Origin of the sequence: Blautia sp. AM23-13AC (genome assembly GCF_003435675.1) — a bacterium.
GTDB classification, from domain to species: domain Bacteria; phylum Bacillota; class Clostridia; order Lachnospirales; family Lachnospiraceae; genus Fusicatenibacter; species Fusicatenibacter saccharivorans.
On the sequence record NZ_QTUL01000013.1, the window covers coordinates 1 to 57,671 of the forward strand.

The window sequence follows — 57,671 nt, forward strand, 5'->3', positions numbered from 1 at the left end:
TGACCGACTTTCAGATAGTCACGACCCATGCGGCTCATGTCCTTGATACACAGATACTCCACATTCCCGGCTTCAACCTCTTTCATCATGGCTAAAAATCCGGGGCGGTCAAAACAAGTGCCGCTGATACCATCGTCCGTGAAATGGACAATGTTTGTAAAGCCCTGCCGTGCGGCGAAGTCCTCCAACATAGCCTTTTGATTGGATATGGAATTGCTCTCACGCTGTTGGTCATCATCTTTGCCAAAGTCATCACGGCTCAGTCGTTCGTACAGAGCTGTGATTTTCTCATTTTTTCTCATAACTTGCGCTCCTTTCTTCGGTTTTAGGTTGTGTGTTCTAAGAGACTTCCCAACCGCTTGATTAAGAAGTCTTTTAGAGCATACAACACCGGCTGCCAGCTTATATTTCTTATACTGCCGCACTGCGAAGTGGTTTGGCTTTTCCGATTCCAGTGCATCAAACATCAGGTCTACGGGATTTTTGAACTCCTCGTCATCCTCCCGGACTTCCATGGCGTTGATGAACTCGATGAGGGTGGAGAAGTTTTGCTCCTCCACCGGAGCTTCATAGTGGATATATCCGATCAATGCGCAATACAGCAATGTTTCCGCCTTGACCCAGAAATCGTCTCCGGCCTTGCCCTCGCCTTTGGTATTAGCGATTAGCGTTGTCACCAGCTTCAGAATATCCTTTTCCGAGTGGATGTATGCAAAGGGGTTATAGTGCATGGACTTCTTGAAGTTGATGGTATTTAGAACCTTGATGCGGTAAGGCTCATAAATGACCTTGCCATGCTTATCCTTCATGGGCTTTCCGTCCTTCCCCAGCTTGGGCGCACCCCTTTGGAGCATTTTTCCGCACTCCACCAAAATGGTTCCCTTCGGGTCAGTCACGACGTAGCTGCTGTGCATCTGCATCAGATTGGGTTTCAGCCAGAAGCGGGTCTTACCGGAACCGGAGCCGCCAATCACCAGTACATTTTTGTTTCTGGCAGTCTTGGGGTCCTTGGGGCGGCTGTTCATGGTCAGGCTCTCCGTTTTCGTCAGAATCACATTGTTCTGAAATACAGGATCAACGTAAGGTGCAATATCCTCACGGGTTCCCCATGAAGCGTTTTGTCAAGTGCTTTTTTGAGTTATTGACGCAAATTATCGTGAAAGTGCGAAAGTGCAAAGCGCAAAGGGTCTGCGTTTTGCACTTTCAGCTTGCGGGTTCGGGTGGCTGCTTCTTCTTGATGAAGTTGTACCATTGACCGCCGACACGCCTTGCGCCTAAAATGCCGCCCATGTCGCGCTTGGCGTTCTGTACCGTCCTTTCGGATATTCCGGCTTCGGCTGCGGCCTTTACAATGTCCTCGCTGGCAAACTCTTTCCCGTCTGCCAGTAAATCCAGTATCAGCCGTTCCGCCTGTTCGGTCTTGGTGGCGGTGTTGCCGCCCGCGCCGGACAGCAGCTCGTCAGCGGTGATGTCGTATTCGCCTATCCACGAAAAGCCCGTTTCCGGGTCAAGGCAAAAGGCAACGGGCTTGCCCTCCGGCGCAAGGGAAGATTTGTCATGGACGATAACGCGCACATTCGGTTCTCGCTTCACGCGCCCGATCAGCAGGACGCTCCGGGCGGCTGCGCGGAAGTCGATAGAACCTAATCCCCGGTACGCGCTCTGCCCTCCGGCTGCTTTGTTCAAATGTCCGATAAGGATAACGGCGCACCCGGTACGCTCGGCAACTTCGGCAAGGCGGCGGAACATGGGGCGCACTTCGTTTGCCCGGTTCATGTCGGTTTTTTCGCCCATGTACGCCTGTATGGGGTCAAGGATAATCAGACGCGCCCCGTTCTGTACGATTGCTTTCTCTATGCGCTCGTCAGATAGGGTAAGCTCTCGCTTGGCTTCATCAATCACAAGCACCCGGTCAAGGTCGGCTTTGGCTTCCATCAAGCGTGGCTTGACGGTATCGCCCAAACCGTCCTCGGCGGTCTGGTAAATCACTTGAAAGGGCTGCATGGGCTTCATGCCCGGCAGCGTTCCCCCGGTGGTGCAGGCGGCGGCAAGGCGTAGGGCAAAGGTGGTCTTGCCCTCGCCGGGATTGCCTTGCACAATGGTTACTTTCCCAAAGGGGATATACGGCTCCCATAGCCATTCAACGGTCTGTGTATCAACCTCGCTCATGCGGATAATCTCAACCGTTTCTTCCTGCGGCGGCTCTTTCAATCCATAGACCGCTTCACGCAAATACTTCCCGTCTGTGATTTCTCCCCGGCGCGTCTGTACCTCGTTCCAATCTTTGAAAAGAGGGATAAGGCGGTGGACGGTATATCCCTCCGGCATGAGCTTCACAAGGCGGCTGCAAGCGTCGTTTCCGGCTTCGTCGCTGTCAAGGCAGAGGTAGACGGTGGTAATGTTCGGACGGTCAGGGAGGAAACGCAAAAGGGCTTTTTCCCCCACGCCGCCCAGTGCCAGATAGCTTTGCTTCTGCCAGTCCTTTTTGAACAGACAGAGGAAAGATAACAGGTCTATCGGGGCTTCAAAGACAAACAATCTTTCGCCCTCGCCCCGGTAGCAGAAGTTAAAGGCTTTGTCGCTGCCTTTCACATCAAGCCGGAAGTTCCCGGCTGTGCCGCGCTGGTGGGCGTAGCGTGGTACTCCGTCCTCGTCCCGTCCTACGAATACGGCGTTATGGTGGGCGGCTTCCTCGTAAATATCCCCGCTGGCAAAGAAAAAGCCTGACACATCTTCATCAATGCGGCGGGCTGCTGTGAGGTAGTTCCTCGCTGTTCGGTTGTCGGGGCTGCGGGGCGGCAATCGAAAATCAGAGAGGGGCGCGGGGCTTGGTCTGTCCGGCGCGGCTGCTCCCTGTTCCCCTGTGAGAAGTTCAACGGCTTCGGTAAAGCTCTTTCCGAAAAACTCCATGACAAAATCGACGGGGCCGCCGCCCTTGCTCTGGCTGTGGCGATACCATTTATTTCCTCGGATAGTCATGCTGTCGTGCCGTTTCCAGCGGTATTCGTTCCCGGCGCGGGTAAGCTGCTCGCCCTGTCCGTGCAGAAAAGAAACAAGGTCGGCTTGGTTGGCGCGGTCTATTTGTTCTTGGGTGTAATACATAGTTGATACCTCTCTTTCTGTGGTTGAATTGTTCATAGTTTTGATGTAGAATGAAACCGAAAAATCGGAAGTTAGTGAGGTGCTGGATTGTGAATGAAAGAGAAAAAATTATTCACTTATGGTTTGAAATGTGGCTTACAAAACAGGATTTAGGTATTGATGATATTTTTGCAGAAGATGTAATTTATACTGAAAGCTGGTGTCCAAAATATAATAACCGTCAAATCGTAAAACACTGGTTTCAGGAATGGAATACTCGTGGCAAAGTCGTTGCTTGGGAAATCAAACAATTTTTCCACAAAGGAAATCAGACGATTGTGGAGTGGTATTTCAAAAATGAAATGAACAATGGGAGCATAGAGGAATTTGATGGAATTTCGCTGGTTGAATGGACAAAGGATAATAAAATAAAATCATTGAAAGAGTTTGGTTGCAATTTGAATAATTATAATCCTTATGAGCATAGTGACCAGCCCGAATTTAGGGACGAAAGAACAAGTTGGTTTTAATATTAGGGATCAATAGCGTCCATTTTATCAGAAAACATTTAGGACGGACAGGCAAAATAGCTTGCCCGTCCTTTTCTTTATCTCTCCTGTTCCTGCCGCTTGGTGCGGTTCTGTGTCTGCTCCGGCTGCTCGGCTTTCAGCGCAATATCCACGCATTTGCGTATCTTCTGAAGCTCGGCAACTTCGGCGCGGGCAGCTTTCAGTTTGGTGTAGTCGGTATCTCTCTGCGCTTTGAGGTCAGCGTATTCCTGTTTCCATTCGGAGATAGGCAGCGTCTTTGTATCCGTCAGATTTGCATGGAGATAGCGGCTTGCTGCGTTCCATAGAGTCAGCTCGGCGCGGTGGGCTTCCTCATACTTATCCCGTTTGTTCGTCCAGCCATTTTTCAGCTTTTTCAGTTCGGCATGAATGGGCTTGTACTGCAAATAATTCTCGCCGTTCTCTATCAGCTTTTGCAGCTCTTTCATGCGCTGCTCGGCGGTTTTCATTCCCTCCCGGATAGAAAAGGCTTCATCACTGACAGAGGAAAGAGAAGCGTCCAACTCGTCAAGAGTGGAGATACCATGCTCCGCAAGATAATTCGCTGCCTGTGATATGGTTTTCAGTTCGTCGGCTGCGTGTTGGTGCTGCCAGCTCTGCGAATACTTCCGGCTCTTTTCCCTCTGAACGCTCAAATACTTCATCAACAGATTTGCGAGGTTGGGAGATTGCGGCGGCTGCTCCGGGGCGGTTTCCCGCGCTTTGAACAGGTCGGCAATCCATTCCTTGAGCTTGCTAATCTGTGCCCGGATTTCCCGGATAAGGCGGTTTGTCTTTTGAATACTGCGGTTCAGTTCGCCTTTCTCGGTGGCGATACCTTTCTTCTCCATCTGGCAAGCCGCCACGCCCATGTGGACGGTGGGTATCTCGTCTATGCCGCGCTCGGCGTTGCTGCGGTGGTCGATACGCTCCGGGCTTCCGTTCCTCTCCAAAAAGTCGTTGGTAAAGTCAGCCCATGCCTTGCGCCACAAGAGGGTGTTGTCCTTGTCGTTCCAGCCTGTAAGGTCAATTTTGTGCGTCTTGTATCTGCCACTTGGCAAGCGGATACGCTCGCCGTTTTCATCAAGGTCATATTCCTTTTTGGATTTCGCTGTCCATGTGCCGCGCTCGTCAAGGGGGCGCATGGTAAGCATAATATGACAATGGGGGTTGCCGCTGTTGGTGTCGTGGATAACAAAATCCACACACATTCCTCTGGAAACAAATTGAGAGGAACAGTATTCCCGGACAAGCCGGATCTGTTCCTCTCTGGATAATTCTATGGGGAGTGCCGCGTCAATCTCTCTGGCAAGCTGGGCGTTCCCGGCTTTCTCGTAAAGCTCCACGCTGTTCCACAAGGTTGAACGGTCAGAGAAAGAGGGCGGGGCGTGGGGCGGCAGCATGATTTCTGTATGGACAACGCCGCCTTTGCGAGTGTAGTCATGGGTCATTCCGTCCCATTCGTTTGTCAGCTTTTCGCCGCTTCGGTAGGCGGCTGCGGCAACGGCTGATTTGCCTTTTCCTCGGCTCACAATGCCGATGTTCCAATGGTAAATGGCTATGGGTATCACCTCCCGGATAGGATAATAAAACCCGCAAAAATGGTACAGACGCCAACGGCGGGTGTACTGTTTTTGTGGGTGTGCAGGGATAGCCGCAAAGCGGCGCAAGGGGTGCAGCCCCTTGTTGCGGCAAAGCCGCCATATCGGAGCGCGGGGAAATCTCCCTGTGCGGAGACAAGCCCTCGGCAGAGCGCACACGCCCGTAAGGGTGTATAAGTGCGCCCTTAGTTCCTAAGGGATTTTCAGCTTGTCGCTCCCTCTGCTCGTTTTTTCAGATATTCCCGCGCTGGTTCACTCGTCAAGGCAAGCCGGAGAAGTGCTGTGGCTTCCTCGTCGGTCATGTTCTTTGCTTCCGGCACAATGCTTTCAAAGACCGCGCCCCGGACAATAAGGCGGTGGTTTCTCTCCCGGCGTTCCTCGCGGGACAGCTTTTGCCGCAAAATCTTTTCTCTGTTTTCGTATTGCTGGATTTTCTTCTTGCTGTCCTCAATCTCGGCGGTCAATTCCTCGCGGGTTTTCTCTCTCGGTTTCGTCATAGCTGGTCGCTCCTTTCTGCCTGTCGGCATAGAAAAAGGACAGTCGATTTTCTCGGCTGTCCCTTGTGGGTGTCAATCAAAGTTATTTTTCTTGGTCTGCGTCAACCGTTCCGGCACCGTCATCAATATATAGCTCGGCTGGAATTGAACTGACAGTAAGCTGTTTTTCTGGCGGTAATGAATTATACCACTCAAGCCATTTAAGGGTTTCTTCGGATAAGTCCGATTTGTTAAATAACTGTCCTTCAAATTCAACTGTTTCATTTTCTGCATTTTCCAAATTACTATATAAGAAATATTTACCATCAATTAAAATCACAATATCATTTTCATATTGATATACTTTAGCGCCTACAATATCGTCATTAGCTTGGAAATTTTCTTTTGGCTCTTGTGATGAACTAACTTTGCTTTCGATTTCCCCTAAATAAATGAACTGGCTTTCTTTGTCTGTAAGACTGGGTTGACTATCAGCATATTGATACAACTTGTTATTTACATAAACCATAGGAGCCAAATCTCCAGAAACAGGGGGATTAGAGCCATTAAGTAAACGAGGAATTGTAGCTACACAAATTATAAGGCAAAGACAGGCTGCCATAACTCCCCACTTTATCCACACAGGCTTTTTCATTTTCTTTTTGTAGTTGAGTGCTTCGTCAACATATTTTGTATCAAGCTCGCTCATAGCGTCGGAGAATTTCTTTGCGTTCATACGAATACCTCTCTTTCAATTAAGTATTGCTTCATCTTCTCGCGGATACGGGTCAGCCGGACGGAGATATTTTTCTCCGAAAGTCCCACAAGCTCGGCTATATCCTTGTAGCTATCGGAAAACCAATAGCGGCGCATGAAGATAACGCGATTTTCAACGGTCAGCGTGTCCAAAAAGTCCTCGATAATACGGGCTAACTCTCTGGCTTCAATTTCATCTTCAACGGTTTTCTGGTCTGCGATACAGGCTTCGATTTCTTCTAAAGCAATCGTATAGTGACTACTCCGTTTTGCAGCTTCCTTTCTCCAATAGATTTTGAGTGAAATGTTCCGAACAATTTTCACTATGTAGGACAGAAGCGGGTTAGGCCGCGCCGGGGGAATGGCGTTCCATGCGCCTAAATAAGCGTCGTTTACACATTCCTCCGCGTCTTGTCTGCTCCCTACGATATGGTAGGAAAGATTGTGGCAGACTTTTCCGTATTTTATGTCCAATTCCCGTATGCCCTGTTCTGAACGCTCGAAAAACATTTCTATGATTTTTTCATCGTCTATCAATCGCACCGCCTCCTTTCTGGCTTCACCTATATACTACGGTTTTAGCGGCGAATACTACATCAAATCTCAAACTTTTTCAAAAAAATTATATCACACTTCGCCGGAGATTGCTTGCAGTAGCTTTTGCCGCTTCGCTGGCGGCTTTCCGTCGTTCCTTGCTGTATGGGGCGGTCAGACGGAAAGAGAAACGCCCCTTTGCAATATCAAACTCCATGCAGCCCGTTTCCGGGTCTGTGTCCGTCTGCTGGCAGATTGCCGGATAACGGCGGTTGTATGCAAGCAGACGCTTCTTTAAGGCGGTGTTGTGGGTGCGGATATGGATAAGGGTGTCTTTCTCGTCAAACCATATATCGGTGGTCTTTTCCTGCTTGGTAAGCCCTGTTTTCATAAACTCTCCTTTCTGCGCCCCTGTTACGCAATAGGGGCATTTTTCGGGTGTTTTTCCCGGCTCTTGACTTGGGGAAAATGAGGATTTTCAAATAGAAACCGCCCGGACAGGGAATGGTTCGTCAGGGCGGCTGTTATCGCAAGATTTCTGTTTTTTCCGGCTCTTGACCGTCAGACGCGGATAAACGCGAGCTGTCGGCAAGCACCAGTTTGAGCAGCTTGTCGCGGAATGTTTCTGTGCTGCTGTGATTGAAAAACAACTCCGCAACAATGGTCTGCCCGTTCCTCTGGGTCGTGATGATGCTGTCGGGGGTCTGTTCTGCCATAGGCGGCTCCTTTCTTTGGGCGCAAAAGAGGGATTTCCCGTAGTTCGGAAAATCCCTCTTGGTTGACGGTTATTCTGTTTTACTGTGCGGGCTGTGCGGCGGCTGCCTGCGCCTTTCTCTTTGCCCGGTATTCCCGCGCTTTCATGCGGTCATACTCCCGCTGCTTTTCAAGGTTTCTCGCCCGGTACTCCCTTGAATACTGCCGGTGGTAGGCGCGGCTCTTTTCCTTTTTGGCTTCTTCGATTTCCCCCCGCATTTGCTGGATTTCCTGCTCGGTCGGCTCTGCAAGCTGTGTCACTTCGTTCTCAAACTTGCCGATATAATTGAAATATATGCTGATGTGCTGGATTGCGTATCTCGCCCTTTTCTGGTCGCGCTCATGCACTTCAATCCGGCTGATAAACTCGTTGAGAATGGCGGGGGTAAGCTCGGTAAAGGCAGCATGGCGTTCCGTCAGCTTCAAAAACTTCTGCGCCCGTCCTCCCGCGTTCTCATAAGCGGATAGCTGCTCTTGGAGCGTGGCAAGCTCCGCTTTCAGCGTGTAGTATTCTTCTGAATACTTCTGCGACATCTGCTCATAGCGGTCTTGTGAGATCGCGCCGAGGGCGTTGTCCTCATAGAGCTTGTTCAGCACCTTGTCAATCTGTTCAAGGCGCGTCGTGATTTGCGGGATACGCTTCTGCTGTTTCTTGGTCTGGTTGGTCTGCTGCATGGCAAGGTTCTTTTTCACTAAGGCTTCAAACTCCGCCCGATTGCTGATAGAATAGTCCTCGATTTTCTTCAGCACTTCCGCGATGGTCTGCATGAGCAAGTCCGCGTCCATGATGTGCGGGGAATGGCATTTGGGGTTCTTGGCTTTTCCCTTGTGGTACTCGCTGCAAAAAGCAACATGCCGCTTGCCGCCGTTCCGGTAATCTATACGAATGTGCATTTTTGCGCCGCAGTCCTTACAGAAAAGCAAGCCGGACAGAGGGTGGATTTCCCCGTCCCCGTTGGGGCGTCTGACGGGTGCGTTTTCCAAAATCCGCTGTACAGTTTCAAAATCGCTGCGGCTGATAATCGGCTCATGCACATTTTCTGTGATGTGCCACTGGCTCCGGTCTACATAGTGGTTATGTTTATCCCGGAAATGCTTTGTAGTCTTGAAGTTGACTACATCGCCGCAATACTCCTGCCGTGTGAGGATATGGGTCAAGGTGGCTTTGTTCCACTTGCAGCGGTTATCCTCATTGAGCGTCTTATTTTTACAAGTTCCCCTCCCTCGGTCTTTCATGTAGAAAGTGGGGGTTGGGATTTGCTCCTGTGTCAGATGCACGGCGATTTGGTTGCGGTTTTTCCCGCCGATAAACAGACGGAAAATCAAACGGACAACCTCGGCGGCTTCCTCGTCGATTATCCAAAAATCCTTGTTGTCCGGGTCTTTGACATAGCCGTAAGGGGCTTCGGTGACAATCGGCTTTCCACTCATGCCTTTGGTCTTAATGCCCGTTTTCACTTTCTTGCTGATGTCCTTTGCGTACCACTCCGACATGATATTGATAAAGGGCGCAAACTCCAATGTGTCGGGCTTCTCGCTGTCTATCCCGTTGTTGACCGCGATAAAACGCACATTGTTCCGTCTGAATATCTCCATCGCGTTGCCTACTTGGAGATAGTCGCGCCCCCAGCGGGTAAGGTCTTTCATAATGCAGACACCGATTTTCCCGTTTTCCACATCGTCCATCATGCGGGAGTAGGCGGAACGGTCAAAAAACCTGCCGCTTTCGTCATCGTCGATGTAGTGCCGGATATTGGTTAGGTGCTGCCCTCTGGCATAGTTCTCCAAAAATATTTTTTGGTTCTGTATGCTGTTGCTTTCGCCGCCGTCCCTGTCCTCGTCGCCTACGGAAAGGCGGGAGTAAAGGGCTGTAATTTTGCTATAATCAGTCATGTGCATAACCTCCTGTGCGTCCATGTATGTGTCATTTACACTTAAAATTATGCACTCCAGCGGGCCGAACCATATTCCAAACCATGTCGATATTTCTTGGCGTTCTTGCTTTTAAGATACACTGCCAGCCTCAGACTGCCTCCACAACACAGCCCTACCAACAAGTCCAATGGATGCAGGCTTGGCCAGAAACTTTGCAACGCCCCAGGCAGAACCGCAACCAGCGAAAGAAACTTTTCTGAAGCATCCGCCCCTTGTGCCATTCGCCATGCCTCTCCAAAATTGGTAGCAAACAGCCCCAACAGGATATACGGCATATTCAGCAAAATGAGCTTTTTGATGTCCAATGTCTTTTTCATCGTTCCAGCTCCTTTCGCTTGGTGCGATCCACCACAGCATTTTTAACCATCTCTTTGAACTGGTTAAGTTTTGCCAGTACGGACGGGTGCTCTGTTTTCGTTGCCTTTTTGACCTTTTTGTTGGTGTACTCTGTAAAAGCTGCTGTCAGAGCATCTGCATCACGGCCTTTGAAAAAAATCAGGTACTTTGGCGGAGAACTGCTGCGGTCCTTTTTCACCGCATAATCCACACCATATTTCCGGGCGATTTTCTCAAACTCCTTGATAGAGGGGTCTGTGATCTCAATGTTGGATATTCCCTGATTCTGCCCGACAAGCTGCTTCACAGTCTGTTTTCCATGCGGAACAACCGGCGCATCACGGCTTCTCTGTTTTTCCAGCTTCTTTTCCTTTCGATGTGCCATGTACTTGCTTATGGCAGCCTTAAACATTCTGCCGGTAAACTTTGTTCCACTGACAACCAGCGTCAAAGTTCTGTTTTCCACTTCTTCCTGCATTTTCTCGCCTCCTTTCCACGAAGTTTGCAGGGAATCTCTTTTTTTGCTAAGGCGGAACCACCAGCCGCCGCAGAAGATAACGCTTCATACCGCCCTCCTTAGCGTAACTGGTCAGAACGGTCATAGTGCAGATTGCCCTGACGTACCTTTGCGTGGCTCAAAATCTTAATCTGCCCCTTTTCCTGACTATCCAGTGCTTTTTCATAACCGGTATCCGACAGGAACAGGCGGGTTCGTTCGCCTTTCCAGCCAACAGGGGAATCGTTCGTCAGCACATCAAAAATAATCATGTGCCGGGTGTCCTCCGCAAAACGCTGGAGGTCCATATATCCATGACCGTGATAATTCTGCGCTCCTGCCTTTGCCCGCATTTCTTCCATCAGCTGCCCTATGGTCTTTCCCTCAGACATCATGCTTGCTCCTTTCTCCCGGCAGTTCCGGGCAATAAAAAAGCGACCATTTACCAGCCGCCATACAGATCGTGATTTACTTGTGAAGTGTAATGATTGCTTATCGTGGTCGGTGCATTGAACAGAACGGTCAGAAGATACTGCTTCATGTTGCGAATTTCCGTGGTGTTCTTCTGTAAACAGTCCATGACAAACTCAATGTGCGAGTTATCCAGCTTCAAGAACCTGGAACGAACGATTTCATGCGGAAAATCACTTCCTGCAATACGGGTGGTCTTTCGCTTTGCACAGACCGTTTCCACGATTAGCTCCACAATCTCATCCAAATCCTCCCGATAAGTTTCATACTGCTGACACAGGTATTCATACCCGATATTCTCCTGAATCAATTCCCGATAACTCTCTATCTCTGTGAGTGACATCGCATCCCTTCCTTTCCGTTCCGGCAGACAATCTGCCGCGCAATCCCGGAAGGGAATGGAATCGGTACTTGATCCATAAATATTTTGTTTTTGAGTATTTGATTTCTCTATATTTAATTCTGCGGGCTTTTCCGTATCCGGTTTATCCATATACGGGTTTTCCGTATCTGGTGAATCCGTATCCGGTTTTCTAAGCTGTGGCTGCTCGTATATGACATACTCTGTATCGCTGATGCGTCCCTGCCGGTCACGCAGCTTGTGCCGCACAATGTAACCGGCAGCCTCCAATTCCCGCAACGCAACGCCTATGGCATCCACGCCCTCCTTACAGATCTTTGCAAGACCACGGGTGGTGTAATTCCAGTCCTCTGGCAAAGATAACATCATGGAAAGCAGTCCATTGGCTTTTAACGACAGGTTTGCATTTCGTAAATGATGATTGCTCATCACGGTATAATCACGGGTCCGTTCAATGCGAAAAACGGCCATCGACCTCACTCCTTCCAAATTTTGGGTACAAAAAAACCACAATCCTAAATCAAAGAATTGTGGCGTTCAACTTTCTCTATATTTTCTTGTGCATTTCTTTCCCGGCTTAAAGTCGAGGATGTGTCCCTCAACAACACGGGCATACCGCTTGATTTTGATTTTCCGGCGCTGATGATCTTGGAGAGCGTTCTAATAGCTGTCCTCTGCAAGAAACAGACGCATTTCATCACCTCTGCTCCCGTAAGCACTGCACGGATGGAGAACAACAAATTCAATCATCCATCGGGTGCTGTCCTTAAAGCGTTCCACAGCAAGAATGTTATGTCCTTTCAGCTCCCTTGCTAAAATATCTTTCATAGGCGGCTCCTTTCATCGCTCCTGGTCTCTCTGACGTTTACGCTGCCATTGTTCCAATAGCTTGATAATGGTCTCCTGCATCCTGGCTGGTGTGTAGCTTCTGGGAAAATACTTCCGCAGAGTGTCAGAAGTAAAAGTAACCCTGTCCAGCAGTTCGGGAATCAGTTCTGTCAGTCGAATAAATCTTTGAACCTGATTTCTACTTGACCCCGCCTGTTGTGCCAAAATTTCGTCAGCCCGCAACTTCGTCCCAACTTGGGACGAAGTTAAATCCACTCGCTCTCCCTGATGCAAGCACGATAGTCACTTTCCTCCTCGCCATGACAAAAAGCACCCAGTTATTTGTTACTGAGTGCCTGCATTAGAATCGTATTTAATTGTTCAGATTTGGTCAGATTATGCCAAACCCTCCAGCGAAAAATCCGGTGTCTGAGAGTGCCAAATCACCCTCAAAAATACCCCCGAAATTGTTCTCTGGTTGTCCTATTTTTTAACCACTAAGACCGTTTTTTGACCCCATTTTTGCCGACTGTCCTATATTTAACCACTAAAAATCGGGTGAAAACGGCTCTCGTTTTGCCAAATTTGTTCAAACCATATCAGTCCGTTTAGATATAGTAAAACCCCGGAAAACCTTGGCTTAACAGTGATAAGGAACTAATTTACTTATCAACTGTTAGCTGACGGTTTCCGGGGTGCATACGGACAAATCCCGTCTGATTTCTAACAGAAAGTCAGACGGGATTTTCGCTTTATATTACGAATTATGGAGGACATACCATGAAAACCTTAATATCTTGTGCCTACAATATGGATAATTGCTGTGTGGAAGTGAAATTCAGCGACGGCAGTATGATTGCGATTGACACTATCGTCGTTGAGAACGAGATTGCTGACAATATGTATCAGCGGTCAGAGCTGGATTATTTGATCTACAACGCTCCTTTGGAGTATGCAGACCTTATCTTGAACGGCGATCCCGAAACCTATTTGAAAACTGTAACAGGATACAAGCCTTGGGATAGCTGACAACACGCTGCCCGCAGGAGAAAATCCTGCGGGCGTTTTTCTGTTTATATTATTTCCCTCCGTTGGATCTCAATTTAGGAAAGAAGATGACAATCTTGAAGCTCTTTCCCCACTGGGAAGCTGCTTCCAGATGAAGATTTAGATCGTCGGCCATCTTCTTAACCAGGTAAAGTCCCATACCGGTAGCCTTCTTTCTGCTGTCAGTAGAATCCCCGGTAAAGCCCTTTTGAAAAATGTACGGCAGATTATATTTTTTTACGCCAATGCCGTTATCTTCAACAGAAAGGATATCTGCAGTCTCCGAATGTATCACGGAAATTGTAAGCATGGGACTATCGCTGCTATATTTGATGGCATTGCTAACGATTTGTCCCAACATAAACTGAAGTCCTCTACGGTCTGTATAGACTGTTTCAGATTGCAGTTTGTTGAGAATGACAAAATGCTTCTCTTCAAGAAGTGGGGCATAGTCCTCCAGAACTTCACCCAAGCAGTCATTCAAATTGACATCCTCAAATCGGTAATCCTTTGTACTGCTCTTCAACCGGGCATAGTACAGCATCTGCGTGACATCCTCCTGAAGCTGACTGCGGACATAATCCAGCTTTGCTTGCAGGGAAGGAGAGATTTCATCGTTCCGGTTATCCAAGAGCATGGTCAGCAACGATAGGGGCGTTTTCGCTTCATGTGCCCAGCCCTCCACGTATTCTTCATAGTCCCGTAGGGCATCCGCCATATTGTTACTCTCGTTTTTGTATTCCCGTAAAACCGAAGCCAAAAATCGGACAGATTCTCCTTCTTTCTGACTAATGGCACTGAGCAGCCGTTCTTCATTGCAGATGGTAGGATCACTGAGGAAATCTCGGAACAGTTCCATGTGGGTGTTCTCCCTCTTGTTTAGTACAAACAGAATCGCTGAAAACAAAAGGATGCTCGTCAGAACTACTAACCCGATCAAGGTTTGAAATACCTGAATGTCAGAAATCCAAAGAATGACAGCGCAAAAGCAATCCACGCCCAGCAGCAACAGAAGCCAGGGGTAGTACCGTTCTATCATGTGCCAAAGCTGCTTCATAGAGACACCTCCGCTTCCAAACGGTAGCCCATTCCTCGAACTGCAACGATTCGCTGCTTCATTTCAAGGGCGGACATCGTTTTTTTCAGCCGGGTTAGGTTAACCTGCAAGGCATTTTCATCTATGTATTCCGTGGTTCCCCATAGTGCCATGCAAAGCTGCTCCGTCGTGACCAGAGCATCGCCGCCGGACAAAAGAGCGACCAACAGTTTTCCCTGATTTTTTGGAAGCACCACAGAGGTATTATGAATATAAAGCGTGTAGGTCTGCTGGTCTAACAGGAAATCTGGTCCCTCTATGAGATTGGTACGGCCTTCATACCTTTTGAGAATATTGGATACCCTGGCAAGAAGTCGATCTTTTCTGCACGGCTTCGTCAAATATTCATCGGCACCCAACTGGAACGCTTGCAGTTCATCCTTTACCTGATCTCTGGAAGTCAGCACCAGGACGGGGATAGCAGTTTTATTCTTTAGCTCCTGGCAGATTTGAAAGCCACTGATCTCCGGCAAGTTCAGGTCTAAGATCACAAGGTCAGGGCGGAGGGCTGCCAAGAGCCGAGCGGCATCTTCAAACTCGGTAATTGCCTCCACAAGATAGCCGTCCTTTTGGAGCATATCGCAGAGTTCTTCCCGCATATAGACTTCATCTTCCACAACAGCAATTCTTTTCATGACAGCACCTCCTTCCAAATTATTCTTCTCTCTGCGGCTGCATCAGTGTCAGCAAATACCGATCACTGGAGCGCTTGACCACTCTCATATAAATATATTCTATCACGCAAAGTAGTAAAATCATAGCAGCAGATACAAGCAGCATTTCAGACACTGTCCCACGGGTTCGGGACGAGAGTATCCCTGTAAATAACGCCCTGACTCCAAACAGACTGCTGACAGCCGCAACCAATACAGGAAGTCCCATAAACCAGGTAATTTGCTTTCCAGCAGACTGGCAAAGGGTTTCGTAAGTAGCTCCCAGGCGGATCAGGGTCTGGTATCTGCGCCCGGTTTTCTGCTGACTCATCAGGAACTGAACACCCACGATGGTGTTGGCAACTACCAGGAAAACAATCGCAAGATAGAGGGTAATATAACTGGATGCTATGGTGTAGAAAAGCTGACGACCTATATTCTGAAGATAGCTTTCATATTCAATGCCAGTTTCGTCCAGCTTCTCGTTCAAATCCAAATATGCAGTCATAAGGCTATTTCCATCCAGAGCCTGCTCACTGAGCACCGCATTGACATAGGTATCATACATTCCCTGGCTATAATATAGGAATGCTTCATCCGGAAGAATCAATGCAAAGGACAAGGTTATAGAACGGTCCGTGACCAAATTCACAGACTGAACCTCTCCTGTAAGATGAATCGGACTACCATCCAGTTCCACCTTGGGCTGTCCGGCCAATACTTGGTTCAGCATTGCGGTACGACTTACCGTAGTAAACTCTGTATCAATATAGACAGCGGCCTCCTTTTCGCCTAATTGGAGAGCCGGTTTGCCGGACAATTCCAACAAACGATTATAGTCCGATAAACAAATCAAATATGGGTATGTGGCATAACCAAGATTGTTCAGAAGGACATCCCGGTCTTCCGACTGGGGCAGGCTCCGAAGAGAGTCCATAACAGCGTCCATGCTGTAGGCATTATCATAATCTTCTGTGGTGCGAATACGCCCAACCCTCATTTCAAAAAGCTCTGAAAATTGATTTTCCAAACCGTTTTCTTTCAGGGCTGCCTTTATATTCGGAAGAACCTGCGATGAATCTTCTGCAGTATGATCTTCAAAAGTATAGTCGATTACATGGCCAGAAGACAGGCTATTCGTTCCTGCAATTCCTACGCCCGCACCAAAACAACACAGCGCCGCCAGAATCAGCAGGGAGCTGATGGCCATGGAGGTTGACTGATGAATAACATTCTCCTGAATCTGCCGGAAGGTAAATACATGAAGCTGCTTATTTCCTTTTCCTTTCTTAACAATCAAAGCAATCAGCGCACGCATCCCATAGAAAAGCAGCATCGTACCAACTATGCCCAACAGCAAAGTCAGTCCCATCATACTTACCTTTGTCCATGCAATTCCCTGAATCGCCATGTAGTAAGCCACTGCCAACATCACACTTCCGCATATAGCAGCCAGTCCATAGATAACAGATGGCATTTGCTTTTTGGGGCGGTTCGTTGGCTGGGATAGCAAAGTACCGATCTCCTGGCGGCTGATTCGTCCACTCAAAATCAGAAGTGCCGTCAGCTTAATTGCCAGAAATCCTGCCAGCGTCCATTCAATTGCAGACCAGGATAAAGAAAACTGATGACCGATGATCCCCATGCCTACCAGCTTGGCGGTGACAAGACTGACAATTTCTGAAAGCACCACAGCCACAGGTAAGCCTATGAGCATGGCAAGAATACTGGTCAGGAAATCTTCCGCCAGAAGCATACCAAACAGTTTACTTCTACGCATCCCCAACATTAGATAAACACCAAACTCATGCCGTCTGCGCTCGAACTGATACTTGCAGGCAAAATAGATCAAAAAGAACAGAATACCGAGGGTCATCCCATAAAACGCAGGAATCAGAAGCAGGAGTTTGTCAACTGCGTCACTCTCCATTTTCTGCAAAAAGAGCATCACATCTTGAGTGGAGATGGAAAGAATCATGTAAAAGGCAACAATAGAAATCACCAGGGAGCTGAAAAACAGACCGTTTTCCTTTCGGCTGCGGTGGCTGTTCCGAAGAATGAGATTAGAGAACATTTGCGCTGCCCCCTCCCAGTTGCGCCATCACCTTCAGGATGCGCCCGTAGAACTCCTGCTGGCTTTCGTCTCCACGCCGAAGCTCATGAAAGATCACGCCGTCCTGGATGAACAGAATGCGCTTGCAAAAGCTGGCGGCATTGGAATCATGGGTTACCATCAGGATCGTAGCTTGTTCGTCACGATTCAGGCCGGACAGCTTCTCCATAAGACTTCTTGCGTTCTTAGAATCCAGCGCACCCGTCGGTTCATCGGCAAGGATCATTTGGGGATGTAAGATCAGAGCCCTTGCTGCCGCAACACGCTGACGCTGGCCGCCGGACATCTTGGACGGAAACTTATCCAGAACATCAGTGATTTCCAGATAGTCAGCCAACTGCTTCAGCCGCTGGCTGCTTTCTGCTTCGGATACCCCATGCAAGGAAGTCGGGAGCAGGATGTTTTCCCTGCCAGTCAGGTTGTCCAGCAATTCAAAGTTCTGGAATAGATAACCAACTTTTTTGCCACGGTACTCTGCAAGAGCCTTTCCCTTGAGGGATTGCAGAGTATCGCCTTCCACCTGAATGCTTCCACCTGTGGGTTGAATCACAGTCGCAATACAATTGAGCAGTGTGGATTTACCGGAACCGCTGCTTCCCATAATGCCGAGAAACTCTCCCGGCATCACCTGGAAGGTGATCCCATTCAGTGCCTTTGTTTGACTTGGCACATTGCCATAGATTTTTGTTAAATTTTCAATATTCAAAATGGGTTTCATGTGAATACCTCCTATCATTTGTAATAAAATGATAGCATGGGAACACAGCAAATACCACTTACAGTGGTTGTAAGGATTCAAGATATAAGTGGCGGCTCAAGGGGGACGAGCATATATTTTGTAAGAGCATCAGGCGACAATGATAAAATATACCGGATCGCCTCCTTGGCAAACCAGTTCGTTTTAATTGTATCCCAATCAGCAAGTCGGATAATCTCTGCTGTGCCGTTCTCAAAATCAACTGAAATTTCGCCCCATTCGCCGTCGCAGTCTGCTTGATATTCGTAGATTGCGGCGGCGATTTTCTTTTTGCGCTTGGTTTTGGTTTTCTGTTTCAGCCGGACAGCATGGAGCGCACCTTCGGCAACCAGCAGTTCTGTCAGTTTGTCCACCGCTTTCCGGTAGGCTCGCTCTGCACCGCTGGCTGTGCTGCCCTCAAACATAATCGCCAATTCTTCAAAAGTGGGGCGGTTCTTCCATGAGCCAACTCGCCCGCAGGTCATACAGATTGCTAACCGTTTTTCGAGCAAGGTCTGTTCCCGGTAATTCAGCTTCTCAAATGCCCGCTGTACCTTTTCTGCTTGTATGCCGTTCCAGAGGATGTCGGTATAGTTCCAGCTATCGTCAAGGGCTATATCCTCGCCTGTTTCCTCGCCGTCCTCGTCCGTTATATAGAACGGCTGCTGGTTGCGGATTCCACGGACAACTTTCAGATATTCTTCCGCAAGAGCAAGGTCGCAGTTATACTTCTTGGAAAACTGGTTGACCGCATCTTTGGTGTTATGGTACAGCCACGCCATTGATCGCACCATTTTGTAATTGGTCAGAGAGGATACCGACCATTTTTCTTCGCCCATGCGGAAACGGAGCATAGAATCCCAGATGAACGGATAGATGTATGTAGCATACTCCGCACCCTTGGCAGGATCATAGTCCATCAGCTTTTGGAGCATTTGCTCCCGGCAGGAGATCTTTATATCGATAAATCGGTCTGTGTCGTACAGATTGCCGCCGTCCACACTGAGAAAGCCTTTGATGCGCTTGTTGAGCTGCGTTTCGTAGTGGTGCAGAAAGAACGAAAAATATAGCAAATTCTTTTCCCGCAAAGCAGACAGGATATATTCATTCAGACTGTCCACCGCTGGCGGTTCCGGTTCCAGTTGGAAGATGCGCTCTGCCACATAGGGGATGATGCCGTCACCGTGTGGATTAACTTGGTGCTTCGGTATGTATCCGGTCATGTTCCACGAAAAATCATTTAGCATAGCGCACCTCCCTTCTAAGTAATCAGCGGGAATAATTAACCATAATTCCAAGTTTGTCTTGCAGCATTTATATTATCCAGAAGAACAGATGCAGGATTTGCCTCGTAATAGTACGTGCTCATATCCAAAATGCCTTCTTCCATTTCACCCCACTCTGCTGTGCGAGAAACAAAGATTCTATTATATACACACCAATCGCATGTGGTGGTGAAAGCAGCAATATCTGCAAAGTCTTTTGGAAATACAATTCTTCTTCCATTTGATGTTGGCTTAAGATAGTTCTCCATTATTTCTTTGAAATTCTTCAGATCATAATCCGTAGCGTTTTCCAAAGCTTTACAGACAATCAATTCTTCGTGCGTGAATTCTGTAAGTGTTTCTAAATGGTTTGCAAGAATTAGACCATAAATAACGCAAACCTTTGGGCATTCTGCATTTACGGTTTGTTTGAACAGATTGGCTACGATAATAGCCTTTTCCGGGCTGGAGTTTACATAGTTGTAAAGCTCGTTCAATCTTCTTTCGAGATTAAAGCCAGATGCAAGACCGTTCAGTAGATGGCCGAGTTTGAAGGTATTGTATTCAGATAGAAGATCATTTCCTATTCCGCCTACAATTCCCGCAACTGGGTTTACTACGCCCAACACACCAATAGAGCCAGAACGGATTATTTTGGTCATAGGATTGTCCATAACCCGGCTAAGCGCATTCCCAATATCAGTTAAATCATATTTCTGTGCCATTACATATTCCTCATTTCGTCCGTAATTTTGCTTCTTTCTTCAAAGCAGCCTGTCCCATCTCTTTTTCGTAATCACCTTTGGCATAGGCGACATTGCTCAGCGCTCGAAGCATTTTATCCTTTGCCAGCTTTTTCATAACCTCTGCAAGATCAGCGTCCAGAGTACCACGCTTCACATAGCGGTTTATGGTGTTCAGCCGTTTCTCATAAATCTGTTTCACCGGATGATCGTCCGCAAGCTCCCGTTGTTCTCTGCCTTTCAGGTTGCCGATCTGTCGGCAAGTGCGGTGCAGCTTGTCCCCCGGTGCATAGCCGCCGCAGTATTTGGTGTGCCTTGCGTTGGTGGTGAGGAACCACTTGCCGCAGATTTTGCATTTTTTCGGGGCATGACCAACACATAAGCCCTCAAAAAGATCAGACCGGAACATCCCTACAAAGGATACATAGTGCATCCGCTTGACCAGCTTCGCAACTTTTTCGCCGGGACGGATGACCGATATATACTGAACGGAATTATTCAAAGTAGACATCCAGGCATTGCCCTCCGTGATAGAGAACTCCGGCGGAAAATAGTCGCCGAACATTTTTGCAAAACCCTCTGCGGTGCGTTCTGCTTCATTGCCGTCTGATTTTTCTGCAAAATCAAGCATGGCCGTTTGGTATTCCCCAAGGGAGTATGCCAGATGCCCGAAAACTGCGGTATAGCGTTGGAGCATCATCGCATCGGCAAAGTTCTGGATTTCTTCAAATTGCAAAGAATTGGTTGCGGCTTTTATGGCAAACTCCACATATTTCAGCGCATTGTCCACAGTAAAGACTTTTTCAATCCGTTCTCTGTGCTTTGAGATATTCATATAGGAGAACGGCGGTGTTTGACTGAGAATATCAAGCATCGTCAGAGCAGCTTCCGTTGCAATAGGACAGAGTGCAGAAGCATCCTGTCCGGCGTTTAATATTCCAAGCAGCAGATTGATTTTCTCGCATTGCTCGTTCATCTTTGCGATGGTATCCGCAGGGACATTCAGCGCATCACAGGCAAGAGCGCCGACAGGAAGTGTTTTTCCCTCATATATGACCGTATCCTGCCAAAAATCCAATGTCATCAGTTCTTGGTTCATGCTTGCCCCTCCTGTCCTGTTTTTTCATTTTCTTAATTCTATCATGCTAATGTAAAGAAATCTACATCTATCCATAAGTTGTCCTGTTTTTTGAAACGGGGTTGTCCTCCGATTAGCCTGTTTTTTGAAAAATCCGGCATAACCATAGTAGAAGGAGCCAAACCCCTGCCAATCACGGCGGGTGTTTCGTGCTTTCTAAATACTATGAACGGAGGTTTTTCTATGACAATCTATGAAATCATCAAGGCGGCAATCAGCGTAAAGCAAGCCGCAAAACACTACGGGCTGAATGTCAACCGCAATGGTATGGCTTGCTGCCCGTTCCACAACGACAGGCATCCGAGCTTGAAGCTGAACGAGGATTATTTCTTCTGCTTCGGCTGCGGAGCCAAGGGGGATGTAATCGACCTTGTGGCAAGACTGTTCGATCTGAGCAGTTATGAAGCAGCGCAAAAGCTGGCTGCGGACTTCGGGCTTGACCCGAAACCGCCCACTGCCGCAGCTATGGTCAAGCCAAAGCGTCCCTATATCCGTCAGTTCCGGGAGAATGAAATGCTGTGTTTCCGGGTGCTGACGGATTATCTGCATCTGCTGGAAGATTGGAAAATACGATACGCACCCAAGACACCGGAAGATGCTCTGGATGACCGTTTTGTGGAAGCCTGCCAGATGCACTGCTATATCGAATATATGGCAGATGTGCTGACGGTGGGTGATCTGGAAGAACGGGTGGCATTGGTGGACAAGCTGATGCAGGACGACAAAATTGCTTTTCTGCAAGAGTATACCGCACGAAAGAAAAAGGAGGTGGCGCACCGTGGCGAAGAACCGGAAAACGCCTAATATGAATTTTCCTGTCTGGTTTGACGGGCAGAACATCAACGAAGCTCTGTTTTGTGAAGAATTTCTGCATGAGCGCAGAATCATCTTCGCAAACGGAGCTTTTTTCACGCCCGATGGTCGAGTGACGGATGACCTTCCTCTGCGTTGGGAGATTTACGACAAGCTGAAATTTTGTGCCGTGAACAACATCCCACGGAAGATCACCAACATTCTGGAAGTGCTGAAACTGGAAGCGCAGGTGTCTGACTTCCCTCCGGAGCAGGATCGCATCCATGTTGCCAACGGTACGCTGCTCTTGAACGGCACTTTCACCGAAGGCAGACCGGCTATCGTGCGAAGCCGTCTGCCTGTCGGCTATAATCCCGATGCTCCTGCACCGGTGATCTGGCTGAACTTTCTGGATGGGTTGCTTTACGCCGAGGACATTCCAACTTTGCAGGAGTTTATCGGCTATTGCCTGATTCCCTCCAACAAGGGGCAGCGCATGATGGTGATTAAAGGCAACGGTGGCGAGGGTAAATCTCAAATCGGTGCGGTGCTGTCCACCATCTTCGGCACGAATATGAAAGACGGCAGCATCGGGAAGATTTCTGAAAACCGTTTTGCCCGTGCCGATCTGGAACACATCCTGCTGTGCGTGGATGATGATATGCGGATGGAAGCTCTGCGTCAGACCAACTATGTAAAATCCATCGTGACTGCACAGGGCAAAATGGACTTGGAACGCAAGGGCAAGCAGAGTTATCAGGGCTGGATGTTTGCCCGGTTGCTGGCATTCAGCAATGGTGATCTGCAAGCCCTATATGATCGCAGCGATGGTTTTTACCGCAGACAGCTTGTGCTGACCACCAAAGAAAAGCCCATGGACAGAGCCGATGATCCTGACCTTGCAGAGAAGATGAAAGCTGAAGCCGAGGGTATCTTCCTGTGGGCATTTGAAGGCTTACAGCGGCTTGTTGCCAACAACTTTAAGTTTACGGAGAGTGACCGTATCCGGAAAAACCGGGAAGCGGTCAAGCGTGACAACAACAATATCTTTGATTTCATGGAGTCGGAGGGATACATCCGATTGAAAGCGGATGCTTCCATCAGCTCTAAGGATTTCTATGAAATCTACCGGATGTGGTGTGAGGAAAACTCCCTTGCACCGCTGAAAGCCCGTAGCTTCAGCGATGCCATGATTGCCAATGCCGGGAGATTCAATCTGGAGCATTGCAACAACATCACCAACTCTGCCGGACGGCGGGTGTGGGGCTTTATGGGCGTGGAAGCTGTGGCAAGACCTCATATAAATGGATTTTACGATGTTTCGCCGTGTACGTACGTACCGGAGGACTGGCGGGATTGATTTTGCCAGTCATGCTCTGTACGTATGTACGCAGCATTTACCCCTGTTTTCTTCCGTTATAGGAAACAGCAGCTTTCAAAGCTGACCTGTTTTCGGGCATTAAAAATCAATGGTAATGGAAACAGCAAAGTTTTTGACCGCAGGACGAAACTATTTCACGAAATCGTGCTTCTCTGAACCGTGTACCCTGTTCACGGAACAATGGGTGTTTTCACTGTTCCAGACCAAACCACACAAAACGGCAAAGTGGGATATGGTCATATATGGACAGGACATCACAAGCGAAATTCTGAACGGATTTCGGAGATTGCAGATTTTTCACTGTTCGGTGCATCCACTCCACCTTGGAGCGCAGAGGTTGCACCGACACATGAACTGAATTATGGAGGATTTTATCAATATGAATATACGCAACGAAATAAAGGCACAGATCATCCGTGCCGGGATGACCATGCAGGAAGTTGTTGACCTGCTCTCGGACGAGTACGGATGGAGCGACAGCGTTTCCAACCTGTCCGCAAAATTACAGCGGGAAAGTATACGATACAAGGAAGTATTGGAGCTTGCCGCTGTGCTTGGTTACGACATCGTATGGCAGAAAAGACGGGAGAAGTGATACCCCGGCAACAGCCCTCCGCATCTCCCGTCCCCATAGGCGCACCGCAGTGCTGCCCATGGACAGGCAGTGAAAGATACGGTTTTCGCTGCCATCGTCTGCAAGAAATGTTCCGCAGAACAGCTTCATGCAGACGGGCTGACCAAGGTAAAAGGCGCAGACATTTTGCCTTGGTCAGCAGAGGTCACCGCAGTGACCGCATTCCCCCTCGGGAGAGCCCTCGGAGAGCCCACGGCACTTTGTAGCCAGCATGGATGAAAGTGTAATAGTGGGTTATTACACTTTGAAAAAGTGCCGTTCCTCAGCCCTCCGCTGTCTGCAAATCTTAAAGAAAGGACAAAAATCTATGGCAAGAAATGATGGAATTGATCGTACCTTAGCCAGAAATCAGGACTTGGAAACTCCGGATGATGTGACAAAAGTACAGGAACACAATGAGCGTGAAAAAGACCGTTATTCCAATGTGGACATCGTGCCGGAACGTACTGCGCTGAATGTTCACTTCAAGTCTCCCACTGACGATTATGTAAAAATGTTTGAGCAGATGGAGCAGGACAAGATCATCTCCACCAGAGGGCTGAAACCGGATGCCGTCAAATATGGCGAGTTGGTTTTCGATGTGAACTCCGCTTATTTCTACAACCACGGCGGCTATGAGTTTGCAAAACAGTTTTATGCCGATGCCTATAAAGCCGCCGTGGAGATCGTGGGCGGTGAGCAGTATATCCTCTCCGCTGTAATGCATGCCGACGAGCGCAACCGGGCAATGTCGGAAGCTCTGGGTGAGGATGTGTACCACTATCACCTTCATGTGGTTTATATCCCGGTGGTGGAGAAACAAATCCTGTGGTCGAAGCGATGCAAGGATGAATCCCTCCGGGGAACGGTAAAGGAAACGATCACACAGGTCAGCCGCAGTAAGAAGTGGGAATCCAAACCCGTTCTTGATGAAAACGGAAATCCTATGTTGAACGCAAAAGGGAAAAAGATTTTGAAGTCGTCCTACAGTGTGCTGCAGGATGACTTTTTCAATTTCATGCGAAACGCTGGTTATACCGATGTAGAGCGTGGAGAATGTGGCAGCACCGAAGAACATCTGACGGTGACACAGTTCAAGGTACAGGCCGAACAGCAGCGTTTGGAAGCTGTGACCGGACAGGTGGCACAGGCCGAGCAGAGCTTAGCGGATGCCAAAGCTGCCACGGAGAAGCAGAAAAAGAAACTGGAAGCTCTGAAAAAGGAAACTCAGGCTGCTAAGTCTGTTGCTATGACTGCACATGAGATTGAGTCGATGGGCAAGAAAAATCCCATTACGGGAAATGTTACCATGACGGCGGATGAGTGCCGCACGCTAAAGGATTATGCGGTCAGCAGCTTTGCGGAAAAGTCTGAGAAGCTGAAATACAAGCAGAAATTCGAGCAGGCAGATAAAAACGCAAAGATATGGAAAGACCGTTTTGAAAAACTGAACAAAGACTATGAGGAGCTGAAACAAAAAGCCCAGCCTTTCCTGGATGCGATTGAGATTGCATCTGAAAAGGTCTGGGCTTTTATCAATGCCATCCTCGCCAGGGGAAAGGAACTGTATGAACACAAACACCCTGCCCGCAATCGTGGACAGGACATGGAAATTTAAGAAAGGAACTATTTGCCTATGAAGAAAACCGTAGATGAAATTAACAAGATGATTATGGAAGATGCCCCGATGGAAGAAATCAACGATGCCATCGGCTATATTGATATTTGCTCCTGCTTCGATCCGATTTTTGAGCCGCCTATTGATTTTCTGGAAGAATGCCGCAAGCGTTGGGAAGCGGCACAGTCCTCTTTCTGCAAAACCATTGAGTGCAAGATCGGAAACACATGGTATGTGATTGAAACGGAGTGTGATGGAAATGAGCCACTTACCGACAAGGTAAAACGGCTCATTTTTTCTGACAAGGGGGTGATTTGTTAATGACTGCGACACAAAAGCATGATATAATTCCAATATGCACAACGGTACTGTCGGCTGACCAACCACCGAAGGAGGATATTATGTTGGATCAGCAGAAAATTACCATTCTCTATTGCCGTCTGAGCAACGAGGATGCCCAGGAAGGCGAGAGTAACAGTATCGCAAATCAGAGAGAGTATTTAACCCGATATGCCCGTGACCACGGGTATACAAACCTGAAAATTCTGGTGGATGACGGCTATACGGGGACGAACTTCAATCGTCCCGGTGTGCAGGAAGGCTTTGAGCTTGTCAAGCAGGGGCTTGTGGGCTGCTGGCTGGTCAAAGACCTCAGCCGCTTTGGTCGTGACTATCTGACTGTTGGACAATATACGGATATTATCTTTCCGAGTTATGATGTCCGCTTTATCGCTATAAATGATGGCGTAGACAGCAACCGGGGAGACAGCGAGGGCTTCGCCGCAATCCGTAATCTGTTCAACGAGTGGTATCCCCGTGATACCAGCAAGAAAGTCCGTGTCAGTTTGCGGCAGAGAGGAACCAGTGGGAAGCACATGGGCAAACCGCCCTACGGATACCGCTGTGACCCGGAGGACAAGGATCACTGGATTCTGGATGAAGAAGCGGCTCCGGTAGTCAAGCTCATCTTCGACCTTTGCATTGACGGCAAAGGCCCGGAGCAGATTGCAAGGATTCTGGAAGAAAAGCAGATTATGACCGCAAAGGCACTCTATGCCAAGCGAAAGAAAAAGCCGATGCCGGAAAGACCGTACCACTGGGGCAACCAGTCCATTGCAGGGATTTTGGAACGGCAGGAGTACACAGGCTGTACCTGCAACTTCAAGACTTATTCCAAGTCCTACAAGCTGAAAAAGCGGATTCCCAATGAGCCGGAGAATATGTTTTATCTGCCGGACACACAGGAAGCGATTGTATCTCAGGCACAGTTTGACAGGGTGCAGGAACTGAGGAAAAACAAACGCCGCCCCGCAAAAGCGGAACGGCAGGGATTGTTCTCCGGGCTTCTGTTTTGTGCCGATTGCGGCGGCAAGCTCCACTTTGCCACAAGCAAAAGCTTTGAGGGCAAGCAGGATCACTACGTCTGCAACAACTACAAGAGCAACCGTGGTACTTGTACTGCCCACTATATCCGGGAAGATGTGCTTCGTGAAATCGTTCTGGAACGCATCCGGGCAGTCAATGAGTATATCCGAAGCGATGTGGACGGTTTTCAGGAGGAATGGCTGCAATGCCGCAGGACTGACCAGGAGCGCAGCATCCGGGATGACAAAAAGAAGCTGGAACAGGCAAAGAAACGCCTTGCCGATCTGGATGTCATCATCGCCCGGCTGTACGAGGACTATGTTCTTGGAAATCTCAATCAGGACAGATACAGAAAGATGTCTGCGGACTATGAAGCGGAGCAGGAACGGTTAAAGCTCGAAATTGAAGTTATCGAAGAATGGGTGGAACAGCGGGAAGAAATGAACGACGGTCTGGATGCCTTTATCGCCCTGACACAGAAATATGTGGATGTGGAGGAGCTGACACAGACCATCGTGAACGAGTATATCAAGAAAATCATCGTCTATGCCCCGGACAAATCCAGCGGCAAGCGCAAGCAGAAAGTGAAGATTTTCTTCAACTTCGTGGACGATGTAGATATTCCCGTTATTTCCGAGCCTATCATCACGCAAACAACCTATGAACACAGAAAAACGGCGTGACCTTCGGGTCACACCGTTCTCTGCGACAAAATAGTTACTTGTCACTATTAAGCCTTGATTTTCCGGGGTTTTTGAACCATTTTGATACGGTCTGAACAGCAGATTATCTCTTGCTGAACTGAGGTGCACGACGTGCAGCCTTGAGACCGTACTGCGCGAGTTTTTGAGCTGTTTTCCCTTGATACTCCGGGCTTTTCCGGCTTTCTGCCTCTCAGTTATCCGGTGTGCGGACCATAAAAAACGGCCTTTTTTCATTCAGCAATAGCCTGATGAAACGCACCATTTACTACCCCAAACAGCTCCTCTGGTTTATTGTACTTCACTTTTGCATAGATGTCCATAGTTGTTTTGCTGTTTTCGTGTCCGGCCAGGTATTGGACGGTCTTTGGATCAACACCAGCATAGAGAAGATTGGTAATGTAAGTGTGCCGCAGCTGATGCGGGGTTACATCAAAGTCCAGCGTATATCTGATTTTGGGTTGATTTTTCTGGGTCATGCCCAGCGTTGGGGTAACCGTGTATTTGATGCTCTGCCCATTCACATACTTATAATAGTTCCGGGGCTTAGTGGAGCGGACAACGACATACTGCCACACTCTTTGAAACTGCGAAGCAGCCAGCGGCTCCCCTTTGCTGTCAGCAATCACATAATCTGATATGGAATTTTCTTTCGTTTCTCTCAGACAATCCACCAAACACTTCGGTATCGGAATATCCCTTTTTGCCGCCGGAGTCTTTAGCACCGTAGAAATCACGGGTCTGTTATGCTCTGTACGCCATGCCCGCCTCACCGATAGATAAGGTGTATCCTCGTCCAGAAATACACAATCCCATTGCAGTGCAAGAATTTCTTCCCGACGCAGACCGGAATACAAACCGAGCATAATAAACAAATATGGAGGAAGTCCCTTGACTGTATCCAGAAGCACGGCTACCTGCTGATCTGTCAATGCCTCCTTCTTTTTTGTCGGTTTTCCGCCTTTACCGGATATTCCCGCACAGGGATTGTGTTCAAGAATTTGGTTTCTCTCTGCCGCATAAAAAATGCACTTGAGTAGCATATTGACCTTATTGTATAAGCCTTCCGATTTCTTTGACAATGGAACAAGCGCCAGCCGAATATCGTCAGCGGTCACTTCTTCCATATACATCTCTCCCAGAGGTTTTATGATATAGTTTGTCATATCCCTCGTATAACCTCTGAGTGTAGACGCAGACACCTTTGCCGACTGCATCAGCAGCCACTTCTCTCCATACTCGGCTACTGTCGGGTGCTGCCGGTGAAAGATAATTTCTTCCACCTGCTTCCGGGCCTCTAACTGCTTCTCATACAATTCCTCACAAGTAGCGGCATACAAACTCAACTCTTTTCCATCTGCATCCGTAATCCTGGTTCTGTAATACTGGATTCCTTTCAATGTAATGGTCCCGTACTTCGGGATCTGTGTTTTCTTTTTTGCCATCTTTGATCGTCCTTTCTTGATAATGTGTAGTCTCCGTATCTACACTCTCTTTTTATCAGAAAGCCTCGATTTAATCAAAGATACGGCTGAGGTAAAACAAAGAGCGAGACATCCTTGCCTCGCTCCTGCTTCATTTCCTATTTGTTATTACTGTGCTGCATCCCAGCTTGCAAACGCACAGTTCATTGATCTGACCAGCTCATCTGGTCTGTTGTACTTAACCTTTGCATAAATGTCCATGGTAATCTTGCTGCTTTCATGGCCTGCCAGGTATTGAACCGTTTTGGGATCTACCGATGCATGAATGAGATTGGTAATGTAAGTATGCCGCAGCTGATGGGGTGTTACTTCAAAGTCCAGACTGTAAACCACTTTTCCGTTATGAGCAGCCTTTTCTCCCAAGACAGGTGTGACAGTATGCTTTACTCTTTTTCCATCTTCATACCGATAATAGCTCCGCTCCTTGACCGTCCTCGTAACAATATACTGCCAAAGTCGCTTAAATTGCGTGTAGGACAGCGGTTCGCCATCCCGGTTTGAAACCACATACTCCGAAGTCGAAGTTTCCTTTGCTGCTTTCAAACACTCAGCCAAGCAAACAGGAAGGGGGATATTTCTCTCCGCAGCCTTGGTTTTCAATTCATCCGAAATCACCGGTCTGTTATGTTCGGTGTGCCATGCCCGTCTTACCGTCAGATATGGAGTATCTGTATCCAGATATACTGAATCCCATTTCAGAGCAAGAATTTCTTCCCGGCGTAGCCCTGCATATAAACCAATCATGACAAAGACATAAGGCGGCAAATCTCGGATAGCATCCAAAAGGCGCTCCACCTGTTCATCTGTCAAAGCCTGACGATCCTCTTGTGGAATACCGCCACCTTTTGTTGTCAGATAAATCGTTGGGTTGTGGTCAATAATCCTGCTTTCCATCGCTGCGCGAAAGATAGATTTGTAAAGGATTACCACAGATTTATAAACCGATGCAGATTTTTTGGAAACCGGAACAAGGGCAAGCTGAATATCATCCAGGCTAACCTCACCCATCCGTTTATCTCCCAATTCCGCTATAATATGCCGCCTAACCTTTGAGGTGTAATCCGTCAAAGTAGTAGCTCGTACATGAACCGACTGCATCAGCAGCCACTTTTCACAATACTCTGCAACTGTGGGCGTTTTCCGATGAAAAGTGGCATTCTCAATCTGTTCCAACGCAAGCGTTTCTTTATTGTATAGTTCTTCAGGTGTTTTTGCGTAGATAGCTACGAGCTTACCATTCGCGTCTTTGATTCTGGTCCTATAATATAGGACACCTCTTTTCATAACTGTGCCATATTGAGGAATTATTGTTTGCCGTTTGGCCAATTCCGTCACCTCCTAAGAATAGACTCCAGCGCTGTATCTATGTTTTATCAGACCATTATGATTTCGACAAGGATACGGACCGGCTCACACTCCAGCTCTGCGAGGTTTACGATAAGTTGCGTTCTTTTCTGCTGGCTTTGCTCTGTGGGTGCATTTTGCGATATACTCCTGAAGGCCCGCTGAAGTAAAGTACACACAGCCATTCTGCACATATTGCACATAAGAAATAAGACCATTGTTACGGGCCGCGTCCAGCGTTGCAATGCTGATACCTAAAATTTCTGCTGCTTCTTTTCGTGTAATAAGTTTTTCCATAAAGCATATTTCCTCCAATCTGTCAAGTTTGTCATCGTGTTTGTTCAAAGCCACATGAATACGCTGGCAGCCGAAACTGCCAGCGCATGGTATCTAATTTTGAACAGGAAGCTGCAAACGCTTCCTATTTATATAACTCAGCTTTCATCACATTTGCCACGCCCCCTGACGATGGGAACACAACAGGTCTCCGCTGGCGCGGCTGTCATAACTCCGCAGCACCGTTCGTATCGTGTGCCGCAGGGTTCCCCCCAAGTCTTTGGCGGGCCGTGAGGAAGTATCTTTAAGCCCCCATGCAGTCATCGCGCCGAATCTGCCACAATCCGTTTTATGAAATCGTAGATCGCTCCGAAGCAGTTCTTTCATCACCTCCCTGACTGCTCCATCTTCGCGGCGTTTCATATTCGCTCGTACATGGGTTATGTACCTGTTGTGCTGTCTATTCGATTGTCAATGTACTGATGAAGGAGGAAAACTTGTCCTTCTTATTAACACTGACAAAAAAGGCAAAAAACAGGCGCATCAAATGAAATTTTATCAAAAATATTTTACAAGCTGCTTTAATCCACGGCGGATACTGTCTCGGACACGGCTTGGGTCTACACCTTCTACTTCGGCAATTTCATTTACCGTCATTCCCAGATAGTATCGGGCATAAATCCTCTTTGCCTGTTTCTCCGGCAGCTTCATCACAGCGGCATAGACCTGCTCCTGAAACTGTTTTTCCTCCAGAAGCATCTCCGGTGTTTGCGGCTTCAATAGCACCGCATTTTCAATGCCATTCTCGCAATCCAGAGAATACTGTGCTTTATAACGATACATCTTTCGCTCATACGCAGCCTCCGCACGTTCAGCTGCTCGAATAGTCTCCATTACTTCCTCTGTCACATCTACAAAAAAGTCTGTTGTATAAACATCAGGATAAAGTTCCCGAAGGTTAATTTTCTTCATTATGTACCTCCATTTCGATTCACGGGTGATTGACGGGTGAATCGAATGGAGGCGGAGACCGACACCGGCAGACAACCGGGTCATCTCCGAAAAAATGGCAACAAAAAACGCCAGATTTCCGTGAGGGAAAACTGGCGCGCCAAGAACAGCCATTATTATACTGAATTACATGGAACGATAATGCCGATGCAATGTTATACTTGCCCGGAGGAGGAGCAATGCTTTTTTTAACTGATGTAGATCATGTGAGCTTTGAAAAAGCAAACGAGACACGGCAAAATAACCTCCAATCGGCTACCGTGTCCCTGCAAGTCGTTATAGGTTTGTGTAAACGCAAAGAAACGGCGGCTCTGATTTCTCAAAACCGCCGCCAAAGTAAGTAGAGTAAGCGCACAAAATCAACCTGCCCAGCTACGGTTTTTTTCTTTCCCCATTGGGCGGGGCAGGCTCTCGTCGTATATTGAAATAAAAAAGGACCGATAACCACAAGTGAATTTACCTTGTGTATTATCGGCTCTGCGTCTGTGCGTCTGGCTCTTGAACGATGGATAAATTTAGTTTTCTTACCGTAATCAGGGTTTCATGTTTGCATTTAGGACAATATAACGGAAAGTTTTCCAGTACTGTATCATCGCGGATTTTCAATCGCGTTTTGCTGCCGCAAAAGGGGCATAAAATCCATTCTATCTTCATGTTATCTTCCTCTGTGCTTGGCTTTCTTCTTTTCCTGCCGTATGGCAAACTGACGGTCTTTCTCAGCCTCTTTCTGCTCACGGCTCTTGGTTTTCCGTTCCAGCTTACATTGCTCATGCTGGAGTTTCAACGCCTGCTGTGCCTTTGTGCCAATGCCTTTATCTTGCAGTTGACTTTGAATTTCGCGCTGCATTCGTTTGGGATTGATTTTTCGCTCTATGGCTACTTCGGTCTGGATCGGGGGACTGAATTTCAATTTATGCCAATTCTTCAGCAGAAAATCATAGACCTCATAGTCTTTGGGCTCTGAACCAAAAGTGATTTTACATACCTCGTACTTACCGCTATCAGTTCTTTCATATAGGCCGATCCAAAATGGAGCTTCAAACAGGATGGTCAAACTGCTTTGGAGGACTGTGCTCATTCTTTTAAGAACTGCCCTTCAAAGTGATCCAGCCATTCCAAAAGGGCGCGATAGAGAAGCTGCTGCTGCTCAAAAATCGTTCTCCCAACCAAAGGAATGTCTGTAAATTCCCGCGCATAGCCCTCGTTGGATTCAGCCGAGGACTGTATGCTCTGGCGCAAAGCCGAAACCAGCTCCAACGCTTCGACCTTGTCCATCTTGTTCAAATTGGTAATGACCACATTGAAATCGAATAGCAAGGGTACTGGGCCAGCGACATAAGAGGCCATCAGCTCCTTGAAATACGCTCTGCCCTGATCGGTAATAGAATAAATGGCTTTATCCGCAAACTTATCGCCCTTGACAATATCGCTTTGCAGATAACCCTTTTCGCTCAACTGGAGAACCTTGCGATAAATAGAAGGTACGCTTATTTTTGTCCAGCGGGAAAAATGGTGGTACTCCACATCCTTTTGAATGTCATAGGCGCTTTGCGGTTTTTCCAATACAATACCAAGTATGACTAAATCGATTGACGACATAACTACACCTCCAACTTTTACTATTGTCAATAGTACTATTGTTGATAGTAAAAGTCAAGGAGAAGTACCTTATATTTCCGAATTGGACATAGCCTGTTTTTCAGCCATAGACAATTCCCGATGAAGGTGTAACGCCATAAATACAGTGATTACTACGGAAATTACATCTGCGATGGGTTGGGCATATAGGATTCCGTTCATTCCCCATACCATAGGCAGCAGCAAAATGACAGGAACAAAGCAGACACCTTGTCTACATGCTCCCAAAAAGAAACCTGCCGCACCTTTACCCAAGGCAAGGAACAAAGAGGAGTAAACCGTGTAGAAACCAAAAAGAATGAATGTGATCCCATTTGTAAACAGTGATTTTTGACCCACTAAAATCATTTGATTATCTCCCTCAGTAAATTGAGAGATAATCTGCGTAGAAAAAACGGCCATCACCAAGCCTACAACTAAGCAGAAACTTGTAGACCAAATGATTGAGGTTTTGATTGCTTCGCGCAGGCGATCAAACTTCTTTGCCCCATAGCTGAATCCAGCAATAGGCTGGAACCCTTTCAGAAATCCAAAGACAACAAGAGTTCCCATAGAAGTAACTCGCGTAACCGCCCCCATGCCTGCAATGACCGAATCGCCATAATTGCTGGATGCGCGGTTAATTAGCGCAATCGAAAGACTTGTTAGCAGTTGGAACACCAAAGTGGGAACTCCAATTTTCAAAATTTCCGTTATCATTTGCCTCGTAGGAGAAAACTCTTTTATGCTGAACGAAAATACGCTTTTTTTGCGCAGAACATAGGTAAGATAAACAAGCGTGGATACCATTTGCGAAATTGCTGTGGCGATTGCTGCACCTTCTACTCCCATGTCCAAAGTATAAATGAAAAGAGGGTCTAATCCGATGTTCAATACGGCTCCCAATAGCAAGGCACACATGGTCGTTTTTGCTGCACCCTCGCTACTTACAATATTGTTCATTGTTACATTAAATACATTGAAAATACAGGACAGCACATAAATTCTTGCGTATGTCAAAGCATACGGCATAATTGTTTCCGTCGCGCCCAACATTACCAAAATTGGTTTAAGGAAAATCGCAGAAAGTAGGATGATAATAGCACCAATCAGAATACTGCTATACAATGCGGTGCTTGCCACTTTATCGGCGGTATCTTTATCTCCGCGTCCCAATAGTCTTGACAGATAAGATGCGGCTCCGTTACCGAACATAAGGCCTAAACCAACCACGACTTGTCCCAACGGAAATACGACAGAAATAGCACCCATTTGACTTTTGCCCAAGCCACTCACAAAATAGGCATCCACCAGATTATAGAGTGCATTGATCAACATCCCAATCATAATCGGTATGCCGAGAGCCATCAGCGCTTTTGGGATAGGCGCACTACCCAAAAGCTCAAGTTTGTTGTTGCGTTCATTCATTGTTAATACTCCTTTCGCTTCTTTAAGTATAATTTATAGTAGTATAGATTATAGTATACTACCGTATAAATCATAGTACTATAATTTATAGTATATGTCAAGAGAAGTCAGGCGTTTTATCTTGACAAAGAGTATAAAATCTAATACTATAATTTATAGTAAATTTGACAGTATTCTTTCATGCAGAAAGCATAGTGAAAGGGTGTGATTCCACATGGCAACCATAGATTTAATCGTGTTGGGAATATTGAAAAAGGAGCCAATGAGCGCCTACGATATTCAAAAGTTAGTAGAATATAGAAACATATCCAAATGGGTAAAAATCAGCACTCCATCCATTTATAAAAAAGCCATTCAGTTAGAAGAAAAGGGGCTAATCCGAGGCGAAATCGTAAAGGAAGGGAAGATGCCAGAAAAAGCGATTTATTCCCTGACGGAAGCCGGAGAAGCAGAATTTGAACGGCTCATGTTTGAGATTTCTGGAAAACCTATTAACATTTTTCTGGACTTCAACGCTGTTATTGTGAATTTGGATTCCTTGCCACCTGAAAAACAAAAATCGTGCATAGCAGAAATTGAGGAAAATATTAGTACTTTAAAATCCTATCTGGAACATAATATACAGAAAAAAGAAAATGAACCCAGTATTCCCGCAACAGGTATGGCTGTTTTGCGTCAGCAGTATGTACTGGTGGAAGCAATCCAAGCATGGATTGCTTCATTAAAAAAGAATATTGGATAAACAGGCAAGTACAAATCTATAAGAAAACGCCAGATGCAGAGGTGATACGCCCCTGGATCTGGCGTTTTCTTAATAAGCGCACTTCAAATCGGTATAACCTTCTTATTAACACTGACAAAAAACAGGCGAATCAAATGAATTTTTATCAAAAATATTTTACAAGTTGCTTTAATCCACGGCGGATACTATCTCGGACACGGCTTGGGTCTACACCTTCTACTTCGGCAATTTCATTTACCGTCATTCCCAGATAGTATCGGGCATAAATCCTCTTTGCCTGTTTTTCCGGCAACTTCATCACAGTAGTATAGACCTGCTCCTGAAACTGTTTCTCCTCCAGAACCATCTCCGGTGTTTGCGGCTTCAACAGCACCGCAGTTTCAATGCCATTCTCGCAATCCAGAGAATATTGTGCTTTATAACGATACATCTTTCGCTCATACGCAGCCTCCGCACGTTCAGCTGCTCGAATAGTCTCCATTACTTCCTCTGTCACATCTACAAAAAAGTCTGTTGTATAAACATCAGGATAAAGTTCCCGAAGGTTAATTTTCTTCATTATGTACCTCCATTTCGATTCACGGGTGATTGACGAGTGAATCAAATGGAGGCGGGGAACGACACCGGTATACAGCCGGATCATCTCCGAAAAAATGGCAACAAAAAACGCCAGATTCCCGCAATGGGAAACTGGCGCGCCAAGAACAGTCATTATTATGCTGAATTACATGGAACGATAATGCCGATGCAATGTTATACTTTCCCGAAGGAGGAGCTACGCTTTTTTTAACTGATGTAGATCATGCGAGCTTTGAAAAAGCAAACGGGACACGGCAAAATAACCTCCAATCGGCTACCGTGTCCCTGCAAGTCGTCATTGGTTTGTGCAAACGCAAAGAAACGGCGGCTCTGAAAATCAAAGCCGCCGTTTCAAATGGGCGTGTCAAATTGTCTGCTCTACGACGGCTTTTTTTCTTTTGCCGTCGTCCGGCAGATCAAAATATAACATTATAACTCGTTAATAGTTGCAGTAATTGGCATATTGCGAATTCGTTTTGCCGGGGCATGAACGGCAAGGATGCAGGAAACCGAAATCAACAGGACAATCATAGCAATTGACGTAGCTGGGATTTTCCATGTTCCCCCAAAATGGCTGATAATGATTTTTACATAAATCAGGTGATGGAGCATCAAGCCGAGTACAATACCCACAATCGCACCGCTGGCAGCATAGGTAATTGCCTCTGCTGCAATCATTTTTGTTACCTGTCGACTTTCCATACCAACCGCACGCATTGCACCGTATTGTTTAATTCTTGCGGATACGCCCATGGAAATACTGTTCATAATGTTCAGCACAGTAATAAGAGAAATAATTGCAAGAAAACCGTATGCTGCAAGTCGGAACACCCAATAAGAACCGTTGACATCGCTTTTTTCTTCTCTGTTGTCATTTATTAAATTTCCATCTGCCAAATCGAAGATTCTATTTACAGATGCTTCGGATATATCTTTTCCCAATACGACGCTTATTAAAGCGTAATTCCGTTCCCCTGTTAATCGCATATATGTTTCTTCCGAGCAAACGATAACGGGGGAACCACTGACACTTCCTACTCCTTCAGACAGGACACAAGCAACTTCCAGTTCTTCTTCTCCAATTTTTATTTTATCGCCCACATCCAAACTTGTGTATTCACTATAAATTGCCAGCACATACCTGGAATTGCCATAAACTTTTGACAAGTCTCCGCTTGCAACAGATTTTTTTGCACTGTCCATCATGGCATCTCCATAAGAGTACAAATCGACAGTCTTTCCCTCTCCATTTATTTCAGCAGGATACGCTATGTTGAACATCGTACCATAAGCAGAATCTATACCAGATATTTCTGAAATTTCTTCTAACACACCCCGGTCTATAGAATTTGAGTCATCCGGACTTGCAATCGAAATGTCCGGAGTAAAACTACTCACAGATGGCAACAGCTTATGCACGAGGTCCAAGCAAGCTGAAAACGCCAGAAACAGCACAATCATAAGGGCAAATGAGCCTGTCATAAGGAGTAGATTTTTCTTTGCGCCGGTTGCATGATGAATCCCAAGCGAAGTCTCTACTTTGAGAAATCTCGTTTTTGCTGCACGACCAACGTGTTGCGATACCTCTGCATTGCCGGATACAGCTGCTACTGGTGAAACCTTAGCCGCCTGCTTTGCAGGGGAATGGGCCGCAATAAATACCGTAACGATGCCGACGACAGCACCGCTGAGAATACCGCTGATGCTCACTGCAAAAAGCGGCATATCTACCCATTCACCTTTCACTAAAAATCTCAATATCAAACATAAAATCCAACAGGTCACAGTCCCCAATGCACAACCAATCGGAATTGCCGTTTTGCACCAGTTCAATGCTTCAAGACGAACAAATCTAACGATCTGCTGTTTGCTTGCTCCGATACACCGCATCATGCCAAAAAACTTTGTGCGTTGTGCCACATTGCTGTTCATACAGCTTGAAATCATAAAAACACCTGAAATCAAGATGATTACAAAACAGGCTGCCGCCAGCGGATAAAGCCCATCTACACTTTCGTTACTGCTGGCTCCCAGCATTCCCAAAACGCCCGTATTCTCTTTTATATTTTCAGCATTCAGATTGTATTGCTGTTTCAAATTTGCAATCGTTTTTTTTAGGCCGCTTTCTTTCTCGAAACGAATGTAGAATTGAGAATTATGTGCCACACCGTTCAAGCTACAAACCTCATTAAATGCTACACGGTTCATATACACGCAAGCACCATCAATGATTTTATTAAACTCGGTATCATCATCATAAAAGCCAGAAATCGTATATTTCAAATCCCCATCAGGAGTATTTAAGGTGATATTATCTCCAATCTTAACTCCCCAAAGCTCTTTTGCATCAGCACTAAGAGCAACCTCTTTTTCATTTTGCGGATAAGAACCCTCTGTCGGATAATTCATGATTCGTGCAGGATAAGTTTCCTCAACGCCATATAATGTCACATTTTTGCCGCCAATATAATAGCCTTTGTCTGCATCGACATTGATTGCATCATACCATGAAGAAAATGCAACATCGGAGTTTACTATGATTTGCTCTGCTTTATCATCAGGCACGTTTTGAAGAGAAATATGCCAATCTCCATGATTTTGACGCATCACCGTTGTTTCGGATTCTGTCCACATCTCCGCCATAGAGAAGATGGAAGTCACGAGAAATACCGCAAGAATGATACAAATGCGTGTCATGCGGCTTTGCCGCCTATGCACCTTTGCAGAAATAGGGATAAGGCTTAAATAGCTTTTCATTCGCGGCACCTCCCTAAATCAGTCAGAACACCGTCCGACACCTGTAATACCCGGTCTGCGGTCTGTGCGATACTGCGGTTGTGGGTAATCATAATAATGGTCTGCTCATACTTCTTTGACGCTTCTTTTAGCAGGGTGATAACTTCGCTACTGTTCTGCGTATCAAGGTTTCCTGTCGGCTCGTCGGTAAACTGTACCCCTATCCCCTTATGCCTTGAAAATAGGGGCTTTAACGGTATGTACATTTGTGTACTGTGTACATTTTCTTTATACGTTAAAAGCAAGCAGATCTTTTCTTTCCAGAAGTCCCCACTTGCTTTTATATATTAATAATACTTATGTCCATTGCTTGCTGCAATACATTTTTGTTTTAATTCTCGGCTTATTTCAAACCTTTCATAATATTCATCTGATTCTGTTTCAAATGCATATTTATATACTTTCACAACTTCTTCGCAATTACTTTGAAATTGACTTTCTTCAACTGTACTATTTCCATCTCCAATCAATCTATTTACAAATCTCTGGTAAGCTTTTAACTCTGGTAATACGCTTGCAACAAAAGTACTTTTCCCCTCTAAAAATTTTTTCTTTTCTGGAATATCAATAATATCAAGTAATATAATACATGCTACAAATAGTGATATAAAATATGACTCTGAACTTATGTATGTTCCTGTAGAACTTGGTACTGATTCAATTCGACTCTTGTAAATCAGTTTATCTCGCAAAGATAAGTGATAATAGTCACTCAACTCTTCCGCTAGTTGATGCAACCAATATTTTCTCTCTGTTCGTTGTTCAGAAAATTCTATTGACTGTTTTTGATACCGATCCATTACTGGAAGATTTATATTCACATCAAAAAACTTATTCAAATATCTGGTTGCATCAAATCCACTTCCATAATAACTTGTTATGGTATGTATTAACTGCTCCTTATTAAGAGACACCACGAAAATCACACGCTCATCATCAAAATAGTGTTTGATTCTCTCCAACATTTCTATGGCAAAAGATGGTCTGCAGCGATCCAATTCATCAATAAATATAATCAGTTTCTGCGCTCTTTCTACAATAATGTCATTGAAGATTCCTTTTACTCGTTCCCGGATTTCTTCCTCAGTCTGTACAAGTGATAAAATATCTACCTTTTTCACTTGTAGCTTTTCAGCTACTGTAAATGGATTCATCTTAAATTCACCTAATGAAATAGGTAACGTTGACAATGCTTTTATTAGTTTTTCACTAATTTTTTCAGAATCTATTTTCGTATCATAAACTCCCTTGCAAGTCTTTGTCATGACTAACAACAGGGACATAAGTGAATCGCTATGATTATCATACATCCATGCATTATAATAGATTGGCAAATAAGAATGCTTCAAATCTATTTTAGCCATCATTTCATTGTCCTTCAAATATTCATAAGATGGAATTTTCTCAATCGGATTTTCTTCATCTGCCCGTTGATTTGCCAACACATATTTTAACACTTCTTCAATCTGTCGGACAAAAAATGTCTTTCCATCTCCCCATTTCGCATCCAAGCTAATGCAGGCACTTTCATCTATGAGTTCTAACCCATCTATAAACTCTTTTATATCTTTATTTCTCCCAAAAGTATTGTTCTTTATGGATGTCCAGATATTTATATCCGTTGCTTCCTGAACATATTTCTTCATATATTGTATTCTCCTTTATCATGAACTCCAATTATGGCTGAATATAATTAACATCTCTATTGTCTCACACAATCTAAACATCAACAATACCTTTTTATTTCAACAACTACCAGCAGGCACGTTCTTCTCGCCCCTGCCAGCCGCTGATTATTTTCTTCTTCATTAAAAATTCTTGATCAGATTCAAATCTCTTTTATTTAATGCCTTTCGCATTGTTTCACTTTCTTTTCGTAATGTCTCGTTCTCTCTTTTCAGTTTCGCTACCTGTTGCTCCAGCTGCAGGATACGGTTGTCCATTGCCATATCTAAAATCTTTCTTCTCTTATCTACCATGCCAGCCTGTAGCTGCAAGGCACGATCTACTGCCTTTCGCACTTCCGGGTTCTTATAGAAAAATCCTCTGGACAGTCCGGTCTTTTGCATCAGTTTGGGAACGGTCACTTTATCCTCTTCTTCAATCATTTCCTGGATTGCCAGTTTTGCCCGCTGGATTTTCTCCACGCTCTGCTTATGGTTTACTTCCAGCATCTTGTCATATTTGCTCATATTCTTTCCCCCATCCGGCCAGATTCGCCCGGATCATCCGGCTCATCTCTGCCCTGATTTCTCTTGTTTCATCTGCGATGATCTGGAGGCTCATCTTTCGGTAAAATTTCACATTCTTTACGGATGTATGCCCCAGTAGTTTTGCGATGGTCCAGTCATCCAGATGCAGTTCTGTTAAGCGGATACCATATACATGGCGGAACATATGCGTTCCAAATCCGAACAATTCTCCTTTATCGTCCCGCAGGTCTTTTTTCTGAATCAGATCCATCACCTTATTTTGAACGGTATTGTACTGCAGGGGTCTCTTGGTATTTTTCTCATCCACAAAAATGTAAAGTGTATCTCCATACCTTTTCTTGGTATATTCCATTGCTTTTTCAATCAGCAGTTCCAGTTCTGCACTGATAGGCTTCACAAATGTAGTTGTTTTCATCTGCCGGATCTGGATCATAGGATGTCCGTCCTGCCGATACAGGCAGTCTGTCTGCAGGGTAAGGGTATCGGATATCCTTGTTCCTAACATCTGATGAATGACCATGAGTCGCTCAATCTGTTCATCCAGTTCTGCAAGCGCTGCATTAAAACGAATCAGCTCACTGTCTGAATAAGATTTCAATTTAGGCTGCACTTGTTTGGGAAGGTCACTGGTCAGGAATAAACTTTCCAGATGCGAATATCCATATAATTTTCCGATGGTTTCCAGCAGTCCCCGGAGGTTCGTCAGATCTGCCCGGTAATTATTTACGCCCTCCGCTTCCGTTGCAAGGTACGTCAGATATTCTTCCAGCAACTCCCGATTCAGTTCTTCTGCCGAATGGATATCGGGATATGTTTCTTTCAGATATTTGGATAGTCTCCGGATGGCTGTCAGTTCTTTGATAATTGTTGCAATCGCTTCATGATGTAAATGTTCATAAACTGCCTTTTTTGTTTCTTCCCGTAAGTCATCCTGGATAATCGCTGTAAAATTCAAAGTCTGCACATTTTTAATCGGATTCTTTTTATAGGCAATGTCCAGATTCTCTAATGTCCAGATATCTTTCTCAATCTCATCCCGTTCCTCTTTGGCTTCTGTAAATCGATATGCCTTCCGCACATAAGTGATGAGGCTCGATGGCACTGTCTTTTCTTTCCCATATACGCTGATTCCCTGCATGGTCAGTTTCTGCCCATGTTCCAGAAGCCAGCTTCGGATTTTTAGCAGCCATTGTTCCCACTCCAGTTCCTGCAGGCTCTCTGCCCGGATGTGCTTATCCTTTACCATTCTGCAAAATCTCTGATAGATCACTCGTTCCTGTATCATCGTTGCCAATGCACATTGTTGACTTCGTTCCTCAATAAATGAACGGAATTCTTTTTGGAGTCCTTTCGTTGGAAGTAGACCAAAATCAAAACAATGGGATTCTTTTACATTCTTTTTCTGTTTTTCATCTGCTCTTGCATAGCAGTTCAAATCTATTAGATATACTTTTTCATCCATGGAACTCTCCTTTCATCAGTTCCGCCGCAAAGCTGTGGGTTTCTTCCTGGAAGTATGCTTCACTGGCTTTTTCCAGTTTCTTTGGCATATAGTCCACATACTGCCTGGTCATTTCTTCATATTCATGCCCCAAGTAATCTCGTACCGCTTGGATAGAAATACCATTATCATAATAAAGCGTAGCCAGGTTATGGCGGTAATCATGGGATCTGAATATATATTCTCCATCTGCAATCTGATTTTTCTCACAGTATTTCAACATTTGATACCGTAATGTAGCATACTGGAATGCTCCACCTTTTTTGCTTTTAAACAGGTATTCTTCTGGTCCGATCTGATATTTCTTTTTGTACACCTGCACCAGCTTGTACAATGCTTCCGGAATGGGAATCCGCTTATACGTTTTCATTTTCACCTGATATACTTTCAGCCAGTAATCTCCATTCTTCTCTTCATAATCACCACCTGTCAGGGTACATACTTCGCTCCCCCGGATTCCGGTACACCATAAGTGCAAGAACATCAACCGCAGATGTTCCGGAAACTCTGTCAGCTTCGATAAAATTTCCGTATAGATTCTTTCCGGTACACTGCGGTCATGGTGTACATGCATTTCTTTCTGCAGATAATACGTATGCCGGAAGGGAATCTTCTTCAGATATCCTTTGACTACAAGGAAATTGTAAAACTGTAAAATCATAAAGATTCTTCCATTTGCTGTTTTTTCACGGGTATCCTGTCTCTGAACGGATTCCAGATATCTCTGAATCTTCTCTGCCTCCACTTCATAGATCGGCTTTTCCTCTCCATTGAAGTGTGCCAGGAATGTACGAAGTTCCAGCAGCTTGATTCGGATGGTACTGATAGATAAATCTGTGATTCCAAACAGATACCGCAGATATTTTTGCAAAATCTTTTGATTTTCCAGGTTGGTCACCTCTTTAAAGGATACCCATTCCACGGGCTTGCTTGGATTCATTCGTTCTCTGGAAAAATGGAAACGTTCCAAAAACCACACATTCGCATTCCAATGAATTTCCGGTGCCTGTAAAAATAGGATTTTTCTGCTCATCCGCAGGATACCAAACACAGCACTTTTCTTTTCCCCTCTAAAATGTTCTGAGAGTTCCTGCTCAAATTGCTGTTCTTTGGCCAGTGTCATTATCTCAATATCAGCTACTTGTTGCTTCGCACAAAATTGATAGAGCCTTTGCAGTGCCAGCAGTTTCTCTTTTCTGTAACGGCCTTTGTAGGTATGGATCACCTCTTTCAGCACTGTAAAAATCTGCATCTTCAAATTTTGGGGACACTCTAGTGTAAAATCCCATAGCAGTTCCTTTCCATCTTTGCTGGTCAGAAAAGATTCTGCTATCTCAATCTCCGGATAATGGCTAAGGCACATCCACTGTTCCTGATACTCTGTAGTATAGTTTCTTCTCCCTGCCAGTGTCTGCAGTTCTTCTTTCATCCGATGAATCACGATTCCATCAAATCCCCGCAAGCAGGTAATCGGTGCAAGAACGGTTTCGTTCCTTTCCAGATATTCTTCGTAGCGGACCCTTAGGACTGCGTCCATCTCTGAAATATCAGTAATTCCTTCTTCTATCAGGAACTTCTTTATCCGGTTTCGTATGGTTCCATTTACCTCTGTACAGGCATCCACCTGCTCACAGATTTTTTGTTCCAGTACTTCCCGCTCTTCCTGCTGTTCATAAATATGTAATTGATAAGCGGGCATGTTCTTCACCTCCTACAGGAGTTTCTCCACATCATAAAGAGCAGAATGTTTTGCATAATATTGGTCGCTGGCTTCCATAAGCTGGTCATCTACAAGGTTCAGATATTTGATGGTCGTATCGATGTGCTTATGTCCATATGCCTCACTGATCATTTCCAGTGGCCATCCGGCATCCCGCCTCATATTTCCGAAGTATCTCCGTAGCATATGAGGTGTCGTATGGATGCCTGTCTTTTTCTCCATCCGCTCCAGCATCCGGTAAACTGCGTCCACCTGAAGTGCCTTTCCTTTTGTCTCTCCTTCGATGTTTACAAACAGCATCGGCTGGTGTTGCAGAAATTCCCGGTACTTGGACAAATAAAACAGTAAAAACTGGAAAGTGGCATCACTGACTTTGGATCTTCGGTACGCCGCATTCTTCGCCCTTGCCTTGTTCTCATTGTCATCCCGGAAGAATACCCGGATGGTGTGTCTTTCATAATCAATATCTCTGGTATAATCTACCCCTAAAATCTCGCCGATCCGGTATCCGGTCTCTGCCAGCAGCATGATCAGAAGCTGGTCCCTGCAGTTGGTACACTGCTTCAAAAGTTCCAAAATCTCCTGATGCTCTGCCGGACGGACGTTTCGTTCTTCCTCTTTCAGATAGCCATTGAATGACCGGAACCGCAGCTTCCGTTTTACACCGATGGAATCATGGGTGGTAAAACTGTCATAATATAACACTTTCAGCCTTTCCATATCTGATTCCAGCTCTAAAAAACAGAAAAACCTGAACACGTCTTTTAAGTACGCATTGCAGGTTTTATTGCTTGGCAGTTTCTCTTTCTTTTCATGCAAATGGTTTCCGGCTTTCAGCCAGTGGAGAAATCCCACATAATGTTCATACTGTTCCTGGAATTCCAGTTCCGCCACCTGGGACAGTTCCATCTTTTTCTCATCCAGATATTCCAGATAGAACCGGATGGATTTTGCCCTGCGGCCAACGGTATTCGGGGAACGGTTTGCTCGGATCAAATGCGTCAGATACTTGGACGGGAACAGCACCATCTGCCAGCTCTGATGATCCCGGATTAAAAAATATTCCTGTTTTCCTTCCCAGATATGTTCCACTGCATATCGTGCCATTTTGCTCACCGTCCTTTCCTCTAACGCTATACACATTATACCCACTTCATGTTCAAATAGCTATTCATCAATACCAACAATCCCTCCAAAACCGCCCCAAAAACTGTACTAAACTTTTCCCCTAAAAGCGTCTGGAAAATAAGCACAAGCAACAAGGCTGGAAAGAGAATTTTGCCTATTACAAATAATACTCTACACCTTTCCGGCTGCGGATGAAATCCTGTACCTCTTTCAACTCTTCCGCTATCCGGCAGGACGGAAGCGCACACATCACATCTTCGTGATACTTGCCGCCTTTTACCGCCCGAATATCTAAAATAGACACCACACAAGTATCAGTTTCTGTCCGAATGGCTCTCCCAAATCCCTGGCGCAGTTTCTTCTGCATATCCGGCACAATGATAGATTGGATATAGGATTCCAAAGAGTCATACGTCTCCTTCTCTGCTTCACTGATCGGATCTGGTACTGCAAAAGGCAGTTTCACAATAATTAGAGAGGATACCATATCTCCCGGAAAGTCCACCCCTTCCCAACAAGAACCGGCTGCAAACAACACCCCATTTTCCATGGTCTTAAACCGTAAAATTTCTTCCTGGGAGTGTCTCCATACTTCCACCATGGGGAACGGCAAGCTGTCTCTTAAAAGCTGGTACACACTTCCCATCAGTGTATAAGAAGTAAACAGTACCAGCGTATGCCCATAAGTGGAACAGATCAGGGAATGGATATGATTTGCCACCATCACCGCCTCTTCCCGGCTTCCTCTCCTGCAATGATCCAACGTCTTTGGCAGGTATAGCAGACAATTCTTTTCGTAGGAAAAAGGGGACTCTGCCACATATTCCTGCACTCCTGCCCTTCCTTCCAGCCCGGTGATCTGCCGGGTGCGCAAAAAGCCTGCGCCTGCCTTTAGCGTTCCGCTGGTTAAGATGGCAGACACACCTTCTTCCCGATTCCATAACATCTTCCGAAGTAATTCTGGGATTTCCCGGCTGGCTGCACACAAAATGGGAAGCTGTTCTGTATCCAGACGCAGATAGCGGACATAATTCCCATCGCTGCTGCAAAAACACTCCAGCACATCCTTTGCTTCTTCCAGCCGGTTCCGTATCCACTTTGGAACACTTCGCTCCAGCTTTTCTAAAAGAAATTCCAGCATCTCTACGCCTTCCCACAGAGAAACCACACTATTTGTTGTATTACGGAACGTTTCCCGGATTCCTTTTCCAATTCGGTGTTCTGCACCAACAACATGCAATGCGTCATGCATGACTGTCCGCAGGATTTTTGCCTCTTCTTTCTGATGCTCCCGTTCCAGATAATATGCTATTTCCCGGATATCATCCATACACAGGTTTTTTCCAAACATCTGCCTTGCCGCTTCCGGTAACTTATGAGCTTCATCTACAATCAACGTCCGATAATCAGACAATAAAGGCTTGTATCCTTCTGCTCTGTGATATGCATCTGCCAGTAAATAATTATGATTACAGATTTGAATGAACACATCCTGTTTCCTGGATTCTTCCAGATATCTCTGATAGCGGCACATCTGCCTGCCCGGACATTCTCTTGGACAGAATTTCGGCACACAGACCAGCCTTCTGTCAAACCCGCTCAGATTCTTTACGCTATCCATATCGTAATGCTTTCGCAAGGACAGTAATGCTGCTTTTTGAACAGCATTCTTCTGTTTATGGCGGATTGCTTCGATTCGTTGTTCCAGCCTATTGTCACAGACAAAGTGTTCTTTCCCTTTTCGCACCACTGCCCGAAGCGGGGACTGAATGATTCCTTGCTCCAGCAGCACCCTGGACAAAAAGGGAATATATTCTGTTAAAATGGCTTTCTGCAATGCAATGCTGGAGGTGGACACCACCACCGGGCGCTGTTCCAATGGATTTCCTCGCCCTGTCAGCATGGAATACTTCCGCAATAATACACAGGCTACCAGATAGGCATAGGTCTTCCCAATTCCTACCCCTGCATCACACAAGGCAATCTGTTCTCCCAGCAGAGTATCCAGCATTTCATGGCATAGACGGATCTGCTCTTCCCTGACTGCCAGTCCCTGTTCCGGAAATAGCACCCGGAAGATCTTCTCCACTTCCTGATGCGCTCTTTTTTGATATTCAACTTTATAAAACATAGTACTTCTTTCCGCATGGCGTTAATACCACAAGAATACGGCTGTGACATTTTCCCACAGCCGCATGTATCTGATATCAACGACACACTCTTTTTTGATTTCTTATCGTTTCTTCTTTTCTTTGGCACCGTATTTGTCCTCGACTCCCCGGCTGCCACACCACATCTATGGTAGGGAACATTACAGGCGGATGCTTCGCTTGGCACCGCTCGCAGATTTTCTGAAAGTCTTGCTGATTACAACTTAGAGTCCATCCTCTTCCTTATGGGAAGAAATTCGTATCATTATCCCCCTCCGATGCTCCTGGCGAAAGACCTGCGAAAGTCCATTCACAGCTATAAGGAGTCGCTCAGAATGAGAACAGGCACTGACAGTTTTCTCACGAAATGATCCGCCATAGTCTTTGGACAGACCTTTCCATAACAATCCAGCAGTGCTTGTCCCCATCCGTCCTGGCGCTTATGCTGTCACGCTTCTATCTTTGGGAACGTACCTGTAATGCTGGTATGTGGTTGTCAAGGAACTTTAAAAGGAAAAACATCCCTTTACTTATTAGCCAGCAAACTTTCCTATTTTCTTTCTCCCATTTTCAATTTTTTTATTTTTTCTTTTAAACGGTTGATTCTCAGATAAATCGCATTTGGAGTCAATCCCATTTTTTCAGCAATTTGCTCTGTTGGAATATCCAACATCCGGAAAAATACGATCTGCAAAGTCTCTTTATCTGCCGAACGCAATAGATTAAAAAGTGCTTCGTTTTCTATTTCATCTAACAGAGCCTTTACTGTAGTTATGTTTTCCCTATCTGCACTGCACATAGTTGCTAAACTAATTTCTACTACATCTGAATTTGGGAATTGATGCTCATTATAATTCCTTTCCTTTTTGAAATCTTCCCAATCTTGTTCTCGTAACTTAAGAATGATTTCTTCCTGAACTCCCAATTCCCTCATTTTTGATTCCTCAGCTTCCTTCCACTGTTTCCATTTATATTCTTCTTTTGCTTTATTAAAAGCCATTCCTTCTTCCTCCGATCTGAATTTCTTGAAATCAAATCGGAGTGGTGGCGGTGACCTTGCCTTCTCACAGACAGAAGACCGTATAAACCAGAGTTTGCTCCACAAAAAGAAAGATGCCGCAATCCTGTTTTGAATTGCGACACCACCAAACGTTGTATATGAAGTTAGGTTTTTCTCTTTTGTAGCTCTTTCTGGCACATACACTGCTCCTTTATGTCATGGAACGGAGTCCATTCTTTCCATAAAGAAGTAGTATACAAAACTAAGCTGTCATCAGACTGTCAGTTGTCTGTCAAATAACTGTCAGTTTTTCTGTCATTTCTTTTACAATTATAACCAAATCTTACCATAAAAAGCAGGTTCCATTTTCAGAAACCTGCCTTCTATGATTCCTTATAACCTCTTAAACAATATCCAACCTCTTTTACACTGATGATTATATGTTCTGCACTTACATCTACTTTTTTCAATTTCCGTTTCAATCGATGTACCATACAGTAAATAATATTTGCAATATCCCCATGTGGGTACTCCTGCCATACCAGCTGATAGATCTGACTGTATGTATATACTCTTCCCGGTGTAGACGCTAACAGATATAGGAAATCAAACTCCCTTTTTACAACGTGGATTCTTTTATGCTCCCATTCTACTGTTCTTTGAAGTGGAAGGATTTCCAGTTTTCCAACTATGACAGGAACTTCTTCTTTTCTTTCCGATTTCCACTCTGTATAGCGGCGGATCAATGCATATGCCTGCAGGCTGATTTCTTCTGTACACAGTTGCGTCAATACTACATCCGCTCCGGCCTGAATGATCTTATTTCGCATTTCAGAATGATCCGGTAATAAAACAATCACAGGTGTTATCACCATCTTTCGGATGGTTTCTACAAGTTGGCATATGATTTCCGGTTCTTGCTTTACTGCAATTAAAATCAAATGATACGAGAACACTGTCAAATGAGAAAGGGCATCCTGAATATTTTTTGCCTGATAAATCTCTGTCTGCTGTTCCGGTAAAACCAAGCTTTCCCATAGCACTTCTCCTTCATCCGCAATTACTATAATTCTGTTTTTCTTCACACCCCCATCTCTCTGCTTCTCATATTACAATTCCTCCACATGATTTTCCGAATAATGATAAAAAATAGTTTCCAGTTCCTTACAACACCAGAAGAAATATTCACTACACGTTACATGAATGGTTGCCTCATCTGTCATGAGACTCACTTTTTCAAAACATGGTCTGCCATCAACTTTCAGCTCCTGCAATTGATGCTCCATGATCCAATAAATATCTCCACTTCTAAATGGTCTATGAGAAATATAACGGTAAGAAAATCCTTTCTTTCCTGCATTCGAATTTAAGACCTGATGTGCATATTCCTCATACTCTCCAGGAATCACTTCCCATAAGGGAATTACAGCTTCAGCAGTTTCACTTGCCCTTATCACTTTCAATATATCGCGCATAACAAAAGGCGGCATGATGCACATATCTTTGATTTTACTGCGCGAAATGTGTCCTCTTCCATCATTCCCAGACCACTGAATCACTCTATCACAGATTTCATACCCTTCTGAGGATGAACTGAGCAAAATTACATTCATATAAGTTGACATTTCTACTATTAATCTTACGGCGCTTTGAACCTCGTTTTCTTTCATATCTTGAAACAAACTTTGAAATATATATTGTTTTGAGGTATCAGCAACAAGTTTTATCAAAAACAGTATTTTTTTCTCTCCCAATGTTAATTCTTCTATTTGACAATTTTCTTTCATTTTCAAACCAGCAAGTTCCAGCATCGCTTGAATTGAAAGTGGATCATTTTTTAATGTGGGAAGATTAGAAAGATATTCCCTTACCTTTCTATCTCCCCCCCCCAAAAAAAATCAGTAATTTTTGCAAAGTTTTCAATTTTACAATCCAATACAGCGGATAAAAATGAACATTTTTCTGCTTCTTTTTCTGTATCGATCACAATACCAATAACTTCATACTTTCTTTTCATTATAAGAACACCTCTTTTCTATAGCTTAATTGTAAAACACAAATGTCACAGAAATGTCCTAATCTCTAAAAAATATTGTATTTTATTGCGTTTCTCATTTATAAAATTCCTTTTTTAAGACAGCATACTGAAAAACGGAGGTTGTAGCCCAATAATACAGCAAATAAATCCCGCTAAATACTGTCAATGTAACGATTCCATAGGTCAAGAATAGATTTTCCTGCAAAATTGCTTCTCCAAATACTTGATTTGCCCCTACAATCAGAAACATCATTATAATCATCGGAAGAATCGCCGGAATGAAAAACAGAACCCCTACTTCTTTTTTTATAAGGTTTCTTCTTGTTTTTTGTGCCACTCCCATTTTATCCAAAATCTGATAATTACGTCGATTATAGTCTATTTTTGAAAGTTGTTCAAAAGCTAATATTGTAGAAGATAAAATAATAAAAATAATACTTAAATATAAGCCACAAAAAGAAATTGCTGCAAATCCAGTTAAAGAGTTTTCAATGCCCCATGCCTTTACCGTTACGCCCATCGTTACCTGTTCTGGCAAACCTTTTCCATCCTGAAGTACAGGAGTCCATGCATTAGGATCATGTAAAAACTTCTTCAGCGCTTGTTTTAATTCTGGATATCCTCCATTTTCTAATTTCATTACCAAACGAATTTTTTCACCGGAAAGCTGGGTTGCCACTTGATCAGGCACTACCAGAATGTATCCTCTTGTGCCTGCCATTTGATATTGTTCCATCGGTTCTGTATAAATTGCTGTTTCTGCAATTCCGAGAACACTGCCCGCTAACAAAATTTCGCTTGTTTGCTCTAACGCTTTTTGAATTTTCTCTACATAATTCCATGTATCACAATGAATAAAAAATTCATTTGAAGACAGACTTACAGATTTTAATCCAAGCATACAACGTAAATGATTATAATCGGACAACGCTAATGCTTCCACCGGATAAGCATCTGTTGCATAAAGATAATAAATCAGTTCATCTTCTACGCTACATTGCTGCTTCGTAAATTCTATCATTGGCTGTAGGCATTCTTTCGTCAGTGGAGCATCCAGCGCAACACCCGCATCATATGGATAATAAGCCTCCATATTCGCCTTATATCCTGCTCCCGTAGAAAGACCTGCAAACATCGTACTCAGGGATACCGTTAAAAGGATTGCGATGACTGCCATAAGCTTTCCGGCAGAATCTACTTTTCTTCCAATCTGTCCCAAATAAAATAGGTTGATGTCCTTATATCTTCTACGTTTACTTTTATTCAAAAGTCTTAACAGCAATACTGGTAAATTACGATACATTTCGTATATTCCTATTGCTGATAAAATTACAGCGCCAATCATCCAAACGTAGAATACATTTGTTTGAACAGACATTCCCTTTGCCAACAGACAGCCTCCCGTAAGGATACATAATACCGACAGAATAATCAGTGTAATATGAAATCTTACAGAATGCTTCTTTCCATTTTCGTTTTTCTGATGATCATAAAGCATATCTACAATTTTACGTTTACGGATAACCTTTGCTGCACGCAATATTCCGATACCGTACATGAGCATAAAAAGTATAAAAGCTGTTGCAAAAGCCTTTATGGAAAAGGAAATATGATAGGTATGCGGCATCTCAAAAATATGGTTGATAATCTGCACCAACACTCCGGAAAGTCCAATTCCTGAAAAAGTTCCTATAAAGAATGCAGCCATTCCAATCACACCATTTTCAATAAAAAATAGTTTTTGAATATTTGAGGTTTCCATTCCCAGTAATTCATAGGTGGCGAATTCCTTTTTCCTTTGTTCCAGCATAAAGCGTATTGCATAGCTGATTACAAAAGATGCAATCAATGCTACAAGAACGGACATTCCCAATATGCCTGATGTTAGCATGGACATATTTTCAGACATAGAAAGGACGTCTTTTGAAAATCCAAGCGAAAGAAAGGAATACATCATGGCAGCAGTCAGAGTAATGGTAACAAAATAGATTACATAATTTCGTATACTTTTTTTCATATTTTGTATTGCGAGCTTAATATACATCACTTACCCCGCCTCCCATCATGGTAAGAACATTCAGGATTTTATCAAAAAATACCTTACGGGTGTCCCTGCCTTTTAAGATTTCAGTGAAGATTACACCGTCACGTAAAAATAAAATACGATTGGCATAGCTTGCCGAAAATGCATCATGTGTAACCATCAGAATGGTTGCCCCCAGATTCTCATTCATACTCTGCATGGTAGACAGCAGCATCTGAGATGAGTGGCTGTCCAAGGCCCCTGTCGGTTCATCCGCCAAAATCAGCTTCGGGTGATTGATAATTGCTCTGGCACAAGCACATCTCTGCTTCTGTCCACCGGAAACCTGATATGGATATTTATCCAAAATATCAGCAATATTCAGACTTTTCGCAATCTCTTCCACTCTCGGTTCTATTTCCCTGACCGGAATGTGGTTAATCGTCAGAGCCAGAGCAATATTCTCACTAATGGTTAAAGTATCCAGCAGGTTAAAATCTTGAAAAATAAATCCCAGATTTTCTCTCCGAAACTTTGCAATCGCCTTTTCTTTTATCTCAGTTACATCTGTACCATCCAAATAAATATGCCCTGCGCTTACCGTATCTATGGTAGAAATGCAGTTCAGCATCGTTGTTTTTCCTGAGCCTGATGCACCCATAATGCCTAAAAACTCACCTTCCTGCACAGAAAAATCAATATCCTGAATCGCTTTTGTTACATTGCCTTCATTTCCATAAAATTTTTGAATATGGTCTAATTTTAAAATTTCTTTCATGATACTTCACCTCGTCTTTTGATATTATGATTGTAACGGATTTCTGCCTGTGTTTGTATCAAGTTTTCTAACAAAATTCTAACAAAAATGTAAGAAATGCAGGGCTTTTCTTAGCCCTGCACCTGATGAATAAAATGATTGATTTGAAAGGACAGGATCATTGTCGTTCCTGTCTCGCCTGACTGAGCGGCAATTCCAATTCCCAGCTTATCACAAAGTCTTTTGCAAAGATAAAGCCCTATACCGGTTGCATTTTGCCGGATACGTCCATTTTGCCCGGTAAAACCTTTCTCAAAAATACGGGGCAGATCATTTGCACAGATCCCGATTCCATGATCTTCTACAAAAAGAAAAATCTGATCTCCCTGCACCTTGGTATAAAAGTGCAATACGGGATGCTCCCGGCTATATTTTACAGCATTGACAATCAACTGATCCAGAATAAATCGGAGCCATTTGTCATCCGAATAAACCGTCAGTTCACTCTCTTCTGTCTCTAAGGCAACCTGATTCTGCAATAAAAGATACTTGTTATCTGCAATCGCCTGATGCACCACATCAAATAACCGGATTTCCTGAACAGAATAATCCTTTTCCGTATATTCACTACGGGCATAATAAAGCGCCTGTTCTGTAAAGCGATTGGTTTTTTCCAGTTCCCTCATCAGTTCTCTGGTAAAAGGCTCTTTATGATTTTCACACAACAGTTTCATTGCAGTAATCGGTGTTTTGATTTCATGAATCCACTGCTCAATATATTCCCGGTACTCCTGTCTCTCCCTTGCTACTGTTCCAATCTGTTCCAGCATAGATTTGGACGCCATTTTTAAGAGTTGAAAATAAACCTGTTCTTCGGCATGTTCCGGTTCCGGAAGCATCTCTGACAACAAGTATTTTTCTTCCAGTCCTTCTGCCATCTTTACTAATCTATTTAATCTCCTTTTTCGCTGATGATAGGTAAACGTCAGTACACTAGCCAGTAACATCGTCCAGATGATAAGAATCACTGCAATACTATCTACATTATTTCCTACAAAGAACAGAAAAACCGATAACAATACCATACAGACGATATTGATGATGAAAATAGGGATTTTGTCTTTCCAATACTGTTTTCCATTCATAATGTGTACCCCTGACGGTATTTCGTTTTAATAAAGTCTTTAACACCAATCTTTGATAATTTTTCTCTGATACGTCCAATATTTACACTCAATGCATTATCATCTACATAGAGCTGATTGTCCCATAAATATTCAATCAGATCTGCTCTTGTGCAGATAGTTCCGGCATGTTCAAATAGATAGTACATAATCTTCAGTTCATTTTTTGTGAGTTCTGTTTGCTTTCCTTCCGCTTCTATTGTTCCAGTTTCTAAAGATAAAGAAACTCCTTGATAAGTCAGATGTCTGCTTTGTGTATCAGGATAAGCACGTTTCAGCAAGGAAGCAATCTTTGCAAGTAAAATGGCTGTGTGATAGGGCTTTGTAATAAAAGCATCTCCTCCAAGCATAATACTGTTCAATTCATCCATATCCGTATTGCAGCTGGTAACAAAGATAATCGGAGCCTGTGAAAAACTCCGAATGCCAGAACAAATGGTAAACCCATTTTCTTGCGGTAATTTAATATCCAATAAAATCAGATGTGGATTTATTTTTCGCACTTGTTCTGTTACATCAGAAAAATCTTCAATAACAGATGTGTGATATTTATTTCCCTCCAGTACTGTTTGCAGTTCTTTACGGATCACTGGATCATCTTCAATAATTAAAATTTCTGTATTCATAACAATCCTCCTAAACCGCATTATAACATAATACAGCTAAAATTGGAGCAAGTTTCCCTGCTCCAATTCGTTTTATTCCATTGTTTTGATTTGGTCAACAAGAGATTGCTTTTTCAAATTTCCCGTTGTATATGCAATTAATATCAACTGAACAGCCAACAGAACAGCCGAATATATCAATACAACCGGCCATGGGAATGAATAGAAAAAATATGGATTTAATGACCGCATGATCTGAATACATAAAATCCCAAGTCCAACTCCTAAAATCAATGTTACAAGCACAGCAAAGAGTGAATAAATCATGCCCTCATAGCAAAGCATTCTGATGAGTTGTTTTTTGCTTAAACCAATCGCCTGTAACATTCCAATTTCCTGCTTCCGAGACAAAAAATTTGTAATGGTTGTATTTACGAGATTGATCAGCGAAAAACACACAACAATGATAGCTACTATCAGAAATGCACCGAAAACTAGTTGCTGATTTCTATTATAATAATTTACGCTTTCTTCTATGGTATCCATAACCAAATCACTGTTTTTATCTATCAGCTGATTTAATGAAGTTTCAATTGTATCGAATTTATCTTTGTCTGTAATTACGGAAATAGTACCTGTGCAATCCATCCCGGTTCCCTCATTTATAAGTTGTTCCGGGAGAGTAAAACATTTATCGAATCCCGTATAATTATAATCGCTTACTATGCCTTTCACAGTATAAGTTTTCGTCATAATATCACCGGATACATTTTCGTAATCAACTTCTACTGTATCACCTAAAGCAACATCCATTCCATTGAGATCTGCACGTTCTTGTAATAGGATAATTCCATTGTCCGCAATCAATTCATCATAATCAGCGGTTCCTTTTATGAGATTTTTTTCTAAATCAGATTGTTCATCTTGACTAAATCCCTGAATCCAATCTTCAGAAATTCCATTTACACGATATTCTGCGTCCGTATAATACCACCGCTTGATTCCGGTAACACCATCGATAGCTTCGATTGTTTTCACAAAATTTTCATTCAGCATATTTTTTTGTTGTAATTTAGTCAACGAAACTTTTGCAGTATCAAAGGATTGATTAGCATTAAGGTGAATATTAAATTCGCCTTTTGAAAAATCCCTCCCACGCGCTTCTGCAACTCCATCATAGGAAACTAATATCGTTGAAATCAATACAACTAACACGCCTCCAAATGCGAGTGAAAATATGGTTAATATAGATTTTGTTTTTTGCCTAGACAGATTCATTTTAGCAAGTGATGCAGGCGTTATTTTTCGGTACAGCGCCGAACTTTCTTTAGACTTTCCTTTATAATCCGAATATCGAAGAGCCTCCATTGGAGATACTGCGGCAGCTTTTTTTACAGGAGTATGAATAGAGAGCATTACCATTGTAAAAGCAAAGAACCCACACCCAATCGTCACACATAAGGAAGTCAGCCAGTACCAGCCCTCCGGAATCAGAAAATATCCGATTACGTTACCTATAATCAAACCAATGGAAATCCCAACAGCAGCAAGTAACTTCCCTTCTCGGTAAACCATTTTTTTAATCTGCCGTTTCGTTGTTCCAATCGTGCGAAGCTGTCCATAGTTACGTATATTACTTGCAACGGAAATATAAAAAATGGAATAGATCACAATGCCGGAGCCAATAAAAGTTACAAATCCAATCACGAAATAAAATAGCATTTCACTTCCAGAATTTTCACTCTTCACATTAAAATAAGTGGAGCGAACAATCACATTATCATCGGGGATGTGTAATTGTTTTGCAAGAATGTCTGCATATTCCGTAGCATCTTCTTCGCTCATGTTTTGAGCGTCTTTTAATCCAAGGTAATAATCTATAACCGTATTATTTCCATACTGTTGTTTCACTAATTCTTTCGATATAATAGCTGTATATCGTCCAATATCTCCAGTTTCAACATTTAAGATTCCTGTCAACCTGAAATCATGATTCATCCCGTCAGAAAATGGTATTTTAATTGTCTGTCCTAATTCAGTTGAATACCCCAAGCTGTCCAAAAAAGATTCCTGTACTACAATTTCATCTTCCGCAGTTGGTAACTTTCCCGAATAAGGCATACTTTGAGATTTTAGCATATCTGCATTTGCGTAAGTAAAATTTACGGTTGAATGGTTTATTTCTTCCGAAAATGCATTGAAAAATTCTCCAATCCACGCGATCTCTTTTTCTTTATATAATTCCGAACCCTCTTTTTCTGAAATTGCATGATATACAATCTGTGCTGTTTTTTTATTTAGATTTTTTGTTTTCTGTGTAATTCCAAATCCATAAAGGGTAATTGCAGATAATAATGTACTCGCAAGTGCAATCGTAATAATAATAAAGATATTTCTTTTTCGATTTGCTGATATATTCCTGCGAGATATACGCTTTATTATGGTTTTTGTATCATTTTCAAAAGGTAACGTCATACAACTCCCCCCTACCCTACTATTTTTCCATCTTCGATCCTCACAATACGATCAGCAAGCTGCGCAATAGCATTGTTATGTGTAATCATTACTAACGTTTGATCGAACTCTCTACTGGTTCTCTGAAGCAGTCCTAAAACATCCGCACTGGTTTTAGAGTCAA

General features: G+C 44.5%; 53 protein-coding genes and 5 pseudogenes (1 of these 58 running past the window's edge). 9 read left to right on the forward strand and 49 right to left on the reverse strand.

Translation table 11 applies throughout. The annotated features are described in order from the left end of the window. Positions 1-1,118 (reverse strand): annotated as a pseudogene (locus DW642_RS12620) (type IV secretory system conjugative DNA transfer family protein); the annotation flags it as partial. A gap of 85 nt (positions 1,119-1,203) precedes the next feature. Further along, on the reverse strand, positions 1,204-3,102 hold the full coding sequence (locus tag DW642_RS12625) for an AAA family ATPase (protein WP_117510398.1): 1,899 nt from the start codon (positions 3,100-3,102) through the stop codon (positions 1,204-1,206). Positions 3,103-3,191: 89 nt separating this feature from the next. Between DW642_RS12625 and DW642_RS12630 the strand changes: the two genes are divergently transcribed. Beyond that, positions 3,192-3,611 carry a nuclear transport factor 2 family protein gene (locus DW642_RS12630; protein ID WP_117510399.1) on the forward strand — a complete coding sequence of 140 codons (420 nt, stop codon included), beginning with the start codon at positions 3,192-3,194 and terminating at the stop codon, positions 3,609-3,611. A 77-nt stretch (positions 3,612-3,688) separates the two neighbouring features. On the opposite strand, the gene mobQ is transcribed toward DW642_RS12630, so the two are convergent. The 13 genes and pseudogenes from mobQ to DW642_RS12695 form a co-directional block, all read right to left on the reverse strand. Then, positions 3,689-5,200 carry a MobQ family relaxase gene (gene mobQ, locus DW642_RS12635; RefSeq protein ID WP_117510443.1) on the reverse strand — a complete coding sequence of 504 codons (1,512 nt, stop codon included), beginning with the start codon at positions 5,198-5,200 and terminating at the stop codon, positions 3,689-3,691. Positions 5,201-5,433: 233 nt separating this feature from the next. Further along, entirely contained in the window at positions 5,434-5,727 is a 294-nt protein-coding gene (locus tag DW642_RS12640; protein ID WP_015540946.1) for a DUF3847 domain-containing protein, read from the reverse strand. Positions 5,728-5,809: 82 nt separating this feature from the next. Further along, complete coding sequence (locus tag DW642_RS12645) at positions 5,810-6,442, reverse strand: hypothetical protein (protein ID WP_015540945.1); 633 nt, start codon at positions 6,440-6,442, stop codon at positions 5,810-5,812. Next, positions 6,439-6,999: an RNA polymerase sigma factor gene (locus tag DW642_RS12650; protein WP_117510400.1), complete on the reverse strand. Its 561-nt coding sequence runs from the start codon at positions 6,997-6,999 to the stop codon at positions 6,439-6,441. The genes DW642_RS12645 and DW642_RS12650 overlap by 4 nt, the downstream gene beginning before the upstream one ends. A gap of 85 nt (positions 7,000-7,084) precedes the next feature. Then, complete coding sequence (locus DW642_RS12655) at positions 7,085-7,387, reverse strand: hypothetical protein (protein WP_117510401.1); 303 nt, start codon at positions 7,385-7,387, stop codon at positions 7,085-7,087. Between the two features lie 133 nt (positions 7,388-7,520). Continuing rightward, positions 7,521-7,712 (reverse strand): transposon-encoded TnpW family protein, encoded by a 192-nt coding sequence (locus DW642_RS12660; protein WP_006060444.1) that lies wholly within the window; start codon positions 7,710-7,712, stop codon positions 7,521-7,523. A gap of 79 nt (positions 7,713-7,791) precedes the next feature. After that, complete coding sequence (locus tag DW642_RS12665) at positions 7,792-9,642, reverse strand: recombinase family protein (protein ID WP_330410145.1); 1,851 nt, start codon at positions 9,640-9,642, stop codon at positions 7,792-7,794. A gap of 56 nt (positions 9,643-9,698) precedes the next feature. Next, positions 9,699-10,001 (reverse strand): annotated as a pseudogene (locus DW642_RS12670) (recombinase); the annotation flags it as partial. Next, positions 9,998-10,498, reverse strand: coding sequence for a PcfB family protein (locus DW642_RS12675; RefSeq protein WP_117510404.1), 501 nt, complete (start codon positions 10,496-10,498; stop codon positions 9,998-10,000). The pseudogene DW642_RS12670 and the gene DW642_RS12675, both read right to left, overlap by 4 nt. Positions 10,499-10,596: 98 nt before the next feature. Then, positions 10,597-10,908, reverse strand: a complete 312-nt coding sequence (locus tag DW642_RS12680) for a DUF5720 family protein (RefSeq protein ID WP_008728385.1) — start codon at positions 10,906-10,908, stop codon at positions 10,597-10,599. Between the two features lie 50 nt (positions 10,909-10,958). Further along, on the reverse strand, positions 10,959-11,819 hold the full coding sequence (locus DW642_RS12685; RefSeq protein WP_117510405.1) for a DUF6017 domain-containing protein: 861 nt from the start codon (positions 11,817-11,819) through the stop codon (positions 10,959-10,961). Between the two features lie 66 nt (positions 11,820-11,885). Further along, positions 11,886-12,176, reverse strand: a pseudogene (locus DW642_RS12690) (DUF5720 family protein). 12 nt (positions 12,177-12,188) lie between these two features. Further along, positions 12,189-12,467, reverse strand: a pseudogene (locus tag DW642_RS12695) (ParB/RepB/Spo0J family partition protein); the annotation flags it as partial. 489 nt (positions 12,468-12,956) lie between these two features. Between DW642_RS12695 and DW642_RS12700 the strand changes: the two are divergent. Further along, positions 12,957-13,205: a DUF6061 family protein gene (locus DW642_RS12700; protein ID WP_117510406.1), complete on the forward strand. Its 249-nt coding sequence runs from the start codon at positions 12,957-12,959 to the stop codon at positions 13,203-13,205. Between the two features lie 49 nt (positions 13,206-13,254). Here the strand turns inward: DW642_RS12700 and DW642_RS12705 are convergent, their stop codons facing one another. The 7 genes from DW642_RS12705 to DW642_RS12735 form a co-directional block, all read right to left on the reverse strand. After that, positions 13,255-14,280 carry a sensor histidine kinase gene (locus DW642_RS12705; protein WP_055228679.1) on the reverse strand — a complete coding sequence of 342 codons (1,026 nt, stop codon included), beginning with the start codon at positions 14,278-14,280 and terminating at the stop codon, positions 13,255-13,257. Then, positions 14,277-14,954, reverse strand: coding sequence for a response regulator transcription factor (locus tag DW642_RS12710; protein WP_055228678.1), 678 nt, complete (start codon positions 14,952-14,954; stop codon positions 14,277-14,279). Before DW642_RS12710 ends, DW642_RS12705 begins: the two co-directional genes overlap by 4 nt. 19 nt (positions 14,955-14,973) lie before the next feature. Beyond that, positions 14,974-17,046, reverse strand: a complete 2,073-nt coding sequence (locus DW642_RS12715; RefSeq protein ID WP_055228677.1) for an ABC transporter permease — start codon at positions 17,044-17,046, stop codon at positions 14,974-14,976. After that, positions 17,036-17,803: an ABC transporter ATP-binding protein gene (locus DW642_RS12720; protein WP_033121505.1), complete on the reverse strand. Its 768-nt coding sequence runs from the start codon at positions 17,801-17,803 to the stop codon at positions 17,036-17,038. The genes DW642_RS12715 and DW642_RS12720 overlap by 11 nt, the downstream gene beginning before the upstream one ends. A gap of 77 nt (positions 17,804-17,880) precedes the next feature. Next, on the reverse strand, positions 17,881-19,068 hold the full coding sequence (locus DW642_RS12725; protein ID WP_033121506.1) for a hypothetical protein: 1,188 nt from the start codon (positions 19,066-19,068) through the stop codon (positions 17,881-17,883). A 35-nt stretch (positions 19,069-19,103) separates the two neighbouring features. Next, entirely contained in the window at positions 19,104-19,811 is a 708-nt protein-coding gene (locus tag DW642_RS12730) for a hypothetical protein (protein WP_055228676.1), read from the reverse strand. A gap of 10 nt (positions 19,812-19,821) precedes the next feature. After that, a complete protein-coding gene (locus tag DW642_RS12735) occupies positions 19,822-20,928 on the reverse strand; it encodes a DUF6076 domain-containing protein (RefSeq protein WP_033121508.1) in 1,107 nt (368 codons plus the stop codon). Positions 20,929-21,150: 222 nt separating this feature from the next. Here DW642_RS12735 and DW642_RS12740 point away from each other — a divergent pair, with 222 nt between their 5' ends. The 6 genes from DW642_RS12740 (at position 21,151) to DW642_RS12770 (ending at position 27,419) form a co-directional block, all read left to right on the forward strand. Continuing rightward, positions 21,151-21,771, forward strand: a complete 621-nt coding sequence (locus tag DW642_RS12740; RefSeq protein ID WP_033121509.1) for a CHC2 zinc finger domain-containing protein — start codon at positions 21,151-21,153, stop codon at positions 21,769-21,771. A 1-nt stretch (position 21,772) separates the two neighbouring features. After that, positions 21,773-23,119, forward strand: a complete 1,347-nt coding sequence (locus DW642_RS12745; RefSeq protein WP_117510407.1) for a DNA primase family protein — start codon at positions 21,773-21,775, stop codon at positions 23,117-23,119. Positions 23,120-23,519: 400 nt separating this feature from the next. Next, positions 23,520-23,735: a hypothetical protein gene (locus DW642_RS12755; protein ID WP_055228675.1), complete on the forward strand. Its 216-nt coding sequence runs from the start codon at positions 23,520-23,522 to the stop codon at positions 23,733-23,735. Between the two features lie 346 nt (positions 23,736-24,081). Next, positions 24,082-25,371 (forward strand): plasmid recombination protein, encoded by a 1,290-nt coding sequence (locus tag DW642_RS12760; RefSeq protein ID WP_033121833.1) that lies wholly within the window; start codon positions 24,082-24,084, stop codon positions 25,369-25,371. Positions 25,372-25,389: 18 nt separating this feature from the next. Next, positions 25,390-25,692: a hypothetical protein gene (locus DW642_RS12765; protein ID WP_033121834.1), complete on the forward strand. Its 303-nt coding sequence runs from the start codon at positions 25,390-25,392 to the stop codon at positions 25,690-25,692. A gap of 80 nt (positions 25,693-25,772) precedes the next feature. Then, positions 25,773-27,419, forward strand: coding sequence for a recombinase family protein (locus DW642_RS12770; RefSeq protein ID WP_199572093.1), 1,647 nt, complete (start codon positions 25,773-25,775; stop codon positions 27,417-27,419). A 251-nt stretch (positions 27,420-27,670) separates the two neighbouring features. Here the strand turns inward: DW642_RS12770 and DW642_RS12775 are convergent, their stop codons facing one another. From DW642_RS12775 to DW642_RS12820, 8 genes are all read right to left on the reverse strand, one after another. After that, complete coding sequence (locus tag DW642_RS12775) at positions 27,671-28,882, reverse strand: tyrosine-type recombinase/integrase (protein ID WP_003526283.1); 1,212 nt, start codon at positions 28,880-28,882, stop codon at positions 27,671-27,673. Positions 28,883-29,029: 147 nt separating this feature from the next. Then, positions 29,030-30,205 (reverse strand): tyrosine-type recombinase/integrase, encoded by a 1,176-nt coding sequence (locus tag DW642_RS12780; protein ID WP_442857744.1) that lies wholly within the window; start codon positions 30,203-30,205, stop codon positions 29,030-29,032. A gap of 126 nt (positions 30,206-30,331) precedes the next feature. Continuing rightward, the gene (locus DW642_RS12785; RefSeq protein ID WP_008728422.1) at positions 30,332-30,562 is read right to left on the reverse strand and encodes a helix-turn-helix domain-containing protein; all 231 of its coding nucleotides are present in this window, start codon (positions 30,560-30,562) and stop codon (positions 30,332-30,334) included. A gap of 537 nt (positions 30,563-31,099) precedes the next feature. Beyond that, entirely contained in the window at positions 31,100-31,513 is a 414-nt protein-coding gene (locus tag DW642_RS12795) for a sigma-70 family RNA polymerase sigma factor (RefSeq protein ID WP_117510410.1), read from the reverse strand. A 507-nt stretch (positions 31,514-32,020) separates the two neighbouring features. After that, complete coding sequence (locus tag DW642_RS12805; RefSeq protein ID WP_117510411.1) at positions 32,021-32,206, reverse strand: cysteine-rich KTR domain-containing protein; 186 nt, start codon at positions 32,204-32,206, stop codon at positions 32,021-32,023. A 1-nt stretch (position 32,207) separates the two neighbouring features. Next, positions 32,208-32,630, reverse strand: a complete 423-nt coding sequence (locus tag DW642_RS12810; RefSeq protein WP_117441391.1) for a YjdF family protein — start codon at positions 32,628-32,630, stop codon at positions 32,208-32,210. Further along, the gene (locus DW642_RS12815; protein WP_117441392.1) at positions 32,627-33,151 is read right to left on the reverse strand and encodes a PadR family transcriptional regulator; all 525 of its coding nucleotides are present in this window, start codon (positions 33,149-33,151) and stop codon (positions 32,627-32,629) included. The genes DW642_RS12810 and DW642_RS12815 overlap by 4 nt, the downstream gene beginning before the upstream one ends. A gap of 69 nt (positions 33,152-33,220) precedes the next feature. Then, complete coding sequence (locus tag DW642_RS12820; RefSeq protein WP_117510412.1) at positions 33,221-34,597, reverse strand: MATE family efflux transporter; 1,377 nt, start codon at positions 34,595-34,597, stop codon at positions 33,221-33,223. A gap of 214 nt (positions 34,598-34,811) precedes the next feature. Here DW642_RS12820 and DW642_RS12825 point away from each other — a divergent pair, with 214 nt between their 5' ends. Next, positions 34,812-35,339: a PadR family transcriptional regulator gene (locus DW642_RS12825; RefSeq protein ID WP_055056202.1), complete on the forward strand. Its 528-nt coding sequence runs from the start codon at positions 34,812-34,814 to the stop codon at positions 35,337-35,339. Between the two features lie 145 nt (positions 35,340-35,484). Here DW642_RS12825 and DW642_RS12830 read toward each other — a convergent pair whose 3' ends face one another. From DW642_RS12830 to DW642_RS12925, 19 genes and pseudogenes are all read right to left on the reverse strand, one after another. After that, positions 35,485-35,898 carry a sigma-70 family RNA polymerase sigma factor gene (locus DW642_RS12830; RefSeq protein WP_117510413.1) on the reverse strand — a complete coding sequence of 138 codons (414 nt, stop codon included), beginning with the start codon at positions 35,896-35,898 and terminating at the stop codon, positions 35,485-35,487. 449 nt (positions 35,899-36,347) lie between these two features. Next, positions 36,348-38,675 carry an ABC transporter permease gene (locus tag DW642_RS12845; RefSeq protein ID WP_117510416.1) on the reverse strand — a complete coding sequence of 776 codons (2,328 nt, stop codon included), beginning with the start codon at positions 38,673-38,675 and terminating at the stop codon, positions 36,348-36,350. Further along, positions 38,672-38,860 (reverse strand): annotated as a pseudogene (locus DW642_RS12850) (ABC transporter ATP-binding protein); the annotation flags it as partial. The gene DW642_RS12845 and the pseudogene DW642_RS12850, both read right to left, overlap by 4 nt. A gap of 141 nt (positions 38,861-39,001) precedes the next feature. After that, complete coding sequence (locus tag DW642_RS12855) at positions 39,002-40,360, reverse strand: KAP family P-loop NTPase fold protein (protein ID WP_117510417.1); 1,359 nt, start codon at positions 40,358-40,360, stop codon at positions 39,002-39,004. Between the two features lie 162 nt (positions 40,361-40,522). Then, positions 40,523-40,906: a DUF6262 family protein gene (locus DW642_RS12860; protein WP_117510418.1), complete on the reverse strand. Its 384-nt coding sequence runs from the start codon at positions 40,904-40,906 to the stop codon at positions 40,523-40,525. Continuing rightward, entirely contained in the window at positions 40,893-42,389 is a 1,497-nt protein-coding gene (locus tag DW642_RS12865; protein WP_117510419.1) for a tyrosine-type recombinase/integrase, read from the reverse strand. Before DW642_RS12865 ends, DW642_RS12860 begins: the two co-directional genes overlap by 14 nt. Next, positions 42,382-44,127 (reverse strand): tyrosine-type recombinase/integrase, encoded by a 1,746-nt coding sequence (locus tag DW642_RS12870; RefSeq protein ID WP_117510420.1) that lies wholly within the window; start codon positions 44,125-44,127, stop codon positions 42,382-42,384. Before DW642_RS12870 ends, DW642_RS12865 begins: the two co-directional genes overlap by 8 nt. 12 nt (positions 44,128-44,139) lie before the next feature. Further along, positions 44,140-45,255, reverse strand: a complete 1,116-nt coding sequence (locus tag DW642_RS12875) for a tyrosine-type recombinase/integrase (protein WP_055172826.1) — start codon at positions 45,253-45,255, stop codon at positions 44,140-44,142. Positions 45,256-45,433: 178 nt separating this feature from the next. Then, positions 45,434-47,407: an ATP-dependent DNA helicase gene (locus DW642_RS12880; RefSeq protein ID WP_064786675.1), complete on the reverse strand. Its 1,974-nt coding sequence runs from the start codon at positions 47,405-47,407 to the stop codon at positions 45,434-45,436. 569 nt (positions 47,408-47,976) lie between these two features. Further along, positions 47,977-48,624, reverse strand: coding sequence for a sigma-70 family RNA polymerase sigma factor (locus tag DW642_RS16330; protein WP_049892855.1), 648 nt, complete (start codon positions 48,622-48,624; stop codon positions 47,977-47,979). A gap of 185 nt (positions 48,625-48,809) precedes the next feature. Further along, positions 48,810-49,511, reverse strand: coding sequence for a response regulator transcription factor (locus DW642_RS16020; protein ID WP_009247970.1), 702 nt, complete (start codon positions 49,509-49,511; stop codon positions 48,810-48,812). A gap of 24 nt (positions 49,512-49,535) precedes the next feature. Further along, positions 49,536-50,213 carry a hypothetical protein gene (locus tag DW642_RS12895; protein ID WP_226836765.1) on the reverse strand — a complete coding sequence of 226 codons (678 nt, stop codon included), beginning with the start codon at positions 50,211-50,213 and terminating at the stop codon, positions 49,536-49,538. Positions 50,214-50,293: 80 nt separating this feature from the next. After that, entirely contained in the window at positions 50,294-50,443 is a 150-nt protein-coding gene (locus DW642_RS15895; protein ID WP_009247972.1) for a hypothetical protein, read from the reverse strand. Positions 50,444-50,537: 94 nt separating this feature from the next. Continuing rightward, positions 50,538-52,508, reverse strand: coding sequence for an ABC transporter permease (locus DW642_RS12900; protein ID WP_117510422.1), 1,971 nt, complete (start codon positions 52,506-52,508; stop codon positions 50,538-50,540). Next, the gene (locus tag DW642_RS12905; protein ID WP_117510423.1) at positions 52,498-53,265 is read right to left on the reverse strand and encodes an ABC transporter ATP-binding protein; all 768 of its coding nucleotides are present in this window, start codon (positions 53,263-53,265) and stop codon (positions 52,498-52,500) included. Before DW642_RS12905 ends, DW642_RS12900 begins: the two co-directional genes overlap by 11 nt. A gap of 110 nt (positions 53,266-53,375) precedes the next feature. Next, positions 53,376-54,389 carry a sensor histidine kinase gene (locus tag DW642_RS12910; protein WP_117510424.1) on the reverse strand — a complete coding sequence of 338 codons (1,014 nt, stop codon included), beginning with the start codon at positions 54,387-54,389 and terminating at the stop codon, positions 53,376-53,378. After that, positions 54,386-55,054 carry a response regulator transcription factor gene (locus tag DW642_RS12915; RefSeq protein WP_117510425.1) on the reverse strand — a complete coding sequence of 223 codons (669 nt, stop codon included), beginning with the start codon at positions 55,052-55,054 and terminating at the stop codon, positions 54,386-54,388. The genes DW642_RS12910 and DW642_RS12915 overlap by 4 nt, the downstream gene beginning before the upstream one ends. Positions 55,055-55,126: 72 nt before the next feature. After that, on the reverse strand, positions 55,127-57,508 hold the full coding sequence (locus DW642_RS12920; RefSeq protein WP_117510426.1) for an ABC transporter permease: 2,382 nt from the start codon (positions 57,506-57,508) through the stop codon (positions 55,127-55,129). A gap of 11 nt (positions 57,509-57,519) precedes the next feature. Then, positions 57,520-57,671, reverse strand: the 3' end of a protein-coding gene (locus tag DW642_RS12925; protein WP_009247978.1) for an ABC transporter ATP-binding protein. 514 nt of this gene lie beyond the right edge of the window; 152 of the gene's 666 nt are visible here — the last part of the coding sequence; its start codon lies beyond the right edge, outside the window; the stop codon is at positions 57,520-57,522.

What these genes read in the sequence shown, in the direction of transcription:
- DW642_RS12660 (WP_006060444.1), bottom strand. Translation starts at nt 7,712, where the DNA reads ATGGCAGAACAGACCCCCGACAGCATCATCACGACCCAGAGGAACGGG.
- DW642_RS12740 (WP_033121509.1), top strand. Translation starts at nt 21,151, where the DNA reads ATGACAATCTATGAAATCATCAAGGCGGCAATCAGCGTAAAGCAAGCC.
- DW642_RS12895 (WP_226836765.1), bottom strand. Translation starts at nt 50,213, where the DNA reads ATGAAAGAAAATTGTCAAATAGAAGAATTAACATTGGGAGAGAAAAAA.
- DW642_RS12675 (WP_117510404.1), bottom strand. Translation starts at nt 10,498, where the DNA reads ATGCAGGAAGAAGTGGAAAACAGAACTTTGACGCTGGTTGTCAGTGGA.
- DW642_RS12900 (WP_117510422.1), bottom strand. Translation starts at nt 52,508, where the DNA reads ATGTATATTAAGCTCGCAATACAAAATATGAAAAAAAGTATACGAAAT.
- DW642_RS12825 (WP_055056202.1), top strand. Translation starts at nt 34,812, where the DNA reads ATGGCAACCATAGATTTAATCGTGTTGGGAATATTGAAAAAGGAGCCA.
- DW642_RS12855 (WP_117510417.1), bottom strand. Translation starts at nt 40,360, where the DNA reads ATGAAGAAATATGTTCAGGAAGCAACGGATATAAATATCTGGACATCC.
- DW642_RS12725 (WP_033121506.1), bottom strand. Translation starts at nt 19,068, where the DNA reads ATGCTAAATGATTTTTCGTGGAACATGACCGGATACATACCGAAGCAC.
- DW642_RS12705 (WP_055228679.1), bottom strand. Translation starts at nt 14,280, where the DNA reads ATGAAGCAGCTTTGGCACATGATAGAACGGTACTACCCCTGGCTTCTG.
- DW642_RS12720 (WP_033121505.1), bottom strand. Translation starts at nt 17,803, where the DNA reads ATGAAACCCATTTTGAATATTGAAAATTTAACAAAAATCTATGGCAAT.
- DW642_RS12820 (WP_117510412.1), bottom strand. Translation starts at nt 34,597, where the DNA reads ATGAATGAACGCAACAACAAACTTGAGCTTTTGGGTAGTGCGCCTATC.
- DW642_RS12785 (WP_008728422.1), bottom strand. Translation starts at nt 30,562, where the DNA reads ATGGAAAAACTTATTACACGAAAAGAAGCAGCAGAAATTTTAGGTATC.
- DW642_RS12905 (WP_117510423.1), bottom strand. Translation starts at nt 53,265, where the DNA reads ATGAAAGAAATTTTAAAATTAGACCATATTCAAAAATTTTATGGAAAT.
- DW642_RS12765 (WP_033121834.1), top strand. Translation starts at nt 25,390, where the DNA reads ATGAAGAAAACCGTAGATGAAATTAACAAGATGATTATGGAAGATGCC.
- DW642_RS12915 (WP_117510425.1), bottom strand. Translation starts at nt 55,054, where the DNA reads ATGAATACAGAAATTTTAATTATTGAAGATGATCCAGTGATCCGTAAA.
- DW642_RS12795 (WP_117510410.1), bottom strand. Translation starts at nt 31,513, where the DNA reads ATGAAGAAAATTAACCTTCGGGAACTTTATCCTGATGTTTATACAACA.
- DW642_RS12645 (WP_015540945.1), bottom strand. Translation starts at nt 6,442, where the DNA reads ATGAACGCAAAGAAATTCTCCGACGCTATGAGCGAGCTTGATACAAAA.
- DW642_RS12760 (WP_033121833.1), top strand. Translation starts at nt 24,082, where the DNA reads ATGGCAAGAAATGATGGAATTGATCGTACCTTAGCCAGAAATCAGGAC.
- DW642_RS12625 (WP_117510398.1), bottom strand. Translation starts at nt 3,102, where the DNA reads ATGTATTACACCCAAGAACAAATAGACCGCGCCAACCAAGCCGACCTT.
- DW642_RS12875 (WP_055172826.1), bottom strand. Translation starts at nt 45,255, where the DNA reads ATGGCACGATATGCAGTGGAACATATCTGGGAAGGAAAACAGGAATAT.
- DW642_RS15895 (WP_009247972.1), bottom strand. Translation starts at nt 50,443, where the DNA reads ATGAAAAGAAAGTATGAAGTTATTGGTATTGTGATCGATACAGAAAAA.
- DW642_RS12715 (WP_055228677.1), bottom strand. Translation starts at nt 17,046, where the DNA reads ATGTTCTCTAATCTCATTCTTCGGAACAGCCACCGCAGCCGAAAGGAA.
- DW642_RS12920 (WP_117510426.1), bottom strand. Translation starts at nt 57,508, where the DNA reads ATGACGTTACCTTTTGAAAATGATACAAAAACCATAATAAAGCGTATA.
- DW642_RS12880 (WP_064786675.1), bottom strand. Translation starts at nt 47,407, where the DNA reads ATGTTTTATAAAGTTGAATATCAAAAAAGAGCGCATCAGGAAGTGGAG.
- DW642_RS12665 (WP_330410145.1), bottom strand. Translation starts at nt 9,642, where the DNA reads ATGACTGATTATAGCAAAATTACAGCCCTTTACTCCCGCCTTTCCGTA.
- DW642_RS12845 (WP_117510416.1), bottom strand. Translation starts at nt 38,675, where the DNA reads ATGAAAAGCTATTTAAGCCTTATCCCTATTTCTGCAAAGGTGCATAGG.
- DW642_RS12710 (WP_055228678.1), bottom strand. Translation starts at nt 14,954, where the DNA reads ATGAAAAGAATTGCTGTTGTGGAAGATGAAGTCTATATGCGGGAAGAA.
- DW642_RS12770 (WP_199572093.1), top strand. Translation starts at nt 25,773, where the DNA reads ATGTTGGATCAGCAGAAAATTACCATTCTCTATTGCCGTCTGAGCAAC.
- DW642_RS12700 (WP_117510406.1), top strand. Translation starts at nt 12,957, where the DNA reads ATGAAAACCTTAATATCTTGTGCCTACAATATGGATAATTGCTGTGTG.
- DW642_RS12805 (WP_117510411.1), bottom strand. Translation starts at nt 32,206, where the DNA reads ATGAAGATAGAATGGATTTTATGCCCCTTTTGCGGCAGCAAAACGCGA.
- DW642_RS12865 (WP_117510419.1), bottom strand. Translation starts at nt 42,389, where the DNA reads ATGGATGAAAAAGTATATCTAATAGATTTGAACTGCTATGCAAGAGCA.
- DW642_RS12810 (WP_117441391.1), bottom strand. Translation starts at nt 32,630, where the DNA reads ATGAGCACAGTCCTCCAAAGCAGTTTGACCATCCTGTTTGAAGCTCCA.
- DW642_RS12640 (WP_015540946.1), bottom strand. Translation starts at nt 5,727, where the DNA reads ATGACGAAACCGAGAGAGAAAACCCGCGAGGAATTGACCGCCGAGATT.
- DW642_RS12815 (WP_117441392.1), bottom strand. Translation starts at nt 33,151, where the DNA reads ATGTCGTCAATCGATTTAGTCATACTTGGTATTGTATTGGAAAAACCG.
- DW642_RS12730 (WP_055228676.1), bottom strand. Translation starts at nt 19,811, where the DNA reads ATGGCACAGAAATATGATTTAACTGATATTGGGAATGCGCTTAGCCGG.
- DW642_RS12780 (WP_442857744.1), bottom strand. Translation starts at nt 30,205, where the DNA reads ATGAAAAGAGGTGTCCTATATTATAGGACCAGAATCAAAGACGCGAAT.
- DW642_RS12910 (WP_117510424.1), bottom strand. Translation starts at nt 54,389, where the DNA reads ATGAATGGAAAACAGTATTGGAAAGACAAAATCCCTATTTTCATCATC.
- DW642_RS12755 (WP_055228675.1), top strand. Translation starts at nt 23,520, where the DNA reads ATGAATATACGCAACGAAATAAAGGCACAGATCATCCGTGCCGGGATG.
- DW642_RS12735 (WP_033121508.1), bottom strand. Translation starts at nt 20,928, where the DNA reads ATGAACCAAGAACTGATGACATTGGATTTTTGGCAGGATACGGTCATA.
- DW642_RS12685 (WP_117510405.1), bottom strand. Translation starts at nt 11,819, where the DNA reads ATGGCCGTTTTTCGCATTGAACGGACCCGTGATTATACCGTGATGAGC.
- DW642_RS12860 (WP_117510418.1), bottom strand. Translation starts at nt 40,906, where the DNA reads ATGAGCAAATATGACAAGATGCTGGAAGTAAACCATAAGCAGAGCGTG.
- DW642_RS12745 (WP_117510407.1), top strand. Translation starts at nt 21,773, where the DNA reads ATGAATTTTCCTGTCTGGTTTGACGGGCAGAACATCAACGAAGCTCTG.
- DW642_RS12870 (WP_117510420.1), bottom strand. Translation starts at nt 44,127, where the DNA reads ATGCCCGCTTATCAATTACATATTTATGAACAGCAGGAAGAGCGGGAA.
- DW642_RS12775 (WP_003526283.1), bottom strand. Translation starts at nt 28,882, where the DNA reads ATGGCAAAAAAGAAAACACAGATCCCGAAGTACGGGACCATTACATTG.
- DW642_RS12830 (WP_117510413.1), bottom strand. Translation starts at nt 35,898, where the DNA reads ATGAAGAAAATTAACCTTCGGGAACTTTATCCTGATGTTTATACAACA.
- DW642_RS12655 (WP_117510401.1), bottom strand. Translation starts at nt 7,387, where the DNA reads ATGAAAACAGGGCTTACCAAGCAGGAAAAGACCACCGATATATGGTTT.
- DW642_RS12680 (WP_008728385.1), bottom strand. Translation starts at nt 10,908, where the DNA reads ATGTCTGAGGGAAAGACCATAGGGCAGCTGATGGAAGAAATGCGGGCA.